The organism is Actinopolymorpha cephalotaxi, assembly GCF_013408535.1.
GTDB lineage: Bacteria > Actinomycetota > Actinomycetes > Propionibacteriales > Actinopolymorphaceae > Actinopolymorpha > Actinopolymorpha cephalotaxi.
Genome location: NZ_JACBZA010000001.1, coordinates 1 through 57671, shown reverse-complemented (window position 1 = coordinate 57671; position 57671 = coordinate 1). Strand labels below are relative to the sequence as shown.

General features: G+C 71.0%; 46 protein-coding genes and 2 pseudogenes (1 of these 48 running past the window's edge). 19 read left to right on the top strand and 29 right to left on the bottom strand.

All coding sequences use genetic code 11. From position 1 onward, the window contains the following. Window positions 1-755, bottom strand: partial view of an ABC transporter substrate-binding protein gene (locus tag FHR37_RS00235; protein ID WP_202884458.1) — the 5' portion only. Its footprint begins 646 nt before the window's first position; the window shows 755 of its 1401 coding nt (coding positions 1-755); it begins with the start codon at window positions 753-755; its stop codon lies beyond the left edge, outside the window. Continuing rightward, window positions 752-2770 carry a glycoside hydrolase family 127 protein gene (locus tag FHR37_RS00230; protein WP_092880148.1) on the bottom strand — a complete coding sequence of 673 codons (2019 nt, stop codon included), beginning with the start codon at window positions 2768-2770 and terminating at the stop codon, window positions 752-754. Before FHR37_RS00230 ends, FHR37_RS00235 begins: the two co-directional genes overlap by 4 nt. A 309-nt stretch (window positions 2771-3079) precedes the next feature. On the opposite strand from FHR37_RS00230, the gene FHR37_RS00225 reads away from it, so the two are divergent. Then, window positions 3080-4117 (top strand): LacI family DNA-binding transcriptional regulator, encoded by a 1038-nt coding sequence (locus FHR37_RS00225; protein ID WP_092880145.1) that lies wholly within the window; start codon window positions 3080-3082, stop codon window positions 4115-4117. 45 nt (window positions 4118-4162) lie between these two features. On the opposite strand, the gene FHR37_RS00220 is transcribed toward FHR37_RS00225, so the two are convergent. Genes FHR37_RS00220 through arfA form a run of 4 tightly spaced genes read right to left on the bottom strand, consistent with a single transcriptional unit; the run spans window position 4163 to window position 7961 of the window. Further along, the gene (locus FHR37_RS00220; RefSeq protein WP_092880142.1) at window positions 4163-4732 is read right to left on the bottom strand and encodes a maleylpyruvate isomerase N-terminal domain-containing protein; all 570 of its coding nucleotides are present in this window, start codon (window positions 4730-4732) and stop codon (window positions 4163-4165) included. Between the two features lie 41 nt (window positions 4733-4773). Beyond that, window positions 4774-5343 (bottom strand): orotate phosphoribosyltransferase, encoded by a 570-nt coding sequence (locus FHR37_RS00215; protein WP_237768558.1) that lies wholly within the window; start codon window positions 5341-5343, stop codon window positions 4774-4776. 54 nt (window positions 5344-5397) lie between these two features. Further along, a complete protein-coding gene (locus FHR37_RS00210) occupies window positions 5398-6456 on the bottom strand; it encodes a zinc-dependent alcohol dehydrogenase (protein ID WP_092880136.1) in 1059 nt (352 codons plus the stop codon). 5 nt (window positions 6457-6461) lie between these two features. Next, complete coding sequence (gene arfA / locus FHR37_RS00205) at window positions 6462-7961, bottom strand: arabinosylfuranosidase ArfA (protein WP_092880133.1); 1500 nt, start codon at window positions 7959-7961, stop codon at window positions 6462-6464. Between the two features lie 277 nt (window positions 7962-8238). Between arfA and FHR37_RS00200 the strand changes: the two genes are divergently transcribed. Genes FHR37_RS00200 through FHR37_RS00190 form a run of 3 tightly spaced genes read left to right on the top strand, consistent with a single transcriptional unit; the run spans window position 8239 to window position 11453 of the window. Further along, window positions 8239-9579, top strand: a complete 1341-nt coding sequence (locus FHR37_RS00200; protein WP_092880130.1) for an extracellular solute-binding protein — start codon at window positions 8239-8241, stop codon at window positions 9577-9579. 46 nt (window positions 9580-9625) lie between these two features. Further along, window positions 9626-10558 (top strand): carbohydrate ABC transporter permease, encoded by a 933-nt coding sequence (locus FHR37_RS00195; protein ID WP_092880127.1) that lies wholly within the window; start codon window positions 9626-9628, stop codon window positions 10556-10558. 1 nt (window position 10559) lies between these two features. Continuing rightward, window positions 10560-11453: a carbohydrate ABC transporter permease gene (locus tag FHR37_RS00190; protein ID WP_092880123.1), complete on the top strand. Its 894-nt coding sequence runs from the start codon at window positions 10560-10562 to the stop codon at window positions 11451-11453. 32 nt (window positions 11454-11485) lie between these two features. On the opposite strand, the gene FHR37_RS00185 is transcribed toward FHR37_RS00190, so the two are convergent. Then, window positions 11486-12754, bottom strand: a complete 1269-nt coding sequence (locus FHR37_RS00185; protein ID WP_175542301.1) for an MFS transporter — start codon at window positions 12752-12754, stop codon at window positions 11486-11488. A gap of 310 nt (window positions 12755-13064) precedes the next feature. Here FHR37_RS00185 and FHR37_RS00180 point away from each other — a divergent pair, with 310 nt between their 5' ends. Next, complete coding sequence (locus tag FHR37_RS00180) at window positions 13065-14798, top strand: IlvD/Edd family dehydratase (protein ID WP_092880120.1); 1734 nt, start codon at window positions 13065-13067, stop codon at window positions 14796-14798. Window positions 14799-14921: 123 nt separating this feature from the next. On the opposite strand, the gene FHR37_RS00175 is transcribed toward FHR37_RS00180, so the two are convergent. The 8 genes and pseudogenes from FHR37_RS00175 to FHR37_RS00140 all read right to left on the bottom strand — a co-directional run bounded on the left by FHR37_RS00175 (window position 14922) and on the right by FHR37_RS00140 (window position 24643). Further along, window positions 14922-16934: an ABC transporter substrate-binding protein gene (locus tag FHR37_RS00175; protein WP_092880117.1), complete on the bottom strand. Its 2013-nt coding sequence runs from the start codon at window positions 16932-16934 to the stop codon at window positions 14922-14924. Window positions 16935-17079: 145 nt separating this feature from the next. Further along, entirely contained in the window at window positions 17080-17697 is a 618-nt protein-coding gene (locus tag FHR37_RS00170) for a hypothetical protein (RefSeq protein ID WP_092880114.1), read from the bottom strand. A gap of 96 nt (window positions 17698-17793) precedes the next feature. Beyond that, window positions 17794-18825 (bottom strand): ABC transporter ATP-binding protein, encoded by a 1032-nt coding sequence (locus FHR37_RS00165; RefSeq protein ID WP_092880111.1) that lies wholly within the window; start codon window positions 18823-18825, stop codon window positions 17794-17796. Between the two features lie 118 nt (window positions 18826-18943). Continuing rightward, a pseudogene (locus FHR37_RS00160) lies at window positions 18944-19927 on the bottom strand (ABC transporter ATP-binding protein); the annotation flags it as partial. A 9-nt stretch (window positions 19928-19936) separates the two neighbouring features. After that, a complete protein-coding gene (locus tag FHR37_RS00155) occupies window positions 19937-20872 on the bottom strand; it encodes an ABC transporter permease (protein WP_092880105.1) in 936 nt (311 codons plus the stop codon). Beyond that, window positions 20865-21872, bottom strand: a complete 1008-nt coding sequence (locus FHR37_RS00150) for an ABC transporter permease (RefSeq protein ID WP_092880102.1) — start codon at window positions 21870-21872, stop codon at window positions 20865-20867. The genes FHR37_RS00155 and FHR37_RS00150 overlap by 8 nt, the downstream gene beginning before the upstream one ends. Window positions 21873-21878: 6 nt before the next feature. After that, window positions 21879-23522 carry a peptide ABC transporter substrate-binding protein gene (locus FHR37_RS00145; protein ID WP_092880099.1) on the bottom strand — a complete coding sequence of 548 codons (1644 nt, stop codon included), beginning with the start codon at window positions 23520-23522 and terminating at the stop codon, window positions 21879-21881. 215 nt (window positions 23523-23737) lie between these two features. Then, complete coding sequence (locus FHR37_RS00140) at window positions 23738-24643, bottom strand: phytanoyl-CoA dioxygenase family protein (protein WP_092880096.1); 906 nt, start codon at window positions 24641-24643, stop codon at window positions 23738-23740. Window positions 24644-24792: 149 nt separating this feature from the next. Here FHR37_RS00140 and FHR37_RS00135 point away from each other — a divergent pair, with 149 nt between their 5' ends. The 4 genes from FHR37_RS00135 to FHR37_RS00120 all read left to right on the top strand — a co-directional run bounded on the left by FHR37_RS00135 (window position 24793) and on the right by FHR37_RS00120 (window position 32914). Continuing rightward, window positions 24793-25653 carry an SMP-30/gluconolactonase/LRE family protein gene (locus FHR37_RS00135; RefSeq protein ID WP_092880093.1) on the top strand — a complete coding sequence of 287 codons (861 nt, stop codon included), beginning with the start codon at window positions 24793-24795 and terminating at the stop codon, window positions 25651-25653. A gap of 93 nt (window positions 25654-25746) precedes the next feature. After that, a complete protein-coding gene (locus FHR37_RS00130) occupies window positions 25747-26703 on the top strand; it encodes a D-2-hydroxyacid dehydrogenase family protein (RefSeq protein ID WP_092880090.1) in 957 nt (318 codons plus the stop codon). A gap of 120 nt (window positions 26704-26823) precedes the next feature. Continuing rightward, window positions 26824-30381 (top strand): phosphodiester glycosidase family protein, encoded by a 3558-nt coding sequence (locus tag FHR37_RS00125; RefSeq protein WP_237768526.1) that lies wholly within the window; start codon window positions 26824-26826, stop codon window positions 30379-30381. A gap of 205 nt (window positions 30382-30586) precedes the next feature. Then, entirely contained in the window at window positions 30587-32914 is a 2328-nt protein-coding gene (locus tag FHR37_RS00120) for a discoidin domain-containing protein (protein ID WP_092880085.1), read from the top strand. 27 nt (window positions 32915-32941) lie between these two features. Here the strand turns inward: FHR37_RS00120 and FHR37_RS00115 are convergent, their stop codons facing one another. The 4 genes from FHR37_RS00115 to FHR37_RS00100 form a co-directional block, all read right to left on the bottom strand. Then, window positions 32942-33841: a nucleoside hydrolase gene (locus tag FHR37_RS00115; protein ID WP_175542300.1), complete on the bottom strand. Its 900-nt coding sequence runs from the start codon at window positions 33839-33841 to the stop codon at window positions 32942-32944. 98 nt (window positions 33842-33939) lie between these two features. Then, window positions 33940-34719: an NAD-dependent epimerase/dehydratase family protein gene (locus tag FHR37_RS00110; protein WP_092880079.1), complete on the bottom strand. Its 780-nt coding sequence runs from the start codon at window positions 34717-34719 to the stop codon at window positions 33940-33942. A gap of 54 nt (window positions 34720-34773) precedes the next feature. Next, on the bottom strand, window positions 34774-36240 hold the full coding sequence (locus FHR37_RS00105) for an MFS transporter (RefSeq protein WP_202817862.1): 1467 nt from the start codon (window positions 36238-36240) through the stop codon (window positions 34774-34776). 111 nt (window positions 36241-36351) lie between these two features. Continuing rightward, complete coding sequence (locus FHR37_RS00100; protein ID WP_092880076.1) at window positions 36352-36867, bottom strand: nucleoside/nucleotide kinase family protein; 516 nt, start codon at window positions 36865-36867, stop codon at window positions 36352-36354. A 167-nt stretch (window positions 36868-37034) separates the two neighbouring features. Here FHR37_RS00100 and FHR37_RS00095 point away from each other — a divergent pair, with 167 nt between their 5' ends. Together FHR37_RS00095 and FHR37_RS00090 are read left to right on the top strand one after the other, a co-directional pair. Beyond that, the gene (locus FHR37_RS00095) at window positions 37035-39101 is read left to right on the top strand and encodes a glycoside hydrolase family 2 protein (RefSeq protein WP_092880073.1); all 2067 of its coding nucleotides are present in this window, start codon (window positions 37035-37037) and stop codon (window positions 39099-39101) included. A gap of 22 nt (window positions 39102-39123) precedes the next feature. Further along, window positions 39124-39432, top strand: a complete 309-nt coding sequence (locus FHR37_RS00090) for a putative quinol monooxygenase (RefSeq protein ID WP_092880070.1) — start codon at window positions 39124-39126, stop codon at window positions 39430-39432. Here the strand turns inward: FHR37_RS00090 and FHR37_RS00085 are convergent. The 4 genes from FHR37_RS00085 to FHR37_RS00070 form a co-directional block, all read right to left on the bottom strand. Further along, window positions 39419-42355 carry a patatin-like phospholipase domain-containing protein gene (locus FHR37_RS00085; RefSeq protein WP_092880067.1) on the bottom strand — a complete coding sequence of 979 codons (2937 nt, stop codon included), beginning with the start codon at window positions 42353-42355 and terminating at the stop codon, window positions 39419-39421. The genes FHR37_RS00090 and FHR37_RS00085 overlap by 14 nt on opposite strands. Window positions 42356-42477: 122 nt before the next feature. Further along, complete coding sequence (locus FHR37_RS00080) at window positions 42478-43242, bottom strand: FAD:protein FMN transferase (RefSeq protein WP_092880064.1); 765 nt, start codon at window positions 43240-43242, stop codon at window positions 42478-42480. Beyond that, window positions 43239-43841 carry an FMN-binding protein gene (locus FHR37_RS31105; RefSeq protein ID WP_092880061.1) on the bottom strand — a complete coding sequence of 201 codons (603 nt, stop codon included), beginning with the start codon at window positions 43839-43841 and terminating at the stop codon, window positions 43239-43241. Before FHR37_RS31105 ends, FHR37_RS00080 begins: the two co-directional genes overlap by 4 nt. Next, complete coding sequence (locus tag FHR37_RS00070; RefSeq protein WP_092880778.1) at window positions 43841-45169, bottom strand: ferredoxin reductase family protein; 1329 nt, start codon at window positions 45167-45169, stop codon at window positions 43841-43843. The genes FHR37_RS31105 and FHR37_RS00070 overlap by 1 nt, the downstream gene beginning before the upstream one ends. A 277-nt stretch (window positions 45170-45446) precedes the next feature. Here FHR37_RS00070 and FHR37_RS00065 point away from each other — a divergent pair, with 277 nt between their 5' ends. The 8 genes from FHR37_RS00065 (at window position 45447) to FHR37_RS00035 (ending at window position 52194) form a co-directional block, all read left to right on the top strand. After that, window positions 45447-46142: a response regulator transcription factor gene (locus tag FHR37_RS00065; RefSeq protein WP_092880776.1), complete on the top strand. Its 696-nt coding sequence runs from the start codon at window positions 45447-45449 to the stop codon at window positions 46140-46142. A gap of 296 nt (window positions 46143-46438) precedes the next feature. Next, window positions 46439-47629, top strand: coding sequence for a sensor histidine kinase (locus FHR37_RS32820; RefSeq protein ID WP_456237025.1), 1191 nt, complete (start codon window positions 46439-46441; stop codon window positions 47627-47629). 55 nt (window positions 47630-47684) lie between these two features. Then, complete coding sequence (locus FHR37_RS00055) at window positions 47685-48401, top strand: cyclodeaminase/cyclohydrolase family protein (RefSeq protein ID WP_237768525.1); 717 nt, start codon at window positions 47685-47687, stop codon at window positions 48399-48401. Then, window positions 48398-49249: a bifunctional 5,10-methylenetetrahydrofolate dehydrogenase/5,10-methenyltetrahydrofolate cyclohydrolase gene (locus FHR37_RS00050; protein WP_092880055.1), complete on the top strand. Its 852-nt coding sequence runs from the start codon at window positions 48398-48400 to the stop codon at window positions 49247-49249. The genes FHR37_RS00055 and FHR37_RS00050 overlap by 4 nt, the downstream gene beginning before the upstream one ends. A gap of 103 nt (window positions 49250-49352) precedes the next feature. Continuing rightward, a complete protein-coding gene (locus tag FHR37_RS32235) occupies window positions 49353-49475 on the top strand; it encodes a hypothetical protein (protein ID WP_269090961.1) in 123 nt (40 codons plus the stop codon). Window positions 49476-49523: 48 nt separating this feature from the next. Continuing rightward, window positions 49524-50021: a beta-class carbonic anhydrase gene (locus tag FHR37_RS00045; protein WP_092880052.1), complete on the top strand. Its 498-nt coding sequence runs from the start codon at window positions 49524-49526 to the stop codon at window positions 50019-50021. Window positions 50022-50227: 206 nt separating this feature from the next. Further along, window positions 50228-51388, top strand: coding sequence for a 13E12 repeat family protein (locus FHR37_RS00040; protein WP_179770965.1), 1161 nt, complete (start codon window positions 50228-50230; stop codon window positions 51386-51388). Window positions 51389-51645: 257 nt separating this feature from the next. Continuing rightward, window positions 51646-52194 carry an HNH endonuclease signature motif containing protein gene (locus FHR37_RS00035; RefSeq protein WP_237768523.1) on the top strand — a complete coding sequence of 183 codons (549 nt, stop codon included), beginning with the start codon at window positions 51646-51648 and terminating at the stop codon, window positions 52192-52194. A 48-nt stretch (window positions 52195-52242) separates the two neighbouring features. Here the strand turns inward: FHR37_RS00035 and FHR37_RS00030 are convergent, their stop codons facing one another. From FHR37_RS00030 to FHR37_RS00005, 6 genes and pseudogenes are all read right to left on the bottom strand, one after another. Continuing rightward, the gene (locus FHR37_RS00030; protein WP_092880046.1) at window positions 52243-52884 is read right to left on the bottom strand and encodes an OsmC family protein; all 642 of its coding nucleotides are present in this window, start codon (window positions 52882-52884) and stop codon (window positions 52243-52245) included. Between the two features lie 42 nt (window positions 52885-52926). Further along, window positions 52927-54000 carry an MASE1 domain-containing protein gene (locus tag FHR37_RS00025; RefSeq protein WP_092880043.1) on the bottom strand — a complete coding sequence of 358 codons (1074 nt, stop codon included), beginning with the start codon at window positions 53998-54000 and terminating at the stop codon, window positions 52927-52929. 78 nt (window positions 54001-54078) lie between these two features. Continuing rightward, complete coding sequence (locus FHR37_RS00020; protein WP_237768522.1) at window positions 54079-54876, bottom strand: class I SAM-dependent methyltransferase; 798 nt, start codon at window positions 54874-54876, stop codon at window positions 54079-54081. 46 nt (window positions 54877-54922) lie between these two features. Further along, complete coding sequence (locus FHR37_RS00015) at window positions 54923-55534, bottom strand: TIGR03086 family metal-binding protein (RefSeq protein WP_092880040.1); 612 nt, start codon at window positions 55532-55534, stop codon at window positions 54923-54925. 55 nt (window positions 55535-55589) lie between these two features. After that, window positions 55590-56754, bottom strand: a pseudogene (locus FHR37_RS32815) (MFS transporter); the annotation flags it as partial. A 140-nt stretch (window positions 56755-56894) separates the two neighbouring features. Further along, a complete protein-coding gene (locus FHR37_RS00005; protein ID WP_092880037.1) occupies window positions 56895-57467 on the bottom strand; it encodes an ArsR/SmtB family transcription factor in 573 nt (190 codons plus the stop codon). Window positions 57468-57671: the final 204 nt, after the last annotated feature.

Genomic DNA, 57671 nt, shown 5'->3' with positions numbered 1-57671 from the left:
CACTTGGTGCCGGCCTCGTCGACGAACGCGGCGCCGTTGCTGCGGAGGAAGGACTCCCAGGTGGTGCTCGACTGCACGCTCACCGACGCGCCGAACTGCCGGATCCGCTTGGGGTCGAAGCCGGACTCGTCGGGACGCTTGCCGTTCTGGTCGCGGGTCAGCTTGTAGGCGGCCTGCACGAACTCGTCCCACGTCCAGGCCTTGCCGGCCTCGGCGGGCGGCGGCTCGACACCCGCGTCCTTCATGACCGCCCGGTTGTACCAGAGCAGCATGACCTCGTTGGCCGTCTGGGTGCCGAACGTCTCGTCCTTGCCGTACCAGAAGTAGGTGCCCGGCAGCCGGTCGGCGAGCGCGGGGTACTTCTTGAAGTACTTCGCGAGGTTGACCAGCTTGCCCTGGCCCGCCAGGCGGTAGCCCATCGAGCCACCCATGTACGCGACGTCGGGCGCGCGCTTGCTGGCCACCAGGGTGTTGACCTTCGTGTCGTACTCGTTCGGGGTGTAGACGGGCTTGACCGAGACGCCCTTGTTCTTGTCCTCGAACTGCTTGAGCATGGCGTTGATCGCCTTCTGCTCGAACGACGAACCCCAGTACATGAACTGAAGCTGCGCCTTGTCGCCGCCGCCTCCGCCGCTGTCGCCTCCGCAGCCGGCCAGCGCCGGGAGCGCCGCGGCGCCGGCCACCAGGCCGCCTGCCCGTAGCAGGTCCCGCCGGCTCCAGCGCGAGGGTCCGGGCACGATGGGTCGGTTGTTCATGAGGCTTCTCCTGAGGTGACGTGCGGGGTTCCCTGCGGGGTAGCGGACTGGGCACCGGACTGGGTGACAGGCAGCCAGACCCGCATCGCGCCGCCGTCCCGGTTGTCCCACTGGAAGTACGGCACCGCGGTCGCGGTCACCGCGTGGCTGGTCACCGACTCGGCGGCCGGCTGTGAGGAGTACGGAAAACCGTTGCGGGGCTGGGACGCCGCGGCGGCGTCCATGGTGAGCAGGACGGTGCGTCCGACGCCGGCAAGGTCGGCTTGCGGTACGACCCGGACGCGGGTGTTCGCAGCGAGCGTGAGGTCCTCCACGTCGACGCCCTCGGCCTGGTCGGCCTGCTCGAAGCAGTAGACGAGCGGGCCGCGCTCGACCGCGACACAGCCGCGCACCGCGTCGATCCGCTGGTGCGGAAAGACCAGCCGGGGCGTGAGATCCAGCGAGATCGTCACCGTGTCACCCGGCGACCAGGCCCGGCGGACGACGACGTAACCCCGCTCGTCCGGCGTCGCGTCGACCGGCTCGGCGTTCACGCCGACCCCGACGGACGGGCTCCATCCCGGCACCCGCAGCGCCAGTGACCACTCGCCCTCCGGCGCGGTGTCGACGGTGAAGGCGACCTCGCCCTCCCAGGGGTACTCGGTCCGCACCGACAGGGCCACCTCGCCCGCGGGCAGGTCCGCCCGGATCGTGCCCGGGACGTACTGGTGGACGCTCAGCCCGTCATCGTTCGTGGTGGCGACGTAGTGGCCCAGCGTGGACACCAGCCGCATGATGTTGGGCGGGCAGCAGGCGCAGCTGAACCACTCGTGCCGGCGTCCGGGGTCGTCGCCCTCGGTGTGATCGTGCCTGCGCTGCAGGGGGTTCACGTAGAAGAACCTCGTGCCGTCGGTCGACGTCGACGCCGCGAACGCGTTGTACAGCGTGCGTTCGAGCAGGTCTGCGTACCGGCCCTCCCCCGTCGCCAGCTGCAGCCGCCAGTTCCAGTGCACGCTGGCGATCGCCGCGCAGGTCTCGTTGTACGAGCGGTCCGGCGGCAGTTCGTAGCGGTCGCCGAACGCCTCGTGGGAGTGCCGCGAGCCGACCCCGCCGGTGAGCTGGGTCTTGGTCGCCACCATGTCCTCCCACCGGCGTACGGAGGAGTCGAGCAGCGACGCGTCGCCGGTCTCGAGGTAGAGGTCCACGATGCCGGCCTCGAGGTAGAGCGCACGGACGGCGTGGCCCACCTCGGTGTCGGCCTCGCGTACCGGCAGGTGGTCCTGGAAGTAGCGCTGGCCCATGCCGCTGCCGGCGATGTGGCCCTTGCCGCGCTCGTCCACCAGGTGCAGCGAGAGGTCGAGGTAGGAACGCTCGCCGGTGAGGCGGTACAGCTCCACCAGTGCGGTCTCGATCTCCGGGTGGCCGTCGATGCCGGGGTTGCCGCCACGCAGGAACACCTCGACCAGATGGTCGGCGAAGCGGCGCGCCACGGCGAGCAGCTCTGGTTCGCCGCCGACGCGGGCGGCGGCCACCGCGGCCTGGACGAGGTGCCCGGCGCAGTACATCTCGTGGCTGTGCTCGAGTTCGGCGTACTGCCGCTCGGGCTTCACGACCTGGTAGTAGGAGTTCAGGTAACCGTCGGGGCGCTGCGCCCTGGTGAGCAGTTCCGCGGCCCGGCGAAGGAAGTCGTGCAGCTCACCGGCGTCCTCGCGGCCGGCCTCCCAGGCGGCCGCCTCCAGCTGCTTGTAGAGGTCGGAGTCCATGAACCGCGGGCCGCGGAAGTCGCCGGTCACCTCACCGGCTGCCAGCCCCAGGTTGTGCAGGTTGCCGGCCTCCTCCAACTGCTTGATGCCCAGCGGGATGCTGGCCGCGCGGTTGGTGTCCTGCCAGCGGCCGAGCGGGCCGCCGTCGATGCGGACGTCGCGCAGCCGCAGCGGGCGGTGCAGTGCCCGGCTGTCCGCGGTCGGCTCGACCGGGCCGCTGGCCGCCGGTGCGCCGGACTGTGCGTCGGCTGGTCGGTTCGCCGTGGTGCTCATGGGCCTCCTTCGTGGGTACGCCCGGCCGGCGCCGCGGCTCGGACGGAGCGGTGCGCGGAACGAGGTGGTGCATGACGAGGTGGTGCGTGACGAGTGCTGCCTGGCTCGGAGATGCTGAGCTCGGGCGCGTTCGATGCGGGATGGAGAAGCGTAAGGAATAGGTTTTCCTTATGGCGCCCACAAGGTAGGGCTGATCATCGAGCACGGTCAATACCCCGTACCGGGTTCAGCCTTGTTTCCCACGTAAGGTTTCCCAGGCAGCCCGTACACTGCGCTCGTCCCGACACCGGCGGACCGAAGGAAACCACGTTGCCGCAGACCCCCTCTCCGGAGGTTCGTGCCGTCACCATCCGCGACGTGGCGAGCCTGGCCGGCGTCTCCGTCGGCACCGCGTCCAAGGCGCTGAACGGCCGCGGGAAGCTGCGGCAGGAGACGCGCGACCGGGTGGTCGACGCGGCCCGGCAGCTGGGGTTCCGGCCCAACGCGCTGGCCCGCGGCCTGCTCAGCGGGCGCACGTTCACCGTCGGCCTGGTCACCTCCGACAGCTTCGGCAGGTTCAGCATCCCGGTGATGCTGGGGGCGGAGGACGCGCTCGGGGCGGGTCAGATCTCGGTGTTCATGTGCGACACCCGCGACGACCCGATCCGCGAACGCCACCACGTCCAGACGCTGCTCGCCCGGAGGGTGGACGGGCTGCTGGTCACCGGGCGGCGCACCGAGCCGCGGCCGTCGATCGGTGCCGACCTGCCGGTGCCGGTGGTGTACGCCATGACCCAGTCCACCGACCCGGCCGACCTGTCGGTGATCCCGGACGACGAGGGCGGCGGCGCGCTCGCGGTCGGCCACCTGCTCGCCACCGGCCGCACCCGGATCGCGCACATCGCCGGGCCGAGCCGGTTTCTCGCCGCCCGCCAGCGAGCGGCCGGGGTGCACCGCGCGCTGGCCGAGGCGGGGCTGCCGCTGGTCGGCGGCGAACCGCTGTACGGCGAGTGGACCGAGGAGTGGGGCCGCCAGGGTGCCGACATCCTGCTGCGGGCCGAGCCCGACGTGGACGCGATCTTCTGCGGCAACGACCAGATCGCCCGCGGAGTGGCGGAGACGCTGCGCGAGCGGGGCCGGCGGGTGCCCGGTGACATCGCGCTGATCGGGTTCGACAACTGGGAGGCGATGGCGCTGGGCTCACGGCCGCCGCTGACGACGGTGGACATGAGCCTCGGCGAGGTCGGCCGGATCGCCGCCGAGCACCTGCTCGCCGCCATCGGCGGCCGGCCAGTCACCGGCGGGGTGCAGACGATTCCCTGCCGGCTCGTCGTCCGCGAGTCCACCGGTCCCCGCCGCGACACCTAGTGCTGTGACGTGCTGCGACCGGGAACGTTCGCCGGGGCAGCTCGATCAGTCCGATCGCGCCGCTTCCCACCTCCACGAGGTTTGCCGAGGGAGGCCGTCGAGTTCCCCGCGGCCGGTGCACCAGAGGAGTACCCGGGTGGGTTCGCCGGGCGGGGCGGCCGGGAAGAGCCGGTCGAGTACCGCTGCGCTCAGCGGTGCTGGTGGCAACCAGTTCACGGACAGCCCCTGCGTGATGTCGTGAGTGTGCAGCAGGATTTCGGCGACGCCCATCGCCGCGAATCCTCCGGGGTCGCACGGGCCCCAGTGCCACGCCCTCACGTTCGGGTCGGCTGTGGCCAGGGCGCTGCCGAGCAGTCCCCCGCAGGCGGTGACGACCTGGAGTACCTCGGCCGGCGAGGCGCTGGGGCGAACGTTCAGATCGATGGGGAGGTAGGCGTCGGCGGGCTGTGCCGCCAGCTGTCCGGCGTAGGCCAGCAGGTCGTGGCAGATGTGGGCCGCTGTGTGCCAGCAGGTCCATTCGAGCGGCCCGGCCGGCACCGTCCAGTCCCCGGCGGTTCGGGGAGCGAGCGCCCGAAGCATCTCCGCCACGGCGGCGTCGACGTCTCGATGATCCATGCAGAGCTCCCCCCATCCACGACCCCGGCGAGTCTTCCCGGTCACAGCATCGTGCGTCCAGCGTCCTTCTGCACGGATCCCTCGCCGGCCTGGAGATCCCGGCGGCGGAACAACGCGTGCAAGGTGAGGTTGACGTCGGCGAGCGCCTGCGCGCCGCCCTCCTCCCGGTCGATCACGCACAGGGCGTGTTCGACGTGCGCGCCGAGTGCGCGCAGGTCCTGCGTGGACAGGACCACCTGCCCACCGCTGGTCACGACGTCCTCGACGACGAGCACCCTGCGTCCCTCGACGTCCGCGCCCTCGGCCAGCCGGGCGGTGCCGTACTCCTTGGCCTTCTTCCGTACGAACGCGCAGGGCAGACCGGTGTGCCGGCCGAGGGCGGCGACCACGGCGATGCCGCCCATCTCCAGTCCGGCCAGCACCTCGGTGCCCGCGGGGACGAGCGGCGCCAGCGCGGCGCCGACCTCGTCCAACAGGGCCGGGTCGGCCTCGAACTGGTACTTGTCGAAGTACTCCGTGGCCTCCCGGCCCGAACGCAGGACGAACCGCCCTGTCAACCGGCACCTGTCAGCGATCTGGTGGGCAAGCTGCGCGTTGGTCACGGTCGCCATCATGACAACCTCGCGGGCGTCGTGCGACCGCGGCGGCCGATCCCGAGGGTACGGTCAGGGTCGCAACAGCACCTTGCGCAGGTCGGCGGGGCGTTCCCGCAGGGTCGACAGCGCCGCGCCCACGTCGGCCACCGCGTACCGGTGACTGATCAGCGGGCGCAGGTCGAGCAGCCCGGCGTTGAACATCCCGACGACGTGCTCCCACGCCTTCGCGGAGGCGCCGAAGACACCCTGCACCCGCAGGTGCTTGAGCACGATGTCGGTCAGGTCGCCCTCGGCCGGACCGCCCGGAATCCCTTCCAGGACGACGGTCGCGCCCCGGCGGGCGGCGTTCAGCGCGGCCTTGGCCGACGTCTGCCGGCTGCCTGCCTCGACCACCACGTCGGCGTCGCAGGTCCACCCGGCCTCGACGGCCTCGGCGTTGGAGACGCACCGGGTCGCACCCCAGGTGGTGCCGAGCTCACGGCCGCCGGGACTGTCACCGATCAGCACCAGCTCGCGCGGGCTGTACGCCGCGAGCACCTGGCAGGCGACCAGGCTGAGCGTCCCGGTGCCGACGACCGCGATCCGCGCCCCGACCGCGGGTGCGGCCGCGAGGATCCCCTCCACCACACACGCCGACGGCTCCAGCAGGGCCGCGGCCTCCAGGTCGGCGTCGGCGTTCAGCTGGTGCACCAGTCGCGCCGGCACGAGGACGAAGGAGCTGAACGCGCCCGAGTGGGTGAAGCCGGTCTCGGCGTACCCCGCCTCGCACAGGTTGGTGGCGCCCTCCCGGCAGCGCGGGCAGCGACCGCAGTTGCGGAAACCCTGCGCCACAACGGGATCGCCGGCCCGCAACCAGTCCACGCCGTCACCCAACGCGGCGACGGTGCCGGACCACTCGTGCCCGGGCACCACCGGATAGCTGACGTACGCCGCCGGCCGGGTGCCGGCGAAAAGCTCGACGTCGCTGCCGCAGATGCCGGCCGCACCGACCCGGACCAGGACCTCGCCCGGCCCGGGCGGCGTCAGCGGCCGCTCCTCGACACCGAAGTCGTCCGGCCCGCGTACGACCACGGACGGGTTGGCCTCCGGAATCGGCTCTCCCGCTGTTGTTGCTGTCGTAGAGGCCATCGCTGTCAACCCGCGGTTGCCAGGCGGACGACGTTGTACGACATCGGCGCCAGCTCGAAGCGCAGCGTCCCGTCCTCCACCACCGGGGCGTCCTGGACCCGAGGCTGAACCCGGTCGGGCTGCTCGGCGGTGTTGGTCAGGTCCCGGTCCGCACCGGACAGCGCGACGTGCTCGACGGCACGGGCGCCCTTCAGCGCGCGGACGTCGACCTCGACCAGCAGTGGTTCTGTCAGGGACCGGTTGACGGCGAACACCGCGGCGGCGCCGTTCTCCTCGTCCAGGGTGGCGGTGCAGTCCAGCTGGGGCACCGGGCCGAAGTCGGGAGTGTCCACCTGCGGTCCGGTCGGCTCCACCCGCAGCGTCGCACCAGTGCCGTACTGGAAGGCGAGCCGCATCGGGTGGAACGTCGACTGGCGGTACGCCGGGCCGCCGGGGACCGTCGTCATCGGCGCGATCACGTTGACCAGCTGGGCGAAGCAGGCCATCGTCACCCGGTCCGCGCGCCGCAGCAGGCTGTTGAGCAGCGAGCCCACCACGACCGCGTCGGCCAGGGAGTACTGGTCCTCGTGGAGCGCCGGTCCGGTCACCCACTCCCGCTCGTCACCGGGGACGTGGTACCACACGTTCCACTCGTCGTAGGACAGGTTGATCGACTTCTTGCTGCGGGTCTTCGCCTTCACGAAGTCGCAGGTGGCGATCACGGACTCGATCATCGCGTCCATGTCGACGCCGGAGGCCAGGAAGCTGGCGAAGTCGCCGTCCTTCGGGCGGTAGTAGGAGTGCAGGGAGACGTAGTCGACGACGTCGTAGGTGTGCTCGAGGACCTCGGCCTCCCACGAGCCGAACGTCGGCATCGCGCGGTTGGAGCTACCGCAGGCGACGAGCTCGAGGGAGGGGTCGACCAGTCGCATCGCCTTCGCGGTCTGGTTGGCGAGGATGCCGTAGTCGCGGGCGGTCTTGTGGGCGATCTGCCACGGGCCGTCCATCTCGTTGCCCAGGCACCAGATCTTGATGTCGTGCGGGTCCTTCGCGCCGTACTTCGCCCGCAGATCCGACCAGTAGGTGCCGCCCGGGTGGTTGCAGTACTCCACCAGCGCCGCCGCCTCCTGCACGCCACGCGTGCCGAGGTTGACCGCCATCATCGGCTCTACGCCGGCCTTGCGGCACCAGGCGGCGAACTCGTCGACGCCCACCTCGTTGGTCTCCAGCGTCTTCCAGGCCAGGTCCAGCCGGCGCGGGCGCTCGGCCCGCGGGCCGATGCCGTCCTCCCACTGGTAGCCGGACACGAAGTTGCCGCCGGGGTACCGGACGGTGCTGACGCCGAGCTCGCGGGTCAGGTCGAGCACGTCGGCGCGGAAGCCGTCTTCGTCGGCGCCGGGGTGGTCGGGTTCGTAGATGCCGCCGTAGACGCATCGGCCCAGGTGCTCGACGAACGAGCCACGCACGCGCGGGTCGACGGCTCCGATCCGGAACGCGGGGTCAAGAGTGAGGCTGGCCTTCTTCACGGGCGTCGGCTTCCTTCCGCTGAGGTCCCGGGGCTACCTGGCTCACGACGGACGGTTCGGCGGCGAGCGGCGAAACTGCTGAGAAACCGGATAGACCGATCCGTTGACGTCGTCGAAGCGTGATCGTAGCCTTTGCTTCGATATCACGCACATTGTTCGATATTTCGAACGCCAGTCTTTTCGTTGCCACACAGCTCATAGGCCACACAGTCGTAGCAACACAGTTCGTACGCCACACAGACAGCACCGACCACATCCGGACGGAGGCGCCCTGAGCATGGCGGCACTACCGAGTCGACGGGACGTCCTGCGAGCCACCGGCCTGCTGGCCGCCGCGGGCGCCGTCAGCGGCAGCCTGTCCGGCTGCGCCGAGCAACTCCAGTCGGGCTTCACCGGGACGGCGCCGAGCGCCGACGTACTGACGTACTGGAATCTCCTCGGCGGCGGCGACGGCGTACGCATGCAGGAGATGGAAGGCGTCTACCGCAAGCAGCGGCCCGGCGTGGACCTGCGCGCGGTGACGCTCACGTGGGGAAACCCCTACTACACGAAGCTTTCCCTGGCCACCCTCGGCGCTCAGCCGCCGGATGTGGCCATCTCACACCTGACCCGGGTGCCGACGCTGGTCTCCGCCGGACTGCTCCAGCCGTTCGCGCCGGAGGACCTCGCCCGGCACGGGATGTCGAAGGACAAGTTCGTCCAGCGGGCCATCGAGCGGGCCACCATCGACGGCAGGATCTACGCCATCCCGCTCGACACCCACCCGTTCGTGATGTTCTACAACACCAAGATCTGCAAGCAGGCCGGTCTGCTCGCCGACGACGGGTCGCTGAAGCCGCTCGACAGCGAGGACGCGCTGGTCGAGGCGCTGCACAAGGCGAAGGAAGTCACCAAGAGCTGGGGCGGCGCGGTGGCGTCGGTGGCCGACGTGGCCACCCCGTGGCGGTTCTTCTTCAGCCTGTACGGACAACTCGGCGGCAAGCTGCTGATGGGCACCTCGCCGGAGGAGATCCTCGAACCCGACAAGGCGATTCGCGCCGCCAAGCTGATGCGCCGGCTCACCGTCGAGGAGAAGGTGATGCCGCCCAACATCGACTACGGCGGGGCGATCGCGCAGTTCGCCAACGGGCGCTCGGGGTTCTTCTTCCAGGGCGAGTGGGAGATCTCCACCTTCAAGGACGCGAAGATGCCGTTCAGCATGACGAGGTTCCCCAACCTGATGGGTGGCACCTACGCCGTGCAGGCCGACTCGCACACGTTCGTGCTGCCCAGCAAGGAGCCCTACGAGCGCGCCCGGCTGGACCTCGTGCTCGGCTTCGTCCGGTCGATGCTGGACCAGAGCATGACCTGGGCCGAAGGTGGACACGTTCCCAGCTGGCTTCCGGTCCAGCAGAGCGAGAAGTACCGCGCGCTCAAACCGCAGTCCAACTACGTGGGGGCGGCCGAGAGCGCGGTCTACGACCCACCGGCGTGGTACTCCGGCTCCGGCTCCAACTTCGAGATGGTCGCCGGCTCCGCACTCGGTGGGGTGCTGAGTGGGCGCACCCAGCCCGAGGCCGCGATCCGCCAGATCCAGGTGGGCATCTCCAAGATGGCCCGCACGCCGGCACCCGTCTAGCAGTTTCGTACGTACGCCAGTTCCTTCGAGCATCTCGGGAGGTCTTGTGGGCACCTCGACAGTCGCGCCCGAGACCACGGCAAACTCCGGTGCCGGCCAACGGCGCCAGGGGCGACCTGTCCTCGCCGGCCTGGCGTTCCTCGCGCCGTTCCTCCTTCTATACACGCTGTTCCTGATCGGACCGAGCGTGTACGGACTGGTGATGAGCTTCTTCAACACCAGCCTGGTGAAGGGTGGGCTGGGCAGTTTCGCCGGGTTGTCCAACTACGCCGCCGCCTTCGGCGACCCGCAGTTCTGGTCGTCGCTGTGGCACACCGCGTGGTTCACCATCCTCACCACGCCGCCGCTGGTGATCCTGGCCCTGGTGTTCGCACTGCTGGCCGACCGGGCGAAGAAGGGCCGGTGGTTCTTCCGGCTGGCGTTCTTCGCGCCGTACGTCCTGCCGTCGGCGGTCGTCGCGCTGATCTGGAACTGGGTCTACACCCCCGACCTCGGGCTGCTCGCCGACGTGGTGACCCGCCTCGGTCTCACCCCGCCCGTCTGGCTCGGCGACCCGAACTGGGCGATGATCTCGGTGGCCCTCACCACCGTGTGGTGGACGCTCGGCTTCAACTTCGTCCTCTACCTCGCCGGGCTGCAGGACATCCCGCGTGAGCTGTACGAAGCGGCCTCCATCGACGGCGCGACGCCCTGGCAGCAGATCACCCGGATCACCGTTCCGTTGCTCGGCCGCACCACCACCCTGGTCGCGGTGCTGCAGGTGATCGCGTCCCTGAAGGTCTTCGACCAGATCTACCTGATGACCAGCGGCGGGCCGGACTTCGCGACCCGGCCCACCATCCAGTACATCTACGACGTCGGCTTCACCGACTACCGCGTGGGCTACGGATCAGCGGTCTCCATGCTGTTGTTCGCGGTGATCCTCGTGGTCTCGCTGGTGTGGTTCGCGCTCGTCCGCCGGCAGGAGAGGGACGCCTGACATGACCACCACCCTCACCGAACGAAACCAGAACCGCGGCACCCGGTCCGGCAACGAACTCACGACCGCCAGCGGTCGGGAACGCGTCTTCAACCGCGTCTGCGTCGGCGTCCTCGTCGCGTTCTCGCTGCTGTGGCTGGTGCCGCTGCTGTGGGCGCTGGACACCTCGCTGAAGCCGGAGGGCGAGACCACCAAGGTGCCGGTCACCTGGCTGATCGACAGCCCGACGCTCGCCGCCTACGCCAAGGTGCTCGACGCGGGTAACGTCCTCCAGTGGTACGCCAACAGCTTCATCATCTCGATCCTGGTGGCCGCCCTGTCGGTGGTGACCGCGAGCATGGCGGCGTTCGCGCTGTCCCGGATCCGCTTCCGCGGCAGCAACGCGGTGTTCTGGGTGATCCTGGCCGGCATCATGATCCCCGGGCAGGCGCTGATCGTGCCGCTGTTCCGGGAGTTCGCCGCGGTCGGCATGATCGACACCTACTGGGCGGTGATCCTGCCGCAGATCGCCGCGCCGGTCGCCGTCTTCGTGTTCAAGCAGTTCTTCGACGGCATCCCGCGGGAGCTCGAGGAGGCCGCGCTGGTCGACGGCGCGAGCAGGTTCCACATCTTCTCCCGGATCTTCCTGCCGCTGTCCCGGCCGGCGATCTCGGCGGTGTCCATCTTCACGTTCGTGTGGTCGTGGAACAACTTCCTGTGGCCGCTGCTGGTGCTGACGAGCACGCCGCTGATGACGCTGCCGGTCGGGCTGGCGACGGTCTCCAGCGCGTACGGCATCCAGTACGCCTCGATCATGGCGTCGGCCATCCTGGGCGCGCTTCCGTTGCTGGTGGTCTTCCTGCTCTTCCAGCGCCGGATCGTCGAGGGCATCGCCGGCACCGGCCTGAAGGGCTGACCCGGGCTGACCCGGGTTGATCCGGGTGGCCGTCAGGGTGACAAGGCGGGCTTGCCCTCGGCCGGGGCGTGGTCGCGGTCGCGATCGGGAAGGAGCTCGGCCCGGCTGATCGCCGGGCTGAGCACCATCCACACCGCCGTCACCGCCAGGCACACCAGGCAGCCGGCACCCACCGCGGTGAGGTTGGTGAACCCCACCAGCAGACCGAAGGTGGCCGCGCCCAGTGGCGTCATCGCACTGGACAGGACGGTCACCACGCTCTGCACGCGGCCGAGGACGTCCGGGCGGGTGGCGGTGAGCAACAGCCCGGACAGGATGGCGTTGGAGGGACCGAGACACAGCGACCACCACGCGACCGACGCGCACACCAGCCACAGGTCGGTGGCGAACACCAGGCCGGCGAACCCCGGCAGCGCGGCGGCCAGCCACAGCGCCAGCGCGAGCCCGGACCGGGACGGCGGCCGCAGCAGCGTGCCCATCAGGCCGCCGGCGATCAGGCCGCCACCGAGGAACCCGGCCGCCACGCCGTACCCCGCGGCGCCCCACTGGAGGTTCTCCGCCTTCAGCACCAGGCCGACCGTCTCCATCGGCACCGAGACGGCGTTGAGGACCAGGGTCACCACGGCCAGCCCGCGCAGCAGCGGGTGGCCCGCGACGTAGCGCAGTCCCTCGCCGAGCGCCTGCCGCATCCGGGGCCGGACAGCCGCCCGCTGGATGGGGTACTTGGGGCGTACGAGCACCAGGATCGCGAAGCAGAGCAGGAAGGTGGCCGCGTTGACGTACGCCGCGAGGGCGAACCCGCCGAGGGCGACCAGCACCCCGCCGAGGCCCCGTCCCCCGGCCTCGGCGACGCTACGGACGAGCTGGCGGATCGCCGCACCCCTGGGGAGCTGGTGATGTGGCAGCAGAACCGCGAGGTAGCTGTTGGCGGCGGGCAGGTAGAACGCGTCGATGGTGCCGAAGACGACGCCGAGCGCGATCAGCAACCCCGCCGTCGGCCGGGCGTCACCGGTGGTGAGGAACGCGCCGGCCAGCGCCACCCCACCGGCGGCGAGGTCGGCGGCGAGCATGATGCGGCGGGCGCCGCGCAGGTCGGCCAGCACCCCGCCGAGCAGCATGAGCAGCACCCGGGGAACGCCGGCGGCGGCCAGCACGATGCCGGTGAGGCGCGGGTCGCCGAGCTGGGCCGCCGACCAGCCGACCGCGATCCACCAGACGTTGTCGCCGACGAAGCTGAGGCCGCGGGCGAGGAGGTAGCCGAGGAAGCGTGGCTGGCCGGCCGGAGCCCGCGGCGTTCGCACCGTCTCTCCCTCGTCCCTGTCGTCCCCACCTGGCACCCTGGCGTTCGCGTGCGTGCCAATGTTGCACGCTCGTGGCCGGGACGCGACGTGTTGGCGCCGACGACCGGCGGTCCGACCGGCATCCGAGACGGCGTGCCACGCTCCGCGTTGCCGTACGCACGTACCGCCCATGCTCGGCTCGGTACCGGCGACCGTCAACGGCAAAGCAGCGACCGGAATACGTCTGATGTCTAGGCTCTGGGTGCGGGGCGGATCTCTAGACTGTCGCCAGCGTTGTCGAACGCGGTGAACCGACCGAAGGAGCAATGTGATGACAGGGGAGACGAACGGCCTGCGCAGCCGGGCCTGGTTCGGTGCGACCGGCCGCACGGGCATGGCCCACCGATCCTGGATGCGCAACCAGGGGTTCGGCCAGGAGGTCTTCGACGGGCGGCCGGTCATCGGCATCGCCACCACCTGGTCCGAGCTCGCTCCCTGCAACGCCCACCTGCACCGGGTGGCCGAGGCCGTCAAGCGGGGCGTGTGGCAGGCAGGCGGCTTCCCGCTGGAGTTCCCGGCACTCGCGCTCGGTGAGTCGCTGCTGCGGCCGACGGCGATGTTCTACCGCAACCTCCTGGCCATGGAGGCCGAGGAGATGATGCGGGCCAACCCGCTCGACGGCACCGTCCTGCTGTCCGGCTGCGACAAGACCACGCCGGGCCTGCTGATGGCGGCCGCCTCGGTCGACCTGCCCTCGGTCATGGTCACCGGCGGCCCGATGCTGAACGGCAAGTACCGCGGCCAGGACGTCGGCTCGGGCACCCACGTGTGGAAGTTCGAGGAGGACCTCAAGACCGGCAAGATGACCCAGGAGGAGTGCTACTTCGCCGAGGGCTGCATGGCCCGCTCCAACGGTCACTGCATGACGATGGGCACCGCGTCAACCATGGCTTGCGTCGCCGAGGCGCTCGGCATGCAGCTGCCCGGCTCGGCGAGCTGGCCGGCCGTGGACGCACGGCGTTACGAGATCGCCCAGGAGGCCGGCCGGCGGATCGTGGGCATGGTCGAGGAGGACCTGCGCCCCAGCCGGATCCTGACCCGCGAGGCGTTCGAGAACGCCATCCGCGCCAACGCCGCGATCGGCGGCTCCACCAACGCGATCGTGCACCTGCTCGCCCTTGCCCGCAGGCTCGGCGTCCAGCTCGACCTGGCCGACTTCGACGGCCTCGCCCGGCCGGTGCCGACCCTGGTCAACCTGATGCCGTCGGGCAAGTACCTCATGGAGGACTTCTGCTACGCCGGCGGGCTGCCGGTGGTGCTGCGCCAGCTGGCCGAAGCCGGACTTCTGCACTCGGAGCAGATCACCGTCACCGGCAAGGCGATCGCGGACAACAACGCCCAGGCCGAGTGCTTCAACCGCGAGGTCATCACCACCATCGAGGAACCCTTCCAGGCCGCCGGCACCGGCACCGCCGTACTCTCCGGCAACCTCGCTCCCAACGGCGCGGTGATCAAGCAGTCGGCGGTGTCGCCGCACCTGCTCAAGCACGAGGGACGCGCGCTGGTCTTCGACTCCCCCGAGGACTACCACGCCGTGTCGGAGGACCCCGACATGGACGTGGACGAGACCGACGTGCTGGTGATCCGGTACGCCGGGCCGAAGGGATACCCCGGCATGCCCGAGGTGTCCAACGTGCCGCTGCCCACCAAGCTGCTCAAGGCCGGCGTCACCGACATGGTGCGGGTCTGCGACGGCCGGATGAGCGGTACGGCGTACGGCACGGTCGTCCTGCACGTCTCGCCCGAGGCCGCGGTCGGCGGGCCGCTCGCCCTCGTCCAGACCGGTGACCGGATCACCCTGGACGTGCCCGCGCGCAGCATCTCCGTCGACGTCTCCGAGGAGGAGCTGGACCGCCGCCGGGCCGCGTGGCGGGCGCCGGAGCAGAAGTACAAGAGCGGGTACGCCTGGCTCTACACGACCCACGTCACCCAGGCGCACGAGGGCGTGGACTTCGACTTCCTGACCGGCTCCCGCGGCCACGAGGTTCCGCGCGAGTCCCACTGAGGTCCCACCCGCGCAGGTGAACAGCGCCGGTGAACGAGGCCGGTGAACGAGAGGAGGGGGCGGATCCCGGCCGGATCCGCCCCCTCTCCGCGTCCCGGTTCGGCTGTCCCTGCGGCGCCGTGGTCAGCTGCCGCCGAGGTAGTACTGCTGCGGGTCGGCCGGCATCAGGTTGGCGTGCAGCCAGCCGGTGACGCACTCCTTGGGCGTGTTGCGCAACTGGTCGGCGGCGATGCCGTACTCCCTTTCCCGCAGCGCGATTCCCATGCAGTAGAACTCCTCGGCCGCGATCTGGAGGATCTGCCGCATCAGCGCGTCCTGGCGTCCGCGGTCGGTCGTGGTCAGCAGCTGCCGGTACAACCCGACCTGGCGTCGGGTCCCGGGCGGCGGCTCCTCCGCCCGCTTGTCCCTGGGGTCGGCGTACCAGAAGTACCACGGCATCGCGTAGCGGGTGTTGAAGTTGTACGGCACGTAGTAGAAGGGGTCCATCGTGGAGCCCAGCCCGCCGCCGCCGATCCAGACGCACGCGTCGTGGGCGTTGGCGTCCATGCGCTCGAAGAACAGCGACTGGTCCTCGCTCTTGACCCGGATGTCCACGCCGACCGCACGCCAGTGTCCCCGGATGAGTTCGAGGGCGTCGACGAGGTCGGGAAACCCGGTCGTCACCTCGACCTGGAAGAACAGCCTCTTCCCGTCCGGCCGCAGCCGGAAGCCGTCGGAGTCCTTGTCCGGAAGGACCTTGTCCAGGTGGCGGCCGGCCAGCGCGGGATCGTGTTCGGTGTACTGCTTGGCGAGTTTCTCGTTGTAGTACGGCGATTCCGGCCGTGGGGCGGCCTGCCACGGCTCGCCCTGCCGCTGGAAGACCGCGTTGATGATCTCCTGCCGGTTGATCGCGTACGACAGCCCGACCCGGAAGTCCCTGTCGGCGAAGATCTTCCGCAGCGCGGGGTCGCGGTGCGTCAGGTTGGTCATGACGATCATCTGGTTCATCTGCTGCGGGATCGTCTCGAAGAAGTGGTACTTCGCCTTCTCCCGGCTGCGGGCGAAGACCGGCTTGTTGCGGAGCACGTTGATGCCGGTGTCGATCAGGTGGAAGTCGCCGTTGGTCGCCTTGAGAACGGCGGTCTCGTCGTCCTGCACGAGTTCGAAGGCGACGCTGTCGAGGTAGGGCAGCTGCCGGCCGTCGGTGTCGGTCTTCCAGTAGTACGGATTCCGTTCGGCCACCGGCCGCTTGGAGTCGGCGACGGCCTCGGTGAGCTGCCAGGCGTCGATCACCGGCCGCTCGGCGTTCTCCGGCCGGTTGGCCTTGGACCAGAAGAGGTCGACCCAGGTGTCCTTGCCGGCGTCCTTCGCGAGCTTGCCGACGTCGTGCGCGTGGTCGGGATGGAACGCCTTCAGGTAGTGCGCCGGGAAGTCGGTGACGACCGTGCCGCGCTGGGTGGCGAGGTTGACCAGGAGCAGGCCGTTGGGCCGGGGGAAGCGGAACACCACGGTGTGGTCGTCCTTCTTCTCCACCCGGAACGGCTGGTCGCCGGTCGTGAGCCAGTCGATGGGCACGGGGGTGAGCTCACGGTTGGAGGCGACACTCTCGTACCAGAACACGATGTCGTCCGCGCCGAACGGCTTCCCGTCCGACCACTTCATGCCCGGGCGCAGCGAGAACGTGAACTCCGTGCCGTCGTCGTTCACGTCGACCTTCCGGGCGACGTTGGGGACGATCTGGTCGGCGGTCAGGTCGGTCCGGATGCCCGCCTTCCAGCGCACGAGGTTCTCGTAGCCGATCGTGGTGTTCACGTCGACCGTCTGGTGCAGTCCGAGCAGCTTCAGCCGTCCGCCGTACCGGCCGGCCTCCTCCGTCGGCGTGAGCACCATCGGCGCGGACGGAAGGCGTTCGCGGAGGGGCGGCAGGTCGCCCTTCTTCGCTCGCGCGGCGAGGTCCGGCGCCTCCTTCTGCGTCACCCCGGCAGGACGCGACCGGCCGCCGGTGTTCGCCGCCTTCCCGGACGGCTTGGTCGACAGCGCGTCACATCCGGAGACGGACGTGGCGGCGAGCCCGAGACCGAGCCCGGCGAGCCGAAGCGCTTCGCGTCTGGTGCGTGTGTACGAACGGAGCTGGTGGGTGTCCGGCGTCTCCCGCATCCACAACGGTTTACCGCCGGTAGTACACCGTTGTAAAGATCATCAGGACGGCCTTCGGATACTGGCCGCCGACCACGCCGCCGTACCCCGAAGATGGTGCGGGCTGCCCGGATGGACAGTGCGTCGCGGTTCCGGCGTCCACGGCTCAGTGTTCGGCGTCCTCGGGCCGTCGTGGCTCTGTGATGCAGGACTGCACATCCGCTATGGCCATGGAGATCCATGCCGCGACCGCGAGGAGCGCGAAGAGCGCCGCCCCGATGATCAGCAGCGGGTCGGGCCCACTGTGGAGAGCCGCGGCGACGGCGAAGACGACGGCAGCGGCGAAACCGCACATTCCGGCCAGCCGCAGGCTCAGTATGCGAAGGGCGTAGGGGCGGCTGGCTTTCGCCAACTCGGCTTCCGCCGCCTTGGCCCGGGACGCTTCCTGGGTGGCGCGGGCCCTGCAGATGTCCGGGGTCTTCCGGCACCACAACTCGGAGTGGAGCTCCACGAGGTCCGCCGGAAAGCCGTTCGTCACCGCGCTGACGGCCTGGTCGAGCCGTCGGGCTGCCCGAGCGGCGGCCACGTCGTAGGTCTCACCCTCTGCCTGGACGGCCACTTCGACGTTGCCGGACAGGGGATCGGGGAGAACTCGGGCGTGCCCGACGGACGGGTCCTTCGTCTCGGACGCCCGCAGCTCCCGCAGCATGTCGTCACAGCACACCACGAGCTCGCGCCGACTGTAGCCGGGGGCGCGGTAGAGGGCGATCATGTTGAGCTTCACGGCCCTCTCCTCCCCGAACAGGTGGACAGGTCTACCGCCATCATATGACCGCCGCCGAGCGGGCAAACGCCGGAAACCCGGCACGGGCACGCCTGCTCAGGCGCGCTTGTGGAGGACGTCGCGCACCTGGGCGAAGTGGCAGGCGACCGGATGCTCACCGCCCTCCCTGACCCGCAGCGCCGGATCCTGCGTACGGCAGGACTCCGGGCCCGCCGGGTCGATCTCCCGCGCGCGCCAGCACCGTGGGTGGAACCTGCACCCCGGCGGCGGGTCGGTCGGCGAGGGTACGTCGCCCTCCAGCACGATCTCGTCCCGCCGGCCGCGCAACGTCGGGTCGGGCACCGGGACCGCCGACAGCAGGCCCTGCGTGTAGGGGTGCATCGAGTGGTCGTAGACCTGCGCGTCGCTGCCCTGCTCGACGATCCGGCCGAGGTACATGACCGAGACCCGGTGGGCGATGTGCCGGACGACGGACAGGTCGTGGGCGATGAAGAGGTACGCCAGCCCGAGCTCTTCCTGCAGCCGCTGCAGCAGGTTGATGACCTGGCCCTGGATCGACACGTCCAGTGCGGACACGGGTTCGTCGCAGATCAGCACCTTCGGCCGGAGTGCCAGCGCCCGCGCGATCCCGATCCGCTGCCGCTGGCCACCGGAGAACTGGTGGGGGTAGCGGTTGAGGTGGTCGGGGTTGAGGCCGACCAGGTCCAGCAGCTCCTTGACCGCGTTCTCCTTTCCCTGACTGGGAATCGCGTCGGGATGGATGGCGTACGGCTCACCCACGATGGCGCCCACCGACATCCGCGGGTTCAGTGAGGTGTAGGGATCCTGGAACACCATCTGGATGTTGCGCCGCATCCGCCGCACTCCCGAGCGCCGCAGCCCGGTGACGTCCTCGCCGTCGACCCGGATCGTGCCGCTGGTCGGCTTCTCCACCCCGACAAGGAGTTTGGCCAGCGTGGACTTCCCGCAGCCGGACTCCCCCACCAGCCCGAGCGTCTCGCCGCGTGCCAGCGTGAGGTCGAGCCCGTCGACGGCCTGCACGTGGCCGACCGTGCGCTTGACGACGAAGCCGACCCGGACCGGGAAGTGCTTGACGAGGTTCTCGACCTCGAGCAGAGGCTCAGCCATCGGTTCTCCCCGTTCCGTTCCCACCGGCGGCACCGGCCGTGCCGACCGTGCCGGCCGCGCCGGCCGTGTCCGTCGCCCCGGCCGTGCCCGTCGTATCCGCCCTGTCGGCCGTGCCGGCGACCACCTCGCGTGCGAAGTGGCAGGCCGACCGCTGGGTGCCGCTCACCTCGAGCAGAGCAGGTCGCTCGGTGTGGCAGATCTCCTGCGCGTACTGGCACCGCGGGTGGAACGCGCAACCGGACGGTACGTCGGTCAGCACGGGCGGGCGGCCGGCGATGACCTCCAGTTGCTGCCCCAACAGGTCGACGCGCGGGATCGAGCGCAGCAGCGCCTTGGTGTAGGGGTGCGAGGGTGTACCGAAGACGTCGTACACCCCGGCCTGTTCGACCGCGCGTCCGGCGTACATGACGGTGATGTCGTCGGCGACGTCGGCGACCACGCCGAGGTCGTGGGTGATGAGGATCAGCGCCATCTGGCGTTCGGCCTGGATCTCGGCGAGCAGCCGCATGATCTGGGCCTGCACCGTCACGTCCAGCGCGGTGGTCGGCTCGTCGGCGATCAGCACCTCCGGCTCCAGCGCCAGCGCCATCGCGATCATCACCCGCTGCCGCATGCCGCCGGAGAACTGGTGGGGGTACTCCTTCACCCGCTGCCGGGCGTTCGGCACCTTCACCAGGTCCAGCAGCTCGATCGCCCGCCGGCGGGCGTCGCCCCGGCTCAGCTTCCTGCGGACGACGAGCGCCTCGGCCAGCTGGAAGCCCACGGAGTAGACGGGGTTGAGGGCGGCCAGCGCGTCCTGGAACACCATCGCGACCCGCTCGCCGCAGACGGCGCGTTGCCGCCGGCGGTCCATCGCCAGCAGGTCCTGGCCGCGCAGCCGGATCGCGCCGCTGACGATCCGCGCCGGCGGCGTCTGCAGCAGGCCCATCACCGCCTGGACGCTGACGCTCTTGCCGCTGCCGGACTCCCCGACGATGGCGAGCGTGCGGCCCGGGTTCACCTTCCAGGACAGGCCGTTGACCGCCCGGACGACGCCGTCGCGGGTGTGGAACTCGACCGCGAGGTCGTCGACCTCGAGCAGGGGTGCAGCCGGGTCAGCCATGGGCGTACGTCACCTCAGCTTCGGGTCGAGGGCGTCGCGCAGGGAGTCACCGAGTACGACAAGGGACAGGATGGTCGCGATCAGGCACCCCAACGGGAACAGCAGGAGGTACGGATAGCCGCCGGTGAACCAGTCGGCGTTGCTGGAGATCATGATCCCCCAGCTGATCGCGGGCGGCCGCACCCCGATGCCCAGGAACGCCAGCGTCGCCTCGGCGGCGATGATCCCCGCGACCGCGGTCGGGATCAGCGCGGTCACCGGCGCGATGGCGTTGGGCAGGATGTGCCGGAAGATGATCCGGAAGTCCGACGCCCCGAGCACGCGAGCGGCCATCACGTAGTCGAGGTTCTTCGCCTCCAGCACACTCGCCCGGGTGTAGCGGGTGTAGCCCATCCAGGCGAACATCGTCAGCACGATCGCGGGCGGGGCGAGCACGGCGAACTGCCCGTCGCCGAAGTGCACGTTGCGGAAGATGGACAGCACCAGCAGCGCGGCGAGCAGCAGCGGTACGACGAGGAAGACCTCCAGCGCCCGGGAGATGATCGCGTCGACGGCGCCGAGGTAGTAGCCGGCCAGGGCGCCGAGCACCACGCCGACGACGACCGACGTGACCACCACGATCACCGCGAGGAGCAGCGAGGGCCGGGCGCCGTGCACGAGCTGGGCCAGCAGGTCGCAGCCGTGCAGGTCGGTGCCGAACGGGTGCGGCCCGTCGAACCACTGCGGCCGGATCTTCGACTGGGCGATGTCGCAGCGCTGCGGGTCGGTCCGGGTGAACAGGGTCGGGAACACCCCCACCAGCACGAAGAACGCCACCACCAGCGTGGCGAGGATGACCGGCGGCCGGCGTACGAGGGTCTGGAAGGCGTCCGACCACGGCGACCGCGAGACCTCACCGGCTCGGGTGCGGGGCGTGACGCTCGCGGCGGTGGCCGGATCAGTCATAGCGGATCCTCGGGTCCAGGACGGCGTAGGCCAGGTCGACCAGCACGTTGACGGTGAGGACGACGACTGCCAGCAGGGCGACGGTGCCGACGACCACCGAGACCTCGCTCTCGCGCACCGAGCGCCACAGCAGGCCGCCCATGCCGTAGATGTTCATCAGCCCCTCGGTGATGACCGCGCCGGCGAGCGCGTCGGCGAAGACGAACCCGATCGCGGTCACCACCGGGATCGAGGAGTTGCGGACGATGTGGAAGAGGGTGACCCGGGTCTCGCGGAGCCCCTTCGCCCGGGCGGTGCGTACGTGGTCGGCGTTGTAGGTCTCCAGCTGGCTGGCGCGGACCAGGCGGATGAAGGCGGCCGACCCGGTGATCCCGAGCAGGACGCCCGGGACGATCACGGTCGCCCACGGGTGGTCGGGGTCGAACGACGGCTTGAACATCAACGTGGCCAGGCTGTCCTCGCCCGTCTGCCGGCTCATCCACCGCTCGATCGGCACGGCCAGGATGTACTTGTAGACGAGCAGCATCACGAAGACGGGGAACGCGTCGATCAGGATGCTGAGGAACCGGATGGAGTAGTCCGGCGCCCGGCCGCGGTGGCGCGCCGCGAGGGAGCCGAGCAGCATGCCGCCGATCAGCCAGGTGACGGTCACGACGGCGAACAGCCGCAGGGTGTTCGGCGCGGCGGTGGCGACCATGGCGGTGATCTGCTGGTCGCCGCGCAGGTTGGACCCGAAGTCCCCGTGTGCGTAGCCGTTCAGCCGCTCGAGGAACGGTCTGACGCAGGGGTTGCCGAACTGCTCGAAGCACGGGTCGTCGAGGTGGTACCGCTTCTCCACCTCCACCAGCTGGGACTTGCTGGGGATCTTGTCACCGAAGAACGCCAGCGCGGGGTTGCCGTTGATCTGGATGGCGAGCGTCGTCAGCAGGTGCAGCAGGAAGAACACGAGGAACAGCGTGAAGACACCCTGCAGCACCCGTCGAGCGATGTAGCTGCCCATCGAGGATTACTTGGCGATCTTCAGGATGCGAAGGTCGACCGCGCCGCTGAAGGGGTTGAGCTTCACGTTGCCGAGATGGTCGCCGTAGAACGTCACGGAGTCGCTGACGTAGAGCGGCACGGTCGGGAAGTCGGCGGCGAGAATGTCCTCGGCCTGCTGGTAGAGCCGGACCGCGTCGGCGGTGTTGTCCGCCTGGTCGGCCTCGTCCAGCTTCGCCTCGAACTTCTTGTCGTAGTAGCCGAAGTTCGTGTTGCCCTTCTTCGGGTCACCGCTGGCGTAGACCGGCCGCAGGTAGTTCTCGTTCAGGTTGTAGTCGGCGTACCAGTTGTTCCGGAACGGGCCCTGGAACTTCCGCGCGGACCGCAGGCTGAAGAACTCCTCGCTCGGCACCAGCGAGTAGTTGATGCCGAGGTTCAGCTTGAGCTGGTCGCCGATGGCCTTGAAGATCGCCTCCTGCGTCGTGTCGGAGCCGAGCGCGATCTTCATCACCTTGCCCTTGGGCCAGCCGCCGGCCTGGGCGAGCAGCTTCTTGGCCTCGGCCGGGTCGTACCGGCAGGAGTCGCAGACGTTCTTGCGGCCACCGAACACGGTGGTCGGAACCCAGCCGGTCGCCCGGGTGTAGCGGCCCGGCGCGACCTGCTTGATGATCGTGTCGACGTCGATCGCGAGGGAGACGGCCTTGCGGAAGTTCGGGTCGGTCCAGGGCTTGCCGGCGTAGAGCGGGAAGGCGAGGAAGGTCAGCGCCGTGGTCGGCCGCTTCACCATCCGCTTCTTCAGCTCGGGGTCGTTCATCGCCGACGCCCACTGCTCGGGGGGCGGGGCGGACAGGTCGACGTCGCCGGACTGGAAGTCGGGCCAGGACACCTCGTTCTCGCCGTACTCCCGCCACTCGATGCGGTCGTACGACGGCTTCTCGGCGCCCTTGTAGCCCTTCCAGCGTTCCGCGACGAGCTTCTGGCCGCGGTCCCACGACGTGACCTTGAACGGGCCGTTGCCGATCGGCTTGGTCGCGCAGGCGCGGAGGTCCTTGGCGCACTTCTCCGCCATCGGGAAGAAGCCGGTGTAGCCCAGGATGGTCGGGAAGGCGGCGAACTGGGAGTTGAGCGTGACCTGCAGGGTCTGGGCGTCGACGACCTTCAGGCCGGACAGCTCGGTGGCCGACGGCTTCTTCAGGACCTTGACGTTGCCGTCGTCGTCCTCCTCGACCTCGCCCTGCATCGTGTCGTAGCCGGCTACCTTGTCGAAGAAGTAGTTGTTGGCGAAGGCGTTGGGCCCGTAGGCCGCGGCGTTCCAGGCCCGGGCGTAGGCGGCGGCGTCGACCGGCTCGCCGTTCTGGAACGTCCAGCCCTTCTTGATCTTGATCGTCCAGGTCTTGTTGTCGGTCGAGGTGATGCTCTGCGCCATGTAGTTGTAGGGCTTGCCGGTGTCGATGTCGTAGCGCACCAGCCCGGAGAAGAGGACGTCGTCGACGCCGATGTTGTCGCCCACGTTGGAGTCGGCCGGCAGGAGCGTGTCGACGCTCTGCCCGAGGGCGCTGTGGAGCACCGACTTCTTGGCCGCCTCGGCCCCGTCGCCGCTGTTGCCGGAAGCACAGGCGGACACCGCCAGCATGGTCGCTGCCCCGACCGCAAGAACGCGCGCCATCCGCATCGTGGACGTCTCCTCGTTGTGAGTCCCCGCTCTCGCATCGGCGACCCTGCGGTCACCGTCGAGCGCCCTGACCTACTGAACCCTGCACCATCACCCGATCGCGAAGGTAGATTTGTTACCGATTCGTATCGAGTCCTGGCACAGTTTGCCGAAGCCGGTCCGTCGGTGGCTACACCGGGGTGGCCGCACGTGCGCGGCGCCCGCGCCTCGCGAGGTCAGCGACCGCAGCCGCCCTCCTTGTCCTGGCGTACGCTCGGCCGGGCGATGTCCTCGATTCCCTTGTAGGCGTAGGGATCCTCACCGGCGACGAGTTCGATGTCGCGGTAGTCGTACTTCGCCACGTGGTAGCGGTCGGGGACGCGGCCCCACGGGAGCAGCGACTCCGCGCTCATGAAGTGGTTGGTCAGCGCCCGGCGGAAGCCGTGCCTGCCCGTGTTCGGCAGCGACCGGTGCAGCAGGTAGCCATTGAAGATGACGGCCGCGCCCGCCGGGATCTCCACCGGCACCGCGTCCTCGTCCTTGTACGGGAAGTCGTACAGCTCGACGGTGCAGTCGAAGCGCTCGTCGTCCTGCTCGCGGTCGGGGTAGATCACCCCCCGCTTGTGCGAACCGGGCAGCACCCACAGGCAGCCGTTCTCGATGGTGGCGTCGTCCAGCGCGATCCAGGCCGCGGTGAGCGAGCGGTCCCGGGTGGGGATGAAGAACTCGTCCTGGTGCCAGGCCTGCCCGGGCTTGCCCTCCGCCTTCATGAACAGCATCGACTGCATGGCCTTGACGTTCGGGCCGATCACCTTGGTGAGGACGTCCACGATCTTCGGGTGGTGGTAGGTGCGGGCGATCACCTCCGACAGCTTGTTCGGGAAGTGGATGCACAGGTAGCGCCGCATCACCTCCTCGTCGGACTCCTCGGCGCCGGCCCGGGTGACCCGCTCGATGTCACCGAGCTCACCCCGGCACAGCCGGGCCGCCTCGGCGTTGATCTCGGCGACCTCCGCGGGCGACAGCGCGTTCTTCAGCACTCCGAACCCGTCCTCGCGGATCTGCGTGATCAGCGCGTCCGAAACCGACTCGTGCAGCACCGGACCGGGCCGGGCCGGCACCTGCTCAGTGACCGTGGTCATGGTGTTTCCCTTCCGCCGCGAGGAGCTTCGGTCCCAGCATCGTCGCGGCGGCCGCGGCGACGCCATGCCCGGGACGCACGTTCACCTGTCTGTTCCTGACATCGCCCGGCGCACTAGGGTCGGGAGGAGCCGTCACCCAGGGAGGACACATGCGGGCCGAGCAGGTCACCGGGCCACACGCCCACCACGGAGAAGGTCCGGTCTGGGACGCGAGCTGGGGCGGGTTGCGGTTCGTGGACATGATGGCCGGCGACATCCTCACCGCCGACCTGGCCGGTGGCGGCGTCCAGCGGCTGCACGTCGGCGAGGTGGCGGCGGCGTTCCGGCCGCGCACCTCCGGCGGGATGGTGGTGGCGATCGAACGCGGCTTCGCGCTGGTCGGCGCCGACGGTTCGGTCGACCGGCTGCCGGAGCTGTGGGACGACCATGGCGTACGCATGAACGAGGGCGGCTGTGACCCGCAGGGGCGGTTCTACTGCGGCTCGATGGCCTACGCGTCCACGAAGGGCGCGGGCACGGTCTTCCGGCTCGACCCTGACCGGAACGTCTCGGTCGTCCTCACCGACGTCACCATCTCCAACGGTCTGGCCTGGTCTCCCGACCACACGCTGGCCTACTACATCGACACCCCGACCGGGCGGGTGGACGCGTTCGACTACCAGCCGGAGACCGGCCTGGTCGTGGACAGCCGCCGCCCGGTGGTGGAGATCCCGGGTGAGTGGGGCGGCCCGGACGGGATGACGGTGGACGCCGAGGGCTTCCTGTGGGTGGCCATGTGGGGCGGCTCGGCGGTACGCCGGTTCGCCCCGGACGGGACGCTGGACGGCGTGGTGGAGGTGCCCGGCGCGAAGCAGGTCACGGCGTGCACGTTCGGCGGGGCGGACCTCGACGAGCTGTTCGTCACCACCTCCCGGCAGGGGCTGTCCGACGACGAGCAGCCGGCCGCCGGCTCGATCTTCTCCGTACGCCCCGGGGTGCGCGGGCTGCCCGCACTCCCCTACGCCGGTTAGGTCCGCGCGGGTTCGGCCGTCTAGGGTACGTACGCCCAGCGACGCGGTGGTCACACCGAGGGCCCGCCGCAGCCGACGAAGGAGCGTACGCCGATGACACTGGTGGCGGTTCTGGACGACTACCAGCAGGTCGCGGAGCGGATGGCGGACTGGCGAAGCCTGCCCGACCGCACCAGCGTGGCGTTCTTCCACGACCACCTGCCCGACGAGGACACCGTCGTCGAACGCCTGGCCCACTACGAGGTCATCGTGGCGATGCGCGAGCGCACGGCGTTCACGCGTTCGGTGCTGGAACGCCTGCCCCGGTTGCGGCTTCTGGTCACCACCGGCATGCGCAACGCGGCGATCGACCTGGAGGCCGCGCACGAGAACGGCGTCGTGGTGAGCGGCACCCCCGGCAGCGGCGGCGCGACCACCGAACTCGCCTGGGCGCTGATCCTGGGGCTGGTCCGCCACGTGCCGGAGGAGGACGCGGCCGTGCGCGCCGGCGGCTGGCAGCGCACCGTGGGCACCGACCTGGCGGACTCCACTCTCGGCCTGCTCGGCCTGGGCCGGCTGGGCCGGGCGATGGTGCCGGTGGCCCGCGCGTTCGGCATGCGGGTGCTGGCGTGGAGCGCCAACCTCACACCCTCGGCCGCGAGCGAGGCGGGTGCCGAACGCGTGGACAAGGACGAGCTGTTCGCCCGGTCCGACGTGGTCAGCGTGCACCTGAAGCTCAGCGACCGCACCCACGGCCTGGTCGGCGCGGACGAGCTCGCGCTGATGCGGCCGACGGCCTTCCTGGTCAACACCTCCCGCGGGCCGATCGTGGACGAGCAGGCGCTGGTCGACGCACTGGAGGAGGGCCGGCTCGCCGGTGCCGGCCTGGACGTCTACGACCAGGAGCCGCTGCCGGCCGGCCACTCGCTGCTGAAGGCGCCGCGCACGATCCTGACGCCGCACATCGGGTTCGTGACCCGGCGGACGTACGAGGAGTGGTACGCCGCCGCGGTCGAGGCGATCGCGGCGTACATCAACGGCCGACCCGTTCAGGTTCTGACGCCGCGCTGACCCCGCCCCTCCCCCAGTAGTCGAGCGGAGTTTTCTTCCGCTTCAGGTCGAAGTCTGGAAAACCGCCTCCAGGTCGAGTTCACTGCGAGGTGCCGTCCGGCATCCCTGGGGAGGAAACCCGTGACTTCTGTGACTTCGGCCAAGACCCGTGCGCGGCTGCGTACGTTCGCCTCGCTCCTGGCCGGCTGCACGGTCCTGGTCGGGCTGGCGGCCGGAGGGACCGCCACCGGATCGCCGCCGGTCGCGGCGGCCCAGGGGTCACGGCCGGATCCGCGGTACGACCTGCACTCGGCCACCTCCGACGCGGCCGACCACCCGGGCAGTGCCGCCGACCGGCGCGCCGCGCAGGCACCGCGGGCGGCCGAGGTCGCTCCCCGGCTGGAGACGGCCAGCACCTCCCGGCCGGTCGCGCCCGGGGTGACGCTGCGGTCGTTCGACCGGTACGGGCCGGACGCCTACTCCGGCACGGCGAACTGGCTGCAGTCGGACTCCCTGACCGTCGACCTCACCAAGGGAACCTCGGTCGGCTACCTCTTCCCCGGCCGGGTCGCCGCCGGTGCGCCGATCTCGGAGCAGGCACGCGACGCCGGCGCGGTCGCCGCGGTGAACGGCGACTTCTTCGACATCAACAACTCGAACGCCCCGCTGGGTGTCGGCATCAAGGACGGCACCCTGCTCCAGTCACCGGACAACGCACCCACCTGGCAGAAGTCCGCGGCGATCCTCACCCCGGAAGGGCTGGGCAGCATCGGTTCGGTGTTCTTCACCGGAACCATCACGCTGCCGGGTGAGCGGACGGCCCCGCTGGCCGGGGTGAACAAGCCCGGGCTGCCCGCCGACGGCATCGAGGCGTTCACCCCGCTGTGGGGAAGCTACTGCCGCTGCCGGGCCACCACCGGCGCGACGAAGGTGGCCGAGGTGGAGGTGGTGGACGGCCGGGTCACCGCGGTCCGCGACACCGCGGGCTCGGGTGAGATTCCCGCCGGCGGCTTCGTGCTGGTGGGCCGCGACGCCGGCGCGGACACGCTGGCCGCGCTCACCGTCGGCGCGCCGGTGAGCATCGACTACCGCGCCAGAACCGCGGACGACAAGGCGATCCGGACCGCGCTGAACGGCCGTCAACTCCTGGTTGTCAACGGCGTCGCGCAGAGGGCCAGTGCGGGCAACAACGTTCCGCCCGCGCCGCGGACCGCGGTCGGCTTCTCCCGTGACGGTACGAAGATGTTCCTGCTCGCCGCGGACGGGCGCCAGCCGGCGTTCTCCGACGGGCTCGGCCTGGACGAGCTCGCCGCCATGATGGTCGAGCTCGGCGCCTACAACGCGGTGAATCTCGACGGCGGCGGGTCGACCACGCTCGTGGCCCGCAAGCCCGGCGAGCAGACTGTGCGGGTGGAGAACCACCCCTCCGACGGCAGCGAACGCCACGACCCCAACGGCCTGGGCCTGTTCGCCCCCAAGGGGTCGGGCCACCTGCGCGGGCTGTGGGTGGAGCCCGCGCTCGACCCGAAGCGGGCGGCCGGCTCGTCCGCGGTCGCGCCGGCCCGTCCCGACCGGGTGTTTCCCGGCCTGACCCGCCGGCTCACCGCCACGGGGTACGACGAGACGTACGGCCCGGCGGCGAGCACTCCGCGCTGGCGTACCAGCAGTGGGTCCGACGCGGGCACCGTCGACCGGGACGGCGTCTTCCACGCCCGCGACACCGGCACCGCCACCGTCACCGCGTACGACCGGGACGTCACCGGATCCACCACCCTGCAGGTGCTCCGGCCGCTCACCCGGCTCGGCGCCACCGTCGACCAGGTGGCGTTGCCCGGAGCAGGCGACCGCGCGAAGCTCGGCGTCCTCGGCTACGACCGGGAGGGCTACGCGGCGCCGGTCGAACCCGCCGACCTCACCCTCGACTACGACCACGACCTGCTCGACATCACCGCCGACGACAGCGGTCAGTACGTCGTGACCGCCAAGCAGGCAACGGGTTCCGCACTGGTCACGGTGACGGCGAACGTCGCCGGTGCGAAGGTGAGCACGGTCCTCCCGGTCACCGTCGGCCTGGAGGAGAAGGTCGTCGCCGACTTCGAGGACGCCTCTGCGTGGAGCTTCTTCGGCGAACGCGCCACCGGGTCGGTGTCCTCCGCCGAGGGCAAGGTGGGCAAGGGGCTTCGGCTGGACTACGACTTCTCCACCTCCACCGCGACCCGCACCGGCGGCGCCGTTCCCACCGGCACGGTGGAGATCCCCGGCCGGCCGCGGGCGCTGCGGTTGTGGGTCAACTCGACCGGCAAGGGTGAGTGGGCGAGCCTGCAGGTGTACGACGGCGCCGGGACGCTGCTGCCCGCGATGCGCGGCGGCTACCTCACCGGGTCCGGCTGGCAGCAGCTGGAGTTCCCGGTGCCCGCGGGTACGCAGTATCCACTGCGGCTTCGCCGGTACTACTCCGCCGAGACCCGCCCGGACCAGCAGTACCAGGGCAGCATCGTGATCGACCAGCTCACCGCGCTGGTGCCGCCGTCGGTCGACGTACCCGCGACGCCGGTCCGCAAGGACCCGCTGATCGCCCAGAACGCCGACGTCGGCGGGCAGCCCTGGCGGTTCGCGGTGATGTCGGACGCGCAGTTCGTCGCCCGTGATCCCGACAGCGACCTGGTGAAGTACGCCCGGCGCACGCTGCGGGAGATCAGGGCCGCCCGGCCGGACTTCCTGGTCATCGACGGCGACCTGGTGGACGAGGGGTCGCCGGCCGACCTGGCGTTCGCCAAGCAGGTGCTGGACGAGGAGCTCGGCGGCACGGTGCCCTACTACTACGTGCCCGGCAACCACGAGGTGATGGGCGGCGACATCGCGAACTTCCGGGCGGAGTTCGGCGCCACCAGCCGGGTCTTCGACCACGACGGCACGCGGTTCCTCACCTTCGACACCTCCCGGCTGTCGATCCGCGGCAGCGACTGGACCCAGCTGCGCACGTTGCGCCGCCAGCTCGACGCGGCCGCCGACGACCCGTCGGTCGGGTCGGTGGTCATGGTGCAGCACGTCCCGCCGCGCGACCCGACGCCGAGCCGGGCCAGCGAGCTCGCCGACCGCAAGGAGGCCGCCACCATCGAGCGGTGGCTGTCGGACTTCCAGCGCACCACCGGCAAGGGAACGGTCTTCATCGGCGGGCACGTGGGCACCTTCCACGCCGACCGGGTGGACGGTGTGCCGTACTTCGTCAACGGCAACTCCGCCAAGACGCCCTCCACCCGGCCCGAGGATGGTGGATTCACCGGCTGGTCGTTGTGGGGCGTGGATCCGGTGACGCCGGACGAGGCCGCGGCCGCCCGCCGCGACCCGGTTCGGGACGCACCGGACTGGGTGAGCACCCAGGTGCGCCCGCACGTCGACACGCTCACCGTGACCGCGCCCGAACGCCTGGCCGCGGGTTCGTCCGCTGCTGTCAAGGCTGAGTTGACACAGCACGGCAGGACGATGCCGGTGGCGTACCCGATGAGTTCGCGCTGGACCGGCTCGGACAACGTCTGGATCGGCGACCCCGCAGGCCGGCAGCCGCAGCACATCGCGGTGCTCGACCCGCGGACCGGCACGCTCACCGCGTACCGGCCGGGCAAGGTCACCGTGCGGCTCACCGTCAACGACACCATTGCGGAGGCGACCGTCACCGTCGAACCTCGTACGGGCGGCTGACCCGACGAGACCCCGCGCTCATCGGTCGCCGCCGATATCGGCGAAACCTTCCGATCTGCGCGGACCGTCCTGAACGTTCAGCACGATCGCCGGTCGGACCCCGAGCGAGCACCGGCGGGCCTGACCGATCTGGCCGTGCCGTACGACGGGCATTGACCGCACGCGGTGAGACCGCCTAGCTTCCGCCGGGAAGGAAGGTGGGCCGATGTCCGTACGACCTGGACGACTGGCGCGACGACTGGGTGCGGTCGCACCCGTCCTCGGTGCGTTGCTGCTGACCACGTCGTTGAGCCCGGCTCGCGCCGCGGTGACGGCCGACGACACCGGCGGCAGCACCGGGGTCGACGCCGCCCGCGCCCCGAGTACGCCGCCCTCCGCGGTGGGCAGTTGGCTCACCGATCCCGGGCGCAAGGTGTACTTGACACGGCAACCGGACCTGCACTGGACGCGCGGCACACCTCCCGCCGGTACGACCATCACCGTGGACGAGTCCCGGAAGTACCAGTCCATGGAGGGTTTCGGCGCGTCGTTCACCGACTCCTCCGCCTGGCTGGTGGGCACGAAACTCGACCGCGGCCGGCGGGCGGCGGCGATGCGGGCGTTGTTCGACTCACGGGCCGGCATCGGGCTGAGCTTCGTCCGGCAGCCGATGGGCGCCAGCGACTTCGCCGTGCACGGCAACTACTCCTACGACGACATGCCTGCCGGGCAGACCGATCCCACGCTCGCGCACTTCTCCGTCGACCACGACCGGGCGTACGTCCTCCCGGTCCTGCGCGACGCGTTGCGGCTCAACCCGAAGCTCACGCTGATGGCCTCGCCGTGGAGCCCGCCGGGTTGGATGAAGACCAGCGACTCGATGGTCGGCGGCACGCTGAGGCCGGAGGCCTACCAGCCGTTCGCGGACTACTTCGCGAAGTTCGTCCAGGCGTACGCGGACGCGGGTGTGCCGATCACCTACGTCACCCCGAACAACGAACCTCTCTACGTGCCCGGGGGCTATCCCGGCCTGGACCTCGGCCCGGACAAGGCGGCCACCTTCATCCGCGACCACCTCGGTCCCACGCTGGGCAGGACCGGCCTGCCGACGAAGGTCCTCGGCTACGACCACAACTGGGACGTGCCGAGTTATCCCGAGAGCCTGTACGCCGACCCGGCCACCTCGCGCCACGTCGCGGGAACGGCCTGGCACTGCTACGGCGGTGACGTGCGCACGCAGTCCCTGTCCCACAACAACTATCCGGGCAAGCCGGCATTCCACACCGAGTGCTCCGGTGGGACGTGGGAGGGCGACGACGCCGCGGGCTTCGCCGGTGCGATGAACCTGGTGGTCAACGCTCCCCGCGAATGGGCGAAGGCGGTCGTGCGGTGGAACATGGCGCTGGACGCCGACAACGGGCCCACCAACGGCGGATGCCTCACCTGTCGCGGGGTGCTGACGGTCGCCAAGGGCGCCGACGGACGTTACAACTGGTCGAAGACCGTCGACTACTACGCCCTCGGGCACGCCAGCAAGTTCGTCCGGCCGGGTGCCCGCCGGATCGCCTCCAGCGCACCGGCCGCGGGTACCGACGGCGCGGTCCAGAACGTCGCGTACGTCAACCCCGACGGCACCAAGGCGCTGGTCACGTTCAACCCCGGCAAGGCCGCGGCGAGCTTCCGGGTGCGGTTCGGGAACCACTGGTTCAAGGCCACGTTGCCCGCGGGTTCGGCGGCCACCTACACCTGGCGCGGCGACCAGGTCGCTCCGGCCGGTGACGCCGCGCTCGGCACCACCGACGTGCACTTCACCCAGCCGGGCAAGGCGCCGTTGACAGTCTCCTGGGACGCCGACCTGCTCAGCCGGCTCAACCAGGTAAGGGTGGACGGCTCCTGGGTCGGCTACTCCCTGCCCACCGGTGCGTCCCTGCAGGCTCCGGTGGAGTCCGCTCCCCTGCCGCACACCGGCTGGACGGCGACCGCGAGCGCGAGCAGTCCGGACGACCCGCCGGCCAGGGCGATCGACGGTGATCCGGCCACCAGGTGGAGCACCGGGCACGGGATGACACCGGGCGACTGGTTCCAGGTCGACCTCGGCGCGTCGAGGACGTTCGGCGAACTCCGGCTGGACACCTCCGCGAGCCCCGGCGACTTCGCCCGGGGCTACGAGGTCTACGTCTCCGAGGACGGGAAGACCTGGGGCGAGCCGGTCGCCCGCGGCGGCGGCGCTACCTCGCTGCGGGTGCTGTTCCCGCCGGTGACCGGGAGGTACGTCCGGATCGTCAACACCGGGAGCTCGGGCAGCTGGTGGTCGATCCACGAGCTGGACGTGCTCGCGCCCACCGGCACCGGTGCGGGAAGCGGCGGCCAGCAGCCGCCGGCGGCGAACCCCGATCTGTTGCGGCGTACGGCGACGACACCGGACGGCACCGCGCTCGAGGTCTACTACAACGCCGGCGACCAGGCGGCGACGTTCGACGTCGACTGGGCCGGCACGACCTATCGGTACCGCCTGCCGGCCGGCGCGTCCGCGACGTTCACCCGGGCCGGCTGAGCCCCCGAGATCGGACCTACGAAACGGTCAGGACGGGCCGCAGTGCCCGGCGGTGGCGATCAGCTTGACGAGGTGGTCGACGGCGTCCGGGAGAACGACCGAGGTGACCACCCGGGTCGCGCTCCGCGGGTCGTCGGTGGTCGTGCTCACTCCGGCCCGCTCACCGTCCGGATCCACCGAGACGCCGACGGGTCGGGAGCCGAGCAGGTCCGCCCGCAGCATCGCCAGCACCGCGAGCGGGTCGTGCGGGACGTTGGACTCCTCGCCGGTGAAGTTCCACCACTGCCGGACCTCCGCCTCCAGCTGCCGGCCGAGCGCCCCCGCGGCGGCGATCTCGCCGAGGTGGTCCGGGCCGATCCGGGCCTGGGTGGTGATCTCCAGCCCGACCACGGTCACCGGGATGCCGGAGGCGAACACCTCGGCGGCGGCCACCGCGTCGCTGCGGAAGTTGTGCTCGGGCTCGGGCCGGTCGAACCTCCCGCCCATGACGTACAGCCGGTGTACGTTGCGGGCGAAGCCCGCGTCCGCGCGGATCGCCTCGGCGATGTTGGTCAGCGGGCCGATGGCCACCACGTCGACCTCGCCGGGCCGCTCGGCCACCGTCCCGGTCAGGAACTCCACCGCGCTGACGTCCTCGAGGTAGGCCTCCGCGCCGAGGTCGTCGTACAGCCGGCCCTCGAAACCCGCCCACCAGGCGTCCGCACCGGTCAGCGGGCGCTCGGCGCCGGCGACCACGGCCAGGCCGTCGCGGCCGGCGAGCCGGGCCAGCCGCCGGGTGACCAGGGCGCGCAGCCGGACGTCGCCGTACACCGTGGTGACGCCGAGGAGCTCGATCTCGGGTGCGCCGAAGATCATCGCCAGCGCGAGCGCGTCGTCGACGTCGGAGCCGATGTCGGTGTCGAGGATCACCTGGTGGGTGGCGGCCACGACGGCCTCCGTTCTGGGGGATTGCCGCGGTTGGCGCCGCCTACAGGGCGCTGACCTGCGGTTCTGTCCGTTCAGAGGGATGAGTCAGAGGATGAAGACTATCCCCTGCCGGTGGCCAGGGCACCGGGCAGAGTCGTGTCGTCCGGGCCGTGCCTGCCCACGCACGGCCCCCAGCTGTCGTCCTCGGGTACGTCGCCCGCGTACACCTCGGAGTCCTGCGCCGGGTGGTAGCCGATCGCGTTGTGGTTGAGCCAGCGGCTGCGGGTGTTGGCCGAGATCCCGGGGCAGACGGCGTACGACACGTCCGCCTCCAGCGCGCGGGCGACCAGCCGGCGCAGGTCCTCCGCACCCAGCCAGGCGTCCAGGGCACTCGACACCGGCGGCCGGTCGACGGTCGCGCCGAGCCGCAGGACGACGACGGACGCGCCGGTGCGGTAGGCGTGGGCGCGGCCGAGGGCCTCACCGAACGCCTTCGTCGCGCCGTACGCACAGCAGGGCGCGACCGGCCAGGACGGGTCGATCAGCGGAGCATCCGGCCGGGCGTACTGACCCATCACGTGGGCGGAGCCGGCCAGCACGATCCGGGGTACGCCGGTGGCGAGGAGCGCGGCCACCACGTCCACGTTGGGGACCCGCAGCTCCTCCCACGTCGCGTTCGGATCGGCGTTGCCGGCCAGGTGGACCACCGCGTCCACGCCGTCGGTGACCCGGGCGAGGAACGCCGGATCGGCGAGGTCACCCACCACGTCCACCGGAGTCCCCCTGCCCTCGGCCCGGTCGGTGCGCACCAGGTCCCAGCCGTCCAGGGCGGCGAGGCCGGGCGTCAGCATCGCGGCGACGTTTCCCGCCGCGCCGGTGAGCAGGAGACGCCTGGCCATCGTGGGTTCCCTTCGTCGTGCGGAGTCCGTCGTTCGGAGTCGGTCCGTTCGGGTTCAGCTGTCCTGGGCGGCGCGGTATCGCCAGAAGATCGGGAACGCCACCACCGCGGCGAGCATCGCGACCACCACCAGGACCCCGCCGCCGCTCACCGCCAGCGAGGTGCCGACCGCCGCGCCGGCCGTACCGTGCAGCAGGTCGGCCAGCCGCGGACCGCCCGCGACCACGACGGTGAACACGCCCTGCATCCGGCCGCGCATCTCGTCGGTGGCCGCCGACTGCATGATCGTGCCGCGGAACACCATGCTCACCAGGTCGGCCATGCCGGCCAGGGCGAGGAAGAACGCCGCCAGCCACAGCCACGGTGACAGGCCGAAGCCGACGATCGCCAGCCCCCACGCGCACACCGCCGCGATCACCGCGACACCGTGCCGGCGGATCCGGGAGAACGCGCCGGAGAACAGCCCGCCGAGCACCGCGCCGACCGGGATGGCGGCGAACAGGATGCCGAGGGCGAAGCCGCCGCCGGCCGGGTCTCCGAACGTCTGCTGCGCCATCTGCGGGAACAGCGCCCGGGGCATGCCGAACACCATCGCGATCACGTCGGCCAGAAACGAGACCAGCAGCACCTTGCGGGTGGCGAGGTAGCCGAACCCCTCGATCACGTGCCGCAGTCCGGCCCGCCGCGGCGCACCGGCCATCGGCGGCAGCGCCGGCAGCCGCCACACCGCCCAGATCGTCACCGTGAGCGCGACCGAGTCGATGAGGTACAGCGTGGACAGGCCGAGGATCGGGATCAGTACGCCGGCCAGCAGCGGCCCGATGATCGAGCCGATCTGGAACACCGTCGAGCCGAGCGCGTTCGCCGCGGGCAGCAGCCGGGCGGGGACGAGGCGCGGGATGGAGGCGCTGCGGGCCGGCTGGTTGACCCCGGCGCACGCCTGCTGCAGGCCGAGCAGCCCGAACAGCACCCACACCGAGTGGGCCCCCGCGAACGCCTGCGCCCAGAACAGCAGCGAGGTGACGGCGATGCCGGTGTTGGTGACCAGCAGCAGCTTGCGCCGGTCCACCGCGTCCGCGATCGCGCCGCCCCACAGGGCGAACACGACCAGCGGGACCAGCGCCACCAGGCCGGCCAGCCCGACGTAGGCCGAGGAGCCGGTGATGTCGTAGATCTGCTTGGGCACCGCGACCGCGGTGAGCTGGCTGCCGACCGAGGTGACGATGGTGGACGTCCACAGCCTGCGGTACGCCGGGATGGACAGCGGCCGGGTGTCGACGACGATCCGCCGCAGGTCCCACCGGGAACGGCGCCGGCCCGGGCCGGTGACCCGGCCGTCGTGGGTGCCGCTCTCGTCCCGCAGGTCCTCGGCCCCGAGCGTCTCCTGGGCAGGCGGTGACGGCTGCCGGGAGTCGAGCGGTTCGTCGGAGGACCCCGCGGAGGAGTCGTCGGAGGGGTCCTCGGGTTCGGTATGGGCGTCGCTGCTGGTGCCGGGCTCGCCTCGGCCGGCGGGATGTGACACCTGCGATTCCTCTCGATGTCAAGACTTTAGCCTCGGACACCTTAGCTCAGGGAGATCCTGGAACGAGCCGTGTTCTCGGCGTACGGCCCGGCCGGGACCGACGCTCCACCCTCAGCGCGGCGGCCGCGGCGACGCCCACCGCCGGTCGAGTTCGGCCACGAGTTCGTCCTGGGACAGGCCGGTCACGTCGAGTTCGGCGTCCACGGCGAGCTCGGCCCCGGCGTCCTCGGCGTGCAGCGCGGCGAACTCCTCCGCCGTGAGATACACCGGCCGGGTCGCGGCCCGGCGCCGTGCCTCCGCGACGTCCACGCGCAACCGGACGACCAGGCAGCCGGGCAGCTCGGCCCGGTAGATCGCCAGCGTGCGCGGCGTCAGCACGTCCGTCGCCACCGTCGCGAACCCCTCGGCGGTGAACCGCCGGGCCAGCAGGCAGGCGTTGCGTACGCCGAGCTCCTGCTGGCGCACCCCCTCGTCGCCGTCCCACGGGGCGGCGCCGCCGGCGACGACGAGCTGGCGTACGTCGTCGACGTCGACGTACGCACCCCGCGGGCACGACTCCGCCAGCCGCCGGCCGGCACTGGTCTTGCCCACGGCCGGCGGCCCGGTCAGCACCAACGGAACCCGCATGCGACCAGACCCTAGGCGAGGGGGTGGCCGCACACCCGGCCACGGTCGGTCGGCCGGGTCCGGTCGGATGCTGGACCAGCGACCGGAACCACACCTAGCGTGACCGCGGACGTCAACCAAGATCATCCGCGCGGCACACCCGCGGGTCCCACGGAAGGGGACGGCCCATGCGAGGTCCGGGGGTCGGTCGAAGGACACGGTTCACCGCGGTCACCGCGGGGATCGCGCTGGCGGTCGCGGCGTTCGGCGGCTCGGCGTTCGGAGGGTCGGCACTGGCCGCGCCGAGCGGCACGACCACGACCACCGCCGCCGGGCCGGCGAGCGTGGTCCGCGACCCACACGGGGACCGGGAACCTTCGGGTACCGAGGTCCGCGGCGTCGACGGCACCAACGTGGTCTTCTCCTACGGCGAGGTGATGCCGTCCTTCGACGGCTACGCCCGTCACGAACCCACCCGGCGCTACCTCTCCCTGGACCGGACCTGGCGGTTCCGCTACGACCCTGACAACCAAGGCTTGACAGCGGGCTGGCAGCAGCCGGGCGCCGACGACTCCGCGTGGGACTCGATCGCGGTGCCGTCCTCGTGGGACCTCAAGGACAACGACGGGTGGGCCGGCTACGACGGCGCCGACTTCGGCAAGGGAGGGGCGCTGAAGGACGGGTACGCGTGGTACCGCACGAAGGTCGCGGTGCCCGCGTCGTGGCGCGGAACGCACGTCCGGCTGGCGTTCCTCGCCGCCTCCTACAGCGCGGACGTCTGGGTGAACGGCACCTTCGCCGGCAAGCACGAGGGCGGCCACACCGCGTTCGCGCTGCCGGTCGGCGACGCGCTGCGGCCGGGGCAGCCGGCCACCATCGCGGTGCGCGTCTACCGCCGCGCGAGCTACACCAGCTACGACGGGACCGGCGAGAAGGTCAGCGACGACAAGGCCCTGCCGCCTGGTGTCGTCGACTACTGGCCCTACGCCGGGCTCACCCGGTCGGTGTGGCTGGAGTCGGTGCCCGAGGTGAACGTGGCCAAGGTGCTGCTGGACGCGAAGAAGAGCACTCTCGACGCCCGGGTGGTGGTGCAGAACTCCGGCGACACCGACTTCAACGGGTACGTACGCATCGACCCCGGGCGCGGCTCGACCGGGCGGCCCACCCGGGTGCGCGTCGACGTGCCGGCGGGTGGGGTGGCGGTGCCCTCGGCGCGGATCGCCGTCGCAGGCGCACCGCACTGGAGCGTCGCGCACCCGCGCGTCCTCACCGCCCGGGCATCGGTGACCGCCACCGCCGACGGCCGGCCGGTGGACACCCTGGCCGCCACCTACGGCGTACGCGAGATCAGGGTCGACGGCACGCAACTCACCCTTGACGGCAGCCCGCTGTTCCTCAAGGGGACCAACTGGCACGAGGAAACCGACCGCTCCGGCCGGTCGATGACCCGTGCGGAGTACGACCACGAGCTCGGCCAGGTCAAGGCGGCGGACGCGAACTTCCTGCGCAACTGCGTCTACAACCGGCACCCGTACGTCTACGACTGGGCCGACCGGCACGGCCTGATGCTGATGGACGAGTGGGACACCATGTGGGTGGGCACCGACCAGCAGAAGCTGCAGACCGAGAGCTACGGCCTGTCCCGCGCGCTCGCCCTGGCCACCGCGTGGAACAACCACAACCACCCGTCGGTGATCCTGTGGGGCCTGCAGAACGAGTCCACCATCGACGGCGACGGCGCGCCGGTCTACCGCGCCTGGCTGGCCGACATGAAGGCGGCGGTGAAGGCCGTCGACCTGTCAAGGCGTCCGGTCACCTGGGCGTCGTACTCCTCCTGGGACCCGGCGTTCGACCTCGCCGACGTGGTGGGCTTCAACGAGTACTTCGGCTACTTCTACGGCAAGAACTCAGACCTCGGGACCACCCTGGACGCCGTGCACCGCAACCATCCGGACAAGCCGATCCTGGTCACCGAGAACGGCACCTGGTCCTACCTCGGCAAGCACGGTTCGCCGGCGGAGGGCGGCACCGAGGAGTGGCAGGCCGCCAACTTCGTCTCCCACTGGGACCAGGTGACCGCGCCGTCGCGGCCGTGGATGGCCGGCTACGCGTTCTGGGTGCTCAAGGACTACAAGGAACGCGCCGCCTACAACCAGGACTACAACGGCCTGTCCACGATGGGCATGCTCGGCTGGGACGGGACCACCAGGCGAGCGGTGTTCGACGCGTTCGCCGAGGCGCGGTCACCGCGCTGAACGGACCCGTAGGGTTGGGCGCATGATCGTGGTACACGCGATACTCCGCGCCCGGCCCGACCGCCGGGTGGACACCGTGGCGGCGCTGATCGCCATGCAGCACGCGGTCCGCACCCACGAGGACGGCTGCCTGCACTACGCCTTCGTCGCCGACCTCGAGGACGACTGTCTGTTCACCTGTGTGGAGGAGTGGACGGATCTGGACGCCCTGCGCGAGCATCTGGCCGGCCCGCACCTGGCGGCGCTGGACGCGGTGCTCGCCGACACCGCCGAGGGCCCGGCCGACATCCGGGTGTTCGAGGCGGTGCCGACGCGGATCACCCCGACCTGAGCGGCGACACGTCGTCGGTGGGCCCCTTCGGAGTGGGTACGCCGGCCGCGGGGCTGTTCCCGGTCGGCGCGTTCCCGGCCGGCGCGTTGCCGGTCGATGTGTTCCCGAAGGGTGCGCCGGGAGTGCGCTCCCGCTCCACCTGGTGCAACAGGTCGCGGGTCAGGGTCTGCCCGAGCGCGCGGTAGGCCTCGAAGTCGAACTCGCCGTACAACTGGTCGCCGGTGGTGTGCCGCGGGAAGTCGGGGTGCTCCAGGGCGTACGTCTCCAGGTCCCAGCACAGGTCGCCTGCCAACACCGCCTTGACGAGCAGGATGTCGGCGGTGCCGCCCTCGGGATAGGTCGCGTGGCCGCGTGCCCAGCCACGGCCGATCCGCTGGCCGCCGTGGCGCTGGAGGGTGCGCAGGTCGAGGTTGACGTCGACGCCGAGATCCATCCGGGCCGAGGCGATCGCCGAACCCACCGCCGCGAAGGAGTCCTCGAGGTCGTTCGACGCGTCGATCACGATGACCCTCGCGGGGCGGCGGCGCAGCGCCTCCACCAGGCCGAGGTTGTCGTAGTGGCCGCCGTCGGTGACGTAGAGCCTCCGGTCGTACATCGACGCCCGGCCGAACGCCTCCCGGAACAGCTGGTGGGCACCCGGCTTGTCCGCGATCGACGCGGCGTACGCGGTGGCCGAGACCAGGCGGGTGAGTGGTCCGGTACGGCCGTCGCCTCGCCGGCGTTCGGCCAGCTCGCCGCAGCGGCGGGCGAGCGCCGCCGCCGGTGACGTCGTACCCCAGTAGGGGTTGGGCAGCCACACGCCGAGCCGGGCGTTGACCACCGCGAACAGCAGCCGCATCGGCCGGGTGCCGGCGTTGTTGCGCCCGGTCAGCGGCGCGAACGCGGCCCCGCTGATCGCCACCGCGCCGGGCAGGGTCACGTCCCGGCGGTGGTAGTCCGCGCGGACCTCGTACTCCGCGGTTGGTTCCAGGCCCTCCGCGGGCAGCGTGACGTCGCCGGCCACCCCGGTCAGCTCCGGGTCGAAGACGAACGGCACGCAGCCCCGGTCCGGCGGGATGAAGTCGGTGTCGGCGGCATTGGCGGAACCGACGATCACCAGTTGCGGGCCGCCGTCGGGCGACACGGCGTACCGCGAGTACGGCAACGGCGTCGGGTAGGCGCGTTCGGCCTCCCGCTCGGAGTGTCCCCGGCCGACGAGGTACGCCACCGACAGCCGCTCGCGGTAGTACGGATGCAGGGACGTGCGGGTGGCGTCGGTGAAGATCCGGGTCGCGACCAGCAGGGCCGCGCACAGGCCGGCCACCCACCACCGCGAGCGCCACTCCTCGCTGGCGGCGTATCCCGCGGTCCACCGCAGCAGCACCACCAGCACGCCGACGACCAGCAGCGCGGAGCCGAGCCAGGGCACCAGTCTCGTCCGGAGCCAGGCGAGGATCCGCCTGCGCAGGGTGGGACCGACACCCGCGGAGATGGTCTGGATCCCCTTCCAGGCCGACCGTGCCAACGCGATGAACGCCGCACCGAGAGCGGCCAGCGTGACGAAGCCGAACTGCGAGTCGACCGCGGCGTTCGCGGTCGTCGCCCGCGGACCGGCGACGCCGCTCGCGGTGCCGGCCACGCTGTCGGTGAGCCCGTCGAGGATGCCGGACTGGACGCCGGCCGCGCCGGAACCGAGGTTGTTCGCCCACACCAGGACCAGCGGAACACCCAACAGCAGCAGTGGGCTGACGATCCCGGGCACCAGCAGCAGCCGGGCCAGTGCCCGCCCCTCTCTGCGCAGCCAGGTCGGCGGGACCCGGAACCGGTCGACCAGCACCTCCGCCAGGAACAACGCCAGCACGATCGTCAGCGGGCCGAGGGCACCCACCCAGTACCACCTCGGCAGGCCGGCGAAGTCCGTCCACGCGTTCGGCCCGCCGAGGCCGCGGACGACGGAGGTCGTGGCGATCGCCCAGCCGAGCACCCAGGCGATCGCCCGGATCAGGATGCCTATCAACACCAGGTTGACAACGACGCCGTACAGCAGCGACATGATGGCGCGGGCACCGACCGCCAGCGAGGGCAACAGGTAGTGGGTGTGCCGGCGCAGCCGGGCGAGCTCGGGGCTGCCCATGGCGTACGGCGTGGGCTCCGACGCCGACGTGCGTCCCTCGTCGACCAGGGACCGTCGCAGGAAGTGGAACGCCGCGGCGATGTAGCCGCCGCCACTGACGCCGATCACCGTCGAGGACCGTTGGTACTCACCCTGGTCGGTCAACGCCTGCAGGGCTCCCAGCGAGAACGCCGCCGACCGGATGCCGCCGCCGGAACAGCAGATGATCTGCCGGCCGCGGTCGTGCCGGGTGAGGTCCGCGGCGGCCTTCCCGTCGGGGTTCGCCCCACCGGCCGCGCGCCCGTCGACGCTGTCCGCCCCGACGTCGCGCCGCGGCGGCCGCGCATGCCCGCCCACGCCGTACCGCGTCGCCACCAGCGCCGTGCCCGCCAGCAGGAGCGCGCCGATCCACAGCACCCACCATGTCCCGGTCAGCCAGCCGGCCGACAGCGAGGGACACGTGCCGTACGCCGCCGGGACGCCCTCGAACCGCCGCCACAGCACGACGTTCTCCACCGCGTCCAGGCAGGCGGCCACACTCGCCAGCGCCGCACCGGCGAACGCGCGCCGGCGAAGCGCGCTGCCCGCCGGCTGCACCAGCGCGACGAAACCGTGCGCGCGCCACGCGGCGAGGAGGTAGGCGCAGATCAGTCCGGTGTCGACCAGCAGCGACAACCGTGCGGCAGTCGAGCACGTCGGGTCGCCGGCCCGCACCACGTGCCGCATCGGCCACTGCACCAGCAACAGCAGGGCGGTGAGAAGCATCGCCGCCCGCACCTGCCGCCAGTGCCCACCCAGCCGCACCTCGGCGCGCGTACGTTCGTCCGACACGAGCGTCCCCCTTCGCACGGTCGGGCTCCACCCCCGGCGGGCTCGCCATGCCGTGCTCGACGTCGTACGACGAAAGGTAGTCCCGCGGCGTTCCGGCGGCTACCTGGCCACCCGCCCCGGAGTCATCGGGGGAAGCCGGGCGTGGCCCAGGTGGCGCCGTCCGGCGCGATCGCGTACGCCTCGAAACCCGTCCGCCCGGCGAGCCACTCACGTGCCTGGTCGCCCATCGCCAGCGCGGCGGTGGCGTAGGCGTCGGCGGTGGGCAGGTCCGGGCCGACGACGGTGACGCTCGCCCAGCCGGTGGCCGGTTCGCCGGTACGTGGGTCGACGACGTGCGCGCCGCGTTCGGCCGTGCCCGACGTGGCCACCGCGATGTCCGCGCCCTCGACGACGGTCGCCAGCCGGCTGCGGTCGCGCGGGTCGGCGATACCGACGCGCCACCACCGGCCGGGTGCGGGCCGGCCGCGGGCGAGGACGTCGCCGCCGGCGTTCAGGCAGTGCGCCCGCGAACCGGCCGCCTGCAGGATCTGGTCGGCCTGCTCGATCGACCAGCCCTTCACCAGCCCGGACGGGTCGAGCCGCCCGGCATACCTCGGGTCGAAGTAGCCGACCGTCTCCACCCGCAGTTCCTCACACCGCGCCAGCACCGACCGGACCGTGTCCGGGCAGTCCGCCAGCCCGACCTCGCCGCGGTCGAGCCGGCTGATCGCGCTGTCGGGACGATAGGTGCTGAACGTCGCGTCGACGGTGTGCAGCCAGCTGACGACCGCGTCCACCGCACCGGCGCCCACGCGCGGGTCGCGGACGTCGATGGTCACCGCCGTACCCATCACGTACTCCACGTGCCGGATCGGCCCACGGACCGAGCCGGACGTCGTCGCGCTCACGCGCCGGCCCTGTCGAGCGCGGACTGCAGCGAGGTGATGTAGCCCTGGCTGGTGTACGTCGCACCGGACACGCTGTCGATGTGGGCGCTCTGCGCCGACAGCGCCTCCTTGCGCAGTTGGGGTGCGGCGAACCCGGCGATCTCGGAGCTCCGCTGATTGCCACCCGGCAGTTGCAGCGCGGTGACGTCGGTGATCCGGTGGCCGAGCATGGTGACCTTCACCTGCACCGGTCCGTACGGCGTGTCCGCGGTCTGCCCCGCCACCTTCATCCTCGTGACGGGCTTCGGCTTGGGCTTCGGCGTGACCCTCGGGTGGGTGACCTTCCTCGGCGTCGCCTTCGCCTTCGAGGTCGACGACTTCTTCTTCGTCGTCAACTTCTTCTTGCGGGGGGTCGGTGTGCCGGTGGGAGTCGGCGTGACGGTGGCCGTGGGAGTCGGCGTCGCACGAGGTGCGGATGTGCGCTTGGTCGCCGTCGACCCCGAGCCCGCACCCGGAGCGGCCAGCGTGGCCAGGCCGGGTGCGCCGGTCTGCGACTTCACCCCCAGCAGCAGCACGATCCCGGTGATGGTGGTCAGCGCGGTGAGCACGATGCGTTTCATCAGAAGCTGAAGTCCTCGTGGTGGATGCGCCGCGCGGGGACCCCACACTCCCGCAGCGACTCGATCGCGGTGGTCATCATCCCGCCGGGCCCGCACAGGTAGGCGTCGCGCTCGGCGACGTCGGGCACCAGGCGGCGCAGCCAGTTCGGGTGCAGTGCCGGCTCCTGGCCGGGCCCGGGCGGACCGACCAGGTAATGCACGACCGCCCGCCGGTCGGCGGCGATCTCGTCCAGTTCGTGCCGGAACACCACGTCCTCGTGCTTGCTGGCGCGGTAGATCAGGGTGAGCCGGCCCTCCTCCGCGGGCAGCGACTCGAACAACGCGCGCAGCGGGGTCACCCCGACCCCGCCGGCGATCAGCACCACGCCGTGCCGGCTGCGCCGCCGCGCGGTGAGCGCGCCGTAGGGACCCTCGGCGAGCACCCGCGTGCCCGGCCGGATGCGCTGCAACTGCTCGGTGTGGTCACCGAGCGCCTTGATGGTCACCCGCAGCCAGCTCGGGTTGGGTGCGGCGGACAGGGAGTACGGATGGGACTGCCACCACTCGTTCCGGGTGAGGAACCGCAGCCGCATGAACTGGCCCGCCTCCGCGCCGAGGTCGTCCAGCCGGGCGCCGGTGAGGTAGACCGACACCACACCGGGCGCCTCGGTCCGGACCGCGGCCACCTCCAGCCGGTGCCGCCAGACGTTGCGGACCGGGACGAGGAGGCGGAACCAGATCAGCAGGGCGCTCGCCGCGGCGTACGCCCCGATCCATCCCCACCGCGCCACGGCGTTCGGCACGAACTGCGCACCGGTGAGGATCTGGTGCCAGAACGCGAGCGCGATGCCGGCATAGGTCAACAGGTGCAGGAGATACCACGTCTCGTAGCTCACCCGGCTGCGGACCGCGGTGGCCGAGACCACCCCGACCAGCACGAAGAGTCCCGCGCCGATCACCGCCCACAGGACGTACGGGAATCCGGTCAGCAGCTGGGTCAGCTCCTTGCCGAGCCCGGCGTGCGCGGTCATCGCGTACCCCAGCCAGATCAGCACCATGTGCGCGACGGTCATGCACACGACGTAGCGTCCGACCATGCTGTGGATCCGGGCCAGCCGGTCGGTGCCGACCTGGCGTTCCAGCAGCGGCAGCCGGGCCATCAGCACCAGCAGGATCACCACCAGGTAGCCGGCGTACAGCCCGGTCAGCCGGCCCGCCTCGGTCAGCTGCGCGCCGAAGGAGGTGGGCGGAAGGGTGCTGGTCCACCACAGCAGGGTCAGGGCCGCGGCGCCCGCGGCGACCCCGCACCACACCAGCCACGGGGAGTGCCGCACCATCAGAGCTCGCATGGACACCACCGTGGCGGATCGACCTGTGGGAACCCGGTGACCATCCTGTCCGCCCCCTGTGAACCCCGCCGGGCGGTTCCGCGTTCACAGTGAACGCACAGCAAACTCACACCCGCCTCTCAGGCCCGGCAGCGAAGGTGTGTAGTAGAAGAGCGCGGGGGACCCCCGTCGGCACCTGCCGGCGGCGGCATCCCGACGAGGAGATCCTGTGCCAGGTGCGGACAGTACGGCACGAAACGACGCCACCCAGCACGCGGAGCAGGCCGGGCCGGTCACCATGGCCGACCCGCCGGTGCGGGTGCTGGTCGTCGACGACGAGCGCTACCTCGCCGAGATGATCGCCTCCGCGCTGCGCTACGAGGGCTGGCAGACCATGGTCGCCGGCACCGCCGACCAGGCGCTGAACCAGGCCCGCGACTTCGAGCCGTCCGCGATCGTGCTGGACGTGATGCTGCCCGACACCGACGGATTCGCGTTGTTTTCGGCGCTTCGCGCCAAAGGAGTCGATGCGCCCGTCATCTTCCTCACCGCGCGCGACGCCACCGAGGACCGGGTACGCGGGCTCACCATCGGTGGCGACGACTATGTCACCAAGCCGTTCAGCCTGGAGGAGCTCATCGCCCGGCTGCGTACGGTCATGCGGCGGGCGGCCGTCACGGTCCCCCGCGGCACCGGCCTGCGGGTGGCCGACCTGATGCTCGACGAGGACTCCCGCGAGGTCCGCCGCGGCGACCGGTTGATCGAGCTGACCCCGACGGAGTTCGAGCTGCTGCGGTTCCTGATGCGCAACGCCCGCACGGTGCTGTCCAAGGCGCAGATCCTGGATCGGGTGTGGAACTACGACTTCGGCGGCAACGCCAACGTGGTCGAGCTCTACATCTCCTATCTCCGCCGCAAGATCGACGTCGACGCCGAGCCGTTGATCCACACGGTCCGCGGGGTCGGCTACGTCCTCCGCCCACCGCTTTCGTGAGCCGTCCGCGTTCGGTCTACACGGCGACGCGAGGTTTCCTCGCCCGCCAGCCGTTGCGCCGCCGGGTGCTCGCCCTGGTGCTGCTGCTCGTCGCGGGAGTACTGGCGGCCGGCGGGGTGGCGACGACGCACGCACTGCAGACGTACCTGCTCAACCGCACCGACGGCCAGCTGCGCCAGGTCGCCGGGCAGACCAGGGACGCGCTCCTGCACGGGGACGACGACGCCGACCGCGTGCAGATCCCGCCCGAGGACGCGGTGCGTTTCGTGGTGAGCGCCGACGACATCCGGTCCGCGATGCTGCCCGCGACCCCCGGCTCGATCGACCACGTGCGGGACCTGCCGCACGCCGAGCAGGTCAGGCTCGCCAAGAAGGTGCCCGACTCCCCGCGTACGTTCGAGGACCGCGCACTGCCCGGCCCGTACCGCCTGGTGGCCACGACCTTCAAGAACGGCGCCCGGCTGGTGGTCGGGCTGCCGTTGCGGTCGCTCAACGACACCGTGCGCCGGCTGGTGCTGATCGAGTTCGCGGTCGGACTGGCCGGGCTCGCCGTCACCGCGGCCCTCGGCTCCATGCTGATCCGGGTCGGCCTGGCCCCGCTCGGCCGGATGACCACCACCACGAGGCGGATCGCCGAGACCGACCTCACCGGCCCGGAGGCCGCGGTGCGGCTGCGGGCGCCGGTGCTGCCGCCCCAGACGGAGGTGGGTCAGCTCGGTTCGGGCCTGAACCACATGCTGGAGGCGATCGACGCGTCGTTCCAGGCACGCAACGAGGCCGAACGCCAACTGCGGCAGTTCATCGCCGACGCCTCCCACGAGCTGCGGACGCCGCTGTCGACGGTACGTGGGTACGCGGAACTCTTCGACCGTTCGACCCGGGACCGCGACGGCAGCCCCGAACTCGCCCGGAACCTCGACCTCGCCGAGCTCGGCACGGCGATGCGCCGGATCGCGGAGGAGTCGAACCGGATGAGCCTGCTGGTCGACGACCTGCTGCTGCTCGCCCGGCTGGACCAGGGCCGCCCGCTCGACCACCGCCCGGTCGACCTGTGCCGGCTGGCGGTGGACGCCGCCAGCGACTTCCGCGTCCGCGACCAGGACCACCCGATCAGGCTGGACCTGCCCGCCGACCCGCTGGTGGTGGACGGCGACGAGGGCCGGCTCCGCCAGGTGCTGGCCAACCTGCTAGCGAACGTGCACGCCCACACACCAGCCGGCACCGTCGTCGACCTGCGGGTGCGTGGTGACGGCGACGGCGCCGCGCTGATCGAGGTGCACGACGACGGGCCCGGCGTACCCCCGGTCGCGGTCGACCATGTCTTCGACCGCTTCTACCGCGCCGACACCTCGCGCACCCGGGCCAGCGGAGGCACCGGACTGGGACTCGCCATCGTGCAAGCCGTGGTTGACGCCCACCACGGAACGGTACGAGTGAGCAGCCGGCCCGGCGAGACGACGTTCCGCGTCCGGCTCCCGGCGGGCTGAGCTTCGGGGACTACCCTGTCCGGCGCGCGGTCCCCGCGCCCGGACGGAGGACGGCATGGACGGCATGGACGGCATGGACGGCACGAACGGCGTGGACGGCGTGGACGGCGTGGACGGCGTGGACACCGGCGGCTCGAACGCCGGCGGCTCGGACACCGGCACGATCGCCGGCTGGCTGGAGCGGCTGGCGTCCGCCGACCCGGCCCCCGGCGGTGGTGCGGCCGCGGCGATGCAGGTCGCGATCGGCGCGGCGCTGGTGTCGATGGTGACCAACCTGACGATCGGCAAGCCGGTGCACGCCGCGCACGAGGAACACGCCACCCAGGTCCGTGAGCGGGCCGACGCCCTGCGCATCGAGGCGCTGCGGCTGGGCAGGGAGGACGAGGCCGCGTTCACGGCACTGATGACGGCCTACCGCCTTCCCCGTACGACCGAGGAGGAACGCACGGCCCGCCGCGACGCGGTGCGGTCCGCGACCCACGCCGCGGCGCTGCCACCGCTGGCGATCGCGGCCGCCGCCGCCGACGTGGTGGCGCTGGCCGAGTCGCTGCGGGGGCGGTCCAACCCGCAGGTGGTCTCCGACCTGGCGGTAGCCGCCGCCGCGGCAGCCGGTGCCGCGGAGTCCGCCGCCGTCAACGTCGAGATCAACCTGTCCTCGTTGCCCGACAGTGATGTCAAGGCCGAATTGACAGCTGACCTGGAGGAGCACCTCGCCGTCGCCGAGCGGGGCCGCTCGCTGGTCGCCGACATCCGCCGGGAGATCACCCGATGACCGCCCGACTGCTCGACGGGCGGGCCGTGGCGGCGACCGTGGACGAGCACACCACCGCCGACGTGGCCCGGCTGGCCGCGGCTGGGATCGTTCCCACCCTGGCGGTGGTGGTGCCGACCGACGACGAGGGAACGGCGTGGTACGTCCGCTCGATCGCCCGGGCGGGCAAGCGGCTCGGCATCACCTGCCTGGTCGACACGCTGCACGGCGCCGACGCCGCCACCCTCACCGGCCATCTCGCCGCGAGGTCGGCCGACCCCGCGGTGCACGGCGTGATCTGCCAGACCCCGCTGCCGGCCGGCGTCACCCTGGCCGGCCTCGGTGCGGCGATCGCACCGGACAAGGACGTCGACGGGGCCAACCCGACCTCGCTGGGGCTGCTCGCCGCGGGCTCGGTCGAGGCGTTCGCACCCGCGACCGCGCAGGCGGTGCTGGAGATCCTGCGCCACGAGCAGGTGCCGCTGGAGGGCCGGCGCGTCGTGGTGGTCGGCCGTTCGACCGTGGTGGGCAAACCCGCCGCGCTGCTGTTGCTCGCCGAGCACGCCACCGTGACGGTCTGCCACTCCCGCTCGGCCGACCTGCCCGCGCTGTGCCGGGAGGCGGACGTGCTGGTGGCGGCCGTCGGGCGTCCCGGGCTGATCGGCGTGGACCACGTACGCCCCGGCGCGGTCGTCGTGGACGTCGGCACCAACCCCACCCCGGACGGCGGACTGGCCGGCGACGTCGACCCGGCCGTCGCCGCGGTGGCGGGAGCGCTCACACCGGTGCCCGGAGGTGTCGGCCCGGTGACCACCGCGCTGCTGCACCGACACACCGCGCTCGCCGCGGTGCGGGCCTGCCTCAGGTAGCGCGATGTGGTGGTACCGCACGCGGCTGCGGAACCGGCCTGTCGGTGGTCGGTCGTAGCGTCCGCACCTCCGAACCGACGAACCGACGAATCCGGAGGACGCGATGCGATACGGCCTGGACATCTCACCGGTCGGCGCCTGGGGCGACCCGCGCTACGTCCCACCCCGGTTGCCCCTGGATGAGGCACGGTCGATCATCGAGCGCGGCCCGATCCGAGCGCGTTGAGCGGACCTGCCTGCCCGGACCGCAGGCACACGGCCTAACGTCGCGGGTATGACCGGTGCTTTCGACGACCTGCTCGCCGCCAACGCGCGTTATGCCGACGACTTCCAGCTCGCGGGATTCGACGGGTTCGCCCACGCGGGCGTCGGGCTCGTCACCTGCATGGACTCCCGCATCGACCCCCTCGGCCTGCTGGGCCTGCGGCCCGGCGACGCCAAGATGGTGCGCAACCCCGGCGGACGAGTCACCCACCAGGCGCTGCTGGCGCTCATCCTGGGCGTCAATCTGCTGAAGGTCGAGCGGATTCTGGTGATTCCGCACACCCGCTGCGCGATGGCCTCGGCCACCGAGGCCGAGCTGCGTGCCCGGGTCGGCGAGGCGAGCGGGCAGGACGCCACGTGGGAGACGTTCGGTGCGATCGCCGACCAGGAGAGCCAGCTGCGCGACGACGTGGCCCGCGTGCGCGCGCATCCGCTGATTCCCGACTCGGTCGCCGTGGGCGGCTTCCTGTACGACGTGGACACCGGGCGGCTCCGCCCGATCGTGTGACCCGCGGTCGCCACTCAGGCGACCTTCCACCAGACGCGCCCGCCCAGGGCACGTCTGTAGTAGCCACCCGACTCGTGACTCGACGTCGCTCGGCCGAGCAATTCCTCACTTCGACGTTCGCGCAACGTCAGATTGACGTCGATCTTCCTTGTGGGTAAGGGGTTTCCCGCACGCCTGAGCTGATCTTGTCGGGTAGACTCGAACACATGAGCGACGGCGGTGGATACTTCGGCGACGATCCGGGTGATGGTCCGGGTCGCCGTCGGGTGCTGCCGGATGGGTTTGCTGATGTGGCGGGTGGGCCGCGGCTTGCGGTGTTGCTGGCTTCGGTGGATCGCGGGGTGTGTAACGGGTTGGAGGTGGAGGAGCGGGCCAGGGCGTGGCGGCGGTTGATCGGCTGGGCGGAGGCCGAGTGTCTGTCGGAGGTGAACGAGCTGGCCTACGCCGACCCCGGTATGCCCGATGACCCGGCGCAGCGCAGTGCCGAGATGGACCCGATGACCCAGGCCGTCCTGGAACCGCTGCTGCGGTGGTCCGGTTACCGCGCCAGCTGGTACCTGGCACTGGCCCTCACCCTGCCCCGCCTGCCCCGGACACGAGCAGCGCTGGCGTCCGGTGGGCTGGAGGTCACCGACGTGCGGGCGATCGTGGACCGGATCACCGACGCCAAACCCGACCTGTGGGGTGCGATCGAGGACGCGATCTTCCCCAAGGTGCTGGAACTTCGGGGCGGGCTGTTGCGGGCCAAGGTCGAGGCCGAGGTCGTGAAAGCTGACCCCGAGGCTGCCGGTAAACGGCACCGCGCCGCGCGGACGGGGCGGAACGTCGCGATCTGGCCGGCTGTCGACGGGGTCGCCGACCTCGCGATCCGTGGCCTGTCCGCTGACCAGGCCGCGGAGGCGTACGGCTACATCGACGCGATCGCACGTGCCGTGAAGTCCGCCGGCGACCCGCGCAAGCTGAGCCAACTCCGTGCGGACATCGCCTTCTCCCTGCTCAGCGGCACCGCCGACCTCGTTGACTGTTCCGCCCCCACAGCCACCACCGACCAGGGCGACAACCAGGCCGTCCAGGACACCGCCCCACACGGGCGGGCCGGCACCGAGGCCGACGACCAGACGCCGGCAGAAGGTGAGTCCGAGCAGCAGTCGGAGGAACAGGTCCAGGGCGACTCTGAGCAGCGCCCCGCGGAAGCCGAGTCTCCGCAGGAGCAGGACGACGCGCGAGCAGCCCGAAGACGAGCCGCGAGCCCGAGACGACGCCCAGCCCGAGAGCGAGCGGGCGTAGGGAGACACCGACCAGGACGAGTTGGGGCGCTGTGCCGTGCACCGGTTCCCCGACCACGATCTGCACGACAGCTGGTGTGAGTGTGGGAACTGTTCTCCCGCACCGGTGGCCAGCTGCAGTGTGTGTGGTGCGGCCGCGATGAACGGCGTCCGAGTCCACGACACCGCCGCCCACCAGGCCCCAGCCCGCAACGCCGAGCCGCCGGGACAGCCCGACCCACCTGATCCACCTGAACCGCCGGGTCGGCCTGATCGGCCGGCAGACAATTCCACCGCCACCACCGCCGCCGTGGACCTCTTCGCAGCCGAGCTGGGGTCCGATCAAGACGCGCGCCAAGGTGCAGCTGAACATACCGTTGACCACCCTGATGGGGTTGTCCACCCGGCCCGGTGAGCTCGGCGGAGTCGGGCCCGTCATCACCGAGGTTGCTCGCCGGATCGTGGCGAACCACCTCGACAATCCCGAAGCCCGCTTCAGTGTCGGGGTCACCCATCCGGTCACCGGGCGCCTACTTCACCTCCATCCGATCCCGGCGAGGTTCCTGCGGGGGCTGCAGGCCGAGCTGGTGCATGCCCGCGACCAGCGCTGTGTGTGGACCACCTGCAGACGTCCTGCGGCGACGTGTCACCTGGACCACAACACCGAGTACGCCGACGGTGGAGAAACCTCCGTGGACAACATCGCACCCCTGTGCCCACGCCACCACAAGGCGAAAACCGAACGGGACTGGAAACTCAAGCAGACCGGGCCCGGCGAACACACCCTCACCGATCCGTTCGGCCGGCACTACCGCAGCAGCGCACCGTCCCTCACCGACCCAGCCGTCGACGAGGCGATGGCCACCGCCGGAGCGCGGTCGGCCGACGACGACCTGCCACCGTTCTGAGAACGAACCGCCTCGGCTCACCCTCCGGCCGGTTCACCCACCTACCGGCTACCGGGCGCCGCGCTCAGAAGTCTCCTGCGCCGGGATGTTCTTCTTCGGGGGCCCGCCCTTGTTCCCGTCCTGGTCGGCGAGGGTGAGACGCAACGGCGTGCCGTGCATCACGACGTCGGCCACCGGCGAGCGGCGTTCGGCGAGGCGTACCAGATCGGCGAGCTCCTCCCTGCTGGCGTCCCCCTCGACGTGCAGCGTCATCCGGATGCTCTGGTAGCCGGGACGAACCTCCTCCGACATGCCGAGCAGTCCCCGCAGGTCGATGTCGCCGTCGAGTTCGGCGTCCACCCTGGTGAGGGTGATCCCCCGGGCCGCCGCGTGGTAGACGAGCGTGGTGGTGACACATCCGGCCAGTCCGGCGAGGAGGTACTCCACCGGGTTCGCGCCCCGGTCCTCACCGAGCAGTGCCGGGTGTTCGTCCTTGTCGTAGACGAAGTACGTCTTGTCCCTGCGGTGTGTCGTACGGGCGCCGTCGAAGTCGGCGACGACCGCCCGGTTGTGTGCACCATGGACCCAGAAGTTGCTGAGCCGGAAGTTGAACTTCGCGATCGCCGGATCCTGTTCGATCGCGGTGATGGTCTGGAATAACCTGCCTGCGTCCACGCCGTTGACGACCTTCTCGGCGGCTGTCGTCGTCATCGAGTCCCGCTCCCTTCGAGCACTGGTGGTTGGCCTCTCCTGTCAGCGCAACCAACCGTTGACAGGCGGGGAAGGGCCACCCGGGCTGCTGTACGGGGGTCCTTCGACCTTTTTCGGCCGATGCGACTCCCGCAGCACAGCCCGCTGCTCCGAGGTCTGTGGTGCCGCCCGCAACGAGTCTGCGCTGCGGTCGAAGTGGTCGAGCACCTCCCCCAGCCGCTCACAGGTGCGTTCGATCTCCTGTCTCGCCCGGTCTCGCTCGATGATGGCGACGGACAGCAGCAGCCCGGTCAGGGCGACCGCCCCATCGAACATCTGCAGGATCACCATGGTGTCGAACAAGCTACGTCCGGCGAACGGCCCGATGGCGTGCACCGCCGCGTAGATCGCGTCCGCCGAGGCGAGCAGCGCCACCGGAGCGGCCCCCGGCAGCTGGAACCTCCACGCAGCCCAGACCAGCAGTGGAAATGCCAGGAAGAGGATGCCGAACATCCGCGCACCCGTCAGCACGACCACGAATGTGGCGGCCAACAGCACGAGGATCTCCAGCAGCGTGCCCGTGCGGATCCTCTGCCGCCAGGGGATCCGCGCGAGAGTCAGCAGCAGCGGCGCGACGATGAGGATGCCCATAGCGTCGCCGGTCCACCAGGTCAGCCACGTCGGCAGGAAGTAGCTGGGCTCGCTGAGACCGACAGCTATCCGGACCACGGTGCCGATGGTCGAGCTGATGAGCATGCCGCCGAACGCGGCGAGGAACACCAGCGCGAGCGCATCCCGCAGCCGGTCCAGTTCGGTCCGGAAGCCGACCTTGCGTAGTGCCCAGTACGCAGTCAGGCACGCGAGCGTGGTTCCAGCGGCAGTGGGCAGGGCGGCGGCTGCGGGGTCATGGGTCCCCTCCTGGATGAGGGCACCGAGGAGAACTCCGGGCCACACCCGGGGGCCGAAGAGCAGCAAACCGACCAATGCGATTCCGGTGGGCGGCCAGAATGGGCTGATCTGTCCGTCGACCAGGCCGACCATCAGCCCCAGTTGCGCCGTTCCGTAGAAGGCGGCCGCAACGACGAGGATCTGCAGCCCAACGATTCCAGCTCGTCGGAGCCCGGGAGAGCGCTCCACAACAGGCCACCCTACGCGCGGCTCAGGGCCGAAAGGTAGGGCGCCCGTTGGCCAAACGCCCTTACTTTCAACAGTAAACTACCCTCCCGCGCGTACGGCCCGGACCGAGAACATCGCGGGAAGTTCGTCGCGAACGCCGTCGCGGTCGAGGTTCGGCATCGGCATGCCACCTGCCCGGGCCGGGAACTCGTGCAGGAACTCGATCGTGATTCCGGCGCGGGCGACGGCGGTCACCACCTCCCCCAGCGTGTGGGTCCACTCCCGCGACTCCTGGTGTGCCATGCCGGCGTCGGACACCGCGTACGAGCCGTCCTTGACGACGACGGTCGGGTCCGCTCGGCCGAAGTAGCTGCCGTGCAGGGTCAGGCCACCCTCCGCACTGCCGGACTCCGACAGCGCCATCGCCAGCGGGTGGTAGTCGAGCACGTAGAGCACGCCGCCCGGGCGGAGGAGTCGCGCGCAGGTCGCCGCCCACGCGTCCAGGTCGCCGATCCACATCAGCACGCCCTTGGACAAGAAGACCACGTCGTAGGTGTCGTTCAGGTGGTCGGCCGCGGCGAGCACGTCGCAGACCACGAACTCGGCCTCGGTGTTCGTCCGGGTGGCGAGGTCACGGGCGATCCCGATCGCCTCCTCGGAGAAGTCGACGCCGGTGACCTGCGCGCCCTCGCGTACCCACGACAGGGTGTCCATGCCGAAGTGGCACATCAGGTGCAGCAGCCGTTTGCCGGTGACGTCACCGACCTCGGCCAGCTCGAGCGCGCCGAGCGTGCTCTTCCCGCGCAGGAACGACTCCACGTCGTAGTAGTCCGACGCCGCGTGCAGCGGAGCGAGCTCGTTCCACATTGCCTGGTTGACGGTCGTGTGCTGGTCCATGCCGCCGACCCTCGCACACGCGCCGGAGGCGAGGCGACCGGATATGTCACCCGGTGGCGCTTCGGCCCATGCGGTGCAACAGCCGGTCCTGCCGCGACGCGTCGTCGGGGAGTCTGCCCTCGGGAGCGGCGAAGAACCGCCCGCTCCCCCGGGACGCGGTGGGGGTTTCGGCAAGACCGGCATAGATCGCGTCGAGGTTCTCCTCGATCCAGGCGACCAGGCCGGGATCGAGACTGTCGTCCACGTCAAGAGCATGGGCCAGGTCCCAGGTGTGCACGGTGGAGTCGGTGACCCGTACCGCCAGCGCCTGTCGCGCGGTCACCTCTCCCAGCGGATAGTCGAGAGTGCGCCGCAGCACGCCAGGTCGGGAGAACGCCGCGACGCAGGTCCGCACCGATCGGTCGTACGCCTCGATAGGGTCGTCGCCCAGCACGTCCTGGTCACGGCGCCGGAGGAAGTCCGCACCGGTTCCGCCTTCCAGAAGCCTTACATAGTTGAGGTTTCCACCGGCCATGTGATTGACCAGGTGACGGACGTTCCACTCCGCACAGGGCGTCGGGCCGCTCCACTGCTCCGGCCGAACGAGCCGCAACCGTCGTGCGAACTCCGCGCTGGACGAGGCGAACCGGTCGACGATCCCGTGGAAGCAGTCGTTCACCGTCCAAGCGTCCTGTGCATTCCGGGGAAGCGCTGGCGGGTAACGGACGTGGCGTTCACTCTCCCAGCCGTCCGGCCGGCAGGTCCCGCAGTCGGCGCAGCGGAGTGGCCAGCAGGATCACCCCACTGAGCGCGAAGACTCCGAGCATCGCCCACAGTGCGGTCCGTACGCCGAAAGCGTTGCCCAGAACGCCCGCGAGCAGCGCACCCAGCGGAATGGCGCCGAAGTTGACGACCTGAACGCTGGTGGAGACCCGGCCCAGCAGCTCGGTCGGCACGTAGCTCTGCATGAAACCCGCGAAGACGACGTTGCCGGCCACGACCCCCGCCACGATCGCCACGCTGGCGAGGGCGAACAGCACCAGGCCGAATCCGCGGTCTGCGCACGGGATCAACAGCCCGAGTGGTGCCAACCCGACCTTGCCCAGCAGGACGACGCGTGCACTGCCGAGCCGCGTCGCGAGCCGCCGGGCCACCGTGGCGCCGAGAATCCCGCCCACGCTGGTGATCGCGATGAGCACACCGGTCGCACCGGCACTGAGGCCGACGTCGCGGACGAGGAACAGCACCAGCAGCGACTGGTACCCCGTCAATGCCAGGTTGGCAGCACATCCGTAGAGCGTGTGGCCGCGCAGCAACGGATCGCGGGCCACCAGGCCCAGGCCCTCGCGGATCTCCGTACGAAGCCGGCGCCGGGCACGGGGGCGGGATCTCCTCGGTGGTCCTCATCCGGGTCAGGCACACCGCCGACACCGCGAACGTCGCGGCGTCCAGCACCAGACCACCCAGCGCCGACGCGACCTGCGCGAAGAGACCAGCTACGCCCGGGCCGGCGAGGTTGGCCACCTGTTCGCTGCCCTGCAGCTTGGCGTTGGCCTCCAGCAGGTGGTTGGGCGCGACGACCGCGGGCAGGTAGGCGCGGTAGGCGGTGGCGAAGAACACCTTCGCGGTGCCGGCGACCAGCGCGACCAGGGCCAACTGGACCACGGTGAGCCGGCCGAGTGCTGCCGCCACCGGGACGCTGAGGAACGCCGCCATGGACACCCAGTCCGCGACGAGCATGATGCGCCGCCGCGAGCCGCGGTCCACCCAGGCACCCGCCGGCAGACCGATGACCAGCCACGGCAGCCAGGCCGCCGCGGCCAGCACGCTCACGGCGAGCGGCGGCGCGTGCAGAACGGTGACCGCGACCAGCGGCAGCGCCACCGAGGTGACCGAGCTGCCCAGGCTGCTCACGCTCTCGCCGGTCCACAACAGCCGGAACTCCCGGTCGCGCAGGAGTCCCAGGCGAGCCGCCAGGCGGCCAGCGGCAGGCGATTCGGTGGGCGCAGGCGATGTGGACGTGGGCGATTCGGCGGTGGTCATGGGCGGGCCGGTACCGCTCGCGCGAACGTGAAGACCGTCTCGCGTTCCTGCCCGTCGTCGGGGACCTCCCGGTCGGCCCACTTCTCGATCAGCGCGATCATTTCCCTGCCGAACTCCGCCAGCTCGGCGTCGGTGACCCGCAGCCATCCCTCGGTCGAGAACGGGCCCTGCTGCCAGCGTTCCTGCTCGGACTGCGGCTGGTCGGCCCAGCGGCGGACGTGCCCGGTCTGGCGTTCGAGGTTGAGCGACTCGAGGGCCCGGGCCACCGCGTCCCCCGCGGCGTCCTCGGCGAAGTCGGCCGAGGACCAGCGCAGCGACGACGTGGCCCGGCGCCACCACCGCTCCCTGCGGTCCTTCGCCAGCTCCGGCGCCTCCTCGATCAGCCCGGCCGCGGCCAGGGCGCGAACGTGGTGACTGATGTTGCCGACGGCCTCGCCGGTCTTCTGGGCGAGTGTGCTGGCGGTGGCCGGACCGTCCACCTTCAACAGGTCGAGGAGCCGGCGGCGCACCGGGTGGGCCATGGCGGCGAGGACGCGGGAGTCGACGATCGTGGGTTCGCTGTCGGGCATGGGAGCGAGAATAGACGCACAAGAAGATTCGTACAACCTCTCTTGTACGACTGTTCTTGCGCTTCTTCCTGGTCGTTTTAAGCGTCTCCCCGGACATTTCGGCCTGCCATAATTCCGCGGTGACCTTCACCGGCAACCCGTCCGCGGCCCCCGGCGCGCACCCGTCCGCGGCCCCCGGCGCGCACCCGTCCGCCTCCGACGCAC

Bases quoted from the DNA above. Each gene is read 5' to 3' on its own strand.
- FHR37_RS00230 (WP_092880148.1), bottom strand. From the start codon at position 2,770: ATGAGCACCACGGCGAACCGACCAGCCGACGCACAGTCCGGCGCACCG.
- FHR37_RS00220 (WP_092880142.1), bottom strand. From the start codon at position 4,732: ATGGATCATCGAGACGTCGACGCCGCCGTGGCGGAGATGCTTCGGGCG.
- FHR37_RS00215 (WP_237768558.1), bottom strand. From the start codon at position 5,343: ATGGCGACCGTGACCAACGCGCAGCTTGCCCACCAGATCGCTGACAGG.
- FHR37_RS00210 (WP_092880136.1), bottom strand. From the start codon at position 6,456: ATGGCCTCTACGACAGCAACAACAGCGGGAGAGCCGATTCCGGAGGCC.
- FHR37_RS00200 (WP_092880130.1), top strand. From the start codon at position 8,239: ATGGCGGCACTACCGAGTCGACGGGACGTCCTGCGAGCCACCGGCCTG.
- FHR37_RS00190 (WP_092880123.1), top strand. From the start codon at position 10,560: ATGACCACCACCCTCACCGAACGAAACCAGAACCGCGGCACCCGGTCC.
- FHR37_RS00180 (WP_092880120.1), top strand. From the start codon at position 13,065: ATGACAGGGGAGACGAACGGCCTGCGCAGCCGGGCCTGGTTCGGTGCG.
- FHR37_RS00175 (WP_092880117.1), bottom strand. From the start codon at position 16,934: ATGCGGGAGACGCCGGACACCCACCAGCTCCGTTCGTACACACGCACC.
- FHR37_RS00165 (WP_092880111.1), bottom strand. From the start codon at position 18,825: ATGGCTGAGCCTCTGCTCGAGGTCGAGAACCTCGTCAAGCACTTCCCG.
- FHR37_RS00155 (WP_092880105.1), bottom strand. From the start codon at position 20,872: ATGACTGATCCGGCCACCGCCGCGAGCGTCACGCCCCGCACCCGAGCC.
- FHR37_RS00150 (WP_092880102.1), bottom strand. From the start codon at position 21,872: ATGGGCAGCTACATCGCTCGACGGGTGCTGCAGGGTGTCTTCACGCTG.
- FHR37_RS00145 (WP_092880099.1), bottom strand. From the start codon at position 23,522: ATGCGGATGGCGCGCGTTCTTGCGGTCGGGGCAGCGACCATGCTGGCG.
- FHR37_RS00140 (WP_092880096.1), bottom strand. From the start codon at position 24,643: ATGACCACGGTCACTGAGCAGGTGCCGGCCCGGCCCGGTCCGGTGCTG.
- FHR37_RS00135 (WP_092880093.1), top strand. From the start codon at position 24,793: ATGCGGGCCGAGCAGGTCACCGGGCCACACGCCCACCACGGAGAAGGT.
- FHR37_RS00130 (WP_092880090.1), top strand. From the start codon at position 25,747: ATGACACTGGTGGCGGTTCTGGACGACTACCAGCAGGTCGCGGAGCGG.
- FHR37_RS00120 (WP_092880085.1), top strand. From the start codon at position 30,587: ATGTCCGTACGACCTGGACGACTGGCGCGACGACTGGGTGCGGTCGCA.
- FHR37_RS00110 (WP_092880079.1), bottom strand. From the start codon at position 34,719: ATGGCCAGGCGTCTCCTGCTCACCGGCGCGGCGGGAAACGTCGCCGCG.
- FHR37_RS00100 (WP_092880076.1), bottom strand. From the start codon at position 36,867: ATGCGGGTTCCGTTGGTGCTGACCGGGCCGCCGGCCGTGGGCAAGACC.
- FHR37_RS00095 (WP_092880073.1), top strand. From the start codon at position 37,035: ATGCGAGGTCCGGGGGTCGGTCGAAGGACACGGTTCACCGCGGTCACC.
- FHR37_RS00090 (WP_092880070.1), top strand. From the start codon at position 39,124: ATGATCGTGGTACACGCGATACTCCGCGCCCGGCCCGACCGCCGGGTG.
- FHR37_RS31105 (WP_092880061.1), bottom strand. From the start codon at position 43,841: ATGAAACGCATCGTGCTCACCGCGCTGACCACCATCACCGGGATCGTG.
- FHR37_RS00070 (WP_092880778.1), bottom strand. From the start codon at position 45,169: ATGCGAGCTCTGATGGTGCGGCACTCCCCGTGGCTGGTGTGGTGCGGG.
- FHR37_RS00065 (WP_092880776.1), top strand. From the start codon at position 45,447: ATGGCCGACCCGCCGGTGCGGGTGCTGGTCGTCGACGACGAGCGCTAC.
- FHR37_RS32820 (WP_456237025.1), top strand. From the start codon at position 46,439: ATGCTGCCCGCGACCCCCGGCTCGATCGACCACGTGCGGGACCTGCCG.
- FHR37_RS00055 (WP_237768525.1), top strand. From the start codon at position 47,685: ATGGACGGCATGGACGGCATGGACGGCACGAACGGCGTGGACGGCGTG.
- FHR37_RS00050 (WP_092880055.1), top strand. From the start codon at position 48,398: ATGACCGCCCGACTGCTCGACGGGCGGGCCGTGGCGGCGACCGTGGAC.
- FHR37_RS32235 (WP_269090961.1), top strand. From the start codon at position 49,353: ATGCGATACGGCCTGGACATCTCACCGGTCGGCGCCTGGGGCGACCCG.
- FHR37_RS00045 (WP_092880052.1), top strand. From the start codon at position 49,524: ATGACCGGTGCTTTCGACGACCTGCTCGCCGCCAACGCGCGTTATGCC.
- FHR37_RS00040 (WP_179770965.1), top strand. From the start codon at position 50,228: ATGAGCGACGGCGGTGGATACTTCGGCGACGATCCGGGTGATGGTCCG.
- FHR37_RS00030 (WP_092880046.1), bottom strand. From the start codon at position 52,884: ATGACGACGACAGCCGCCGAGAAGGTCGTCAACGGCGTGGACGCAGGC.
- FHR37_RS00020 (WP_237768522.1), bottom strand. From the start codon at position 54,876: ATGGACCAGCACACGACCGTCAACCAGGCAATGTGGAACGAGCTCGCT.
- FHR37_RS00005 (WP_092880037.1), bottom strand. From the start codon at position 57,467: ATGCCCGACAGCGAACCCACGATCGTCGACTCCCGCGTCCTCGCCGCC.